Genomic DNA, 54,472 nt, shown 5'->3' with positions numbered 1-54,472 from the left:
GCCTGGCTGCGGTCCATCGGCGGCACCGCCCCGCAGCGCGGCGACCGGGCCAGGGTCGGGCTCGACCCCGAGCGGGAGGCCGCGCTGCTCGGGGGCTGAGACCGCGCTGCCGCACGGGAGAGCCGGGGAGCCGGTCGCCGGGCGGAGGTCAGCCCCGGCCGTCGATCAGCCCCGGCCGTCGATCAGCTCCCCGTACGCCTGGACGAGATCCGGCAGGCGCAGTGTGGCCAGGTCCTCCCGGCCCGGCGGCTCGCGCAGCAGCGACAGCCGCAGGTCCCGGTAGGCGCAGGACTTCTCGTACAGGGTGCGGATGAACCGTCCGTTGCCCAGTTCGTCGATCCAGCCCTCGCGGACCACGTGGGTGCAGATGCTGGCCAGCTCCTCGGCGGCGTCCTCGTCCCAGCCGTCGCCGTCCCGGCCGGCCAGCGCGGCGCCGATCGCGGTCAGCTCGTTCGGGCGGTAGCTGGGGAAGTCGACCCGGGTGGTGAAGCGGGAGTTGAGGCCGGGGTTGGTGGCGAGCAGCCGGTTCATGCCCTCGGGGTAGCCGGCCAGGATCACCACCAGCCGGTCCCGGTTGTCCTCGGCGCGCTTGAGCAGCACCTGCAGCGCCTCGTCGCCGTAGGCGTCGCCCTTGGTGTAGCCGGAGTTGGAGAGGCTGTAGGCCTCGTCGATGAACAGCACGCCGTCCAGCGCGGAGTCGATCAGCTCGTTCGCCTTGACGGCGGTCTGGCCGAGGAACTCGCCCACCAGGTCGGCCCGTTGGGCCTCCACCAGGTGGTCCCCGGAGAGCAGGCCGAGGGCGTGGAAGACCCGCCCGAGGATGCGGGCCACGGTGGTCTTGCCGGTGCCGGAGGGGCCGGAGAAGACGAAGTGGCGTTTGGGCGGCTGGACCGGCAGCCCCTGCTCGGCCCGCAGCCGGGACATTCTCAACTGGGCGGACAGCGCCCGCACTTGGCGCTTGACCGGCTCCATGCCGACCATCAGGGAGAGTTCCGCCAGGGCGGCGTCCAGCCCGCGTTCGTCACCACGGGCCCGGGGCGCGGGCCCGGCGGCGGCCCGGGACTGCGCCTGGCCGCGGACGGGCAGCGGCGGCGCGGCGGGCACGGTCGGGCCGGCCGGTGCCGTCGGGCCGGTCGGTGCGGTCGGCGCCCCGGAGCCGGAGCGCTCGGCGGATGCCTGGGGCGCGCCGTCGAACGGGGCGCCGTCGAGCAGCGCGCCGTCGGGCAGTACCTCGGCCGGCCCGCCGTCCACCAGGCCGGCGTCCACCGAGGGCCCGCCGCCCGCCGCCGCGCCGCCGGGCACGCCACTACCGGGCGCCCCGCCGTTCGACGCCCCGCCGTCCAGCACCCCGTCGCCGGAGACGGTCGCGCCGTCCTTCCCGTCCCCGAAGTCATCGGCGTACCCCGGGCCGGCCGCGTACCCCGCGTCGTCCAGGAAGCCGGCCTCGGCGTCCGGCCCGCCGTCCGCGGCCGTGCCCGAGCGCCCGTCGGCCGGCAGCCCGTCCGGCATCAACCCGTCCGCGAGCGCGTCCTCAGCCGAGATGGCCGCCAGCCGGGTCGCGGTGTCCATGAACGCCGGGTCCGCCCGGTGCACCGCCCGGTAGAGCGGCAGTGCCGCCGCGCTGCGCCCGGCGCCCTCGTACGCCCGCGCCAGCCAGTAGCGCAGTTCCTTGCGCTGCGGCTGCTCGGAGCGGCAGCGGGCCAGCGAGGCGGCCAGCGGGGCCTGCGCCTGCGCGCACATGTCGAGCCGCACCCGCGCCATGCCGGCGAACAGCCCGGCCTCGATGCCCAGCAGCGGATCGTCCAGCAGCCGGTCGGTGTCCCGGATCAGCTGTTCCCAGTCCTTGAGCAGGTAGGAGCGGCAGGCGTACAGGAAGCGGGCGGACGGGTCCTCGCTCGGGGCCGGGCACTGCTCCAAGGCCCGGTCCAGCTCGGCCAGGTGGCGGCCGTCCAGCCAGTGCGAGGCGTGCGCGAGGGCGAGGTCGCGGGCGTCCTCCAGGACGGGCTGCACCCACCAGCCCAGCCAGTACCAGGAGCTGAGCGGCCGTCGGTGCAGCCGCCGTTGCTCGCCGAACCGCTTCTGGTTGCGGTACATCGCCAGCAGTGCGGCCGAGGTGTCGCTGCGCAGCGCGTGCAGGCCGAGCCACGCGTCGGCCATGCCGGGGTCCAGCCGGACGGCCGCCCGGAACTCCTCCTCGGCCCGCGCGTAGGCTCCGGCCGTGTAGGCGTCCATGGCGCGCAGCCAGGCCCGGTCGGCGAGTCGGTCCGGGCCGCCCGCCGTGTTGTCGGAACTGTCCACCGTCGTCACTCACGCCCCCCGCGGTGTGGCCCGGGGCCCGGCCGGCGGGTCGCCTTCGCAGGCCTGGCCGGTGGTCGTCGAGCCCCTGCGGCGCATATGCGCCCGCCAGGAAATCGTACCGGGGCGGGGCTGATCCGGAAGGGTGCCGCACAGGGTCAAATGCGATCGTGCGAGCGGCCGTTGGGCCCCGGGGCCGAAACGGGCGGCGGGGGAGCGAGATTCGGAAGGGGACCGGACGGCGCCCCCGGCTCACGGGGGAACAAGCCGGGGACGCCGGGTCCGAACGGCCGGAAGCTTTCGTTCCGGCAGCTGAGGAGAACCTAGGTCCTGGTGATGTCGCAGGTCAAGGCGCTTGTTGAAGGTTCACCGACGGTGCCCGGTGCGATCCGGCCGGTCACCCCGTCGACCCGCGTCGCGGCGTACGGGCGGCTCGGGTCAGCGGCGAAATGCGCCGATTCGGCCCGGGCCCAGCCCGCCCAGAACTCGGCCAGATCCGGCCCGTCCCGCTCCTCGCCGCGCCGCCGGGCGGCGGCGGCGTCCAGCTCCATCCAGATCACCCGGGCCAGCCAGGGCCGCACCGCCCGGCGCCCCGCGCCGACGCCCTCGACCAGCACCACCGGCGCGGCCGGCACCTCGGCCGTGCCCGCGAAGCGGCGCAGCGTCCAGTCGTACACCCGGTACGTGGCGTCCCGCCCGGCCGCCAGCGGCTCCAGCACCTGCTCGCGCAGCCGCCCGGTCCACGCGAAGAGCTCCTCGTGGGTGGCCAGGTCGTCGAGGTGGACCACCGGGGCCCCGCCGAGCTCCGCCGCCAGCCGCCCGGCGAAGGTGGTCTTGCCGGAGCCCGCGTGCCCGTCCACCGCGACCAGCCGCACCGGCCCGCAGGACGGCGGGAGCGCGCGCAGCTCGGCCGCGAGAGCGCCCAGCCCGTCACGGTGAGTGGGCGGAGCATCGGTGGGGAGGGATCCGGAAGCAGCCACATCGTCAACCCTACGGTGCCGTAGCCCACCACTGCGGACAGTTGATCTGTGCAGGTCGTGACGGCGGGAGCGGATTCGGGCATACTCGCATCGCCACGCATGTGAACGGCCGTTCACCGCAACCCGGTGCCGGTCGGGCGACCTGCCACACCACGCCCCGGACCGAGCCACACCCCCGGTCCGGCGCCCCGAACGAGGAGGCGACCGCCGCCATGACCCCCTCCCCTCTGAAAGCCGTGGAGCGCCAGCTGCCCAGCGAGGAGGCCCGCGAGCTGCTGAGCCTCACCCGGGACCTGGTCCAGCGCGAGCTGCAGCCGCGCGCGGCGGAGGACGAGGCCGCAGGCCGCTTCCCGCGGGAGGTCTTCCGCACCCTCGGCGAGGCGGGCCTGCTCTCCCTCCCGTACGAGGAGCGGTACGGCGGCGGCGAGCAGCCCTACGAGGTGTACCTGCAGGTGCTGGAGGAGCTCGCGGCCGGCTGGCTGGCCGTGGGCCTCGGCGTCAGCGTGCACACCCTCTCCTGCCACGCGCTGGCCACCTTCGGCACCGACGAGCAGCGCGACAAGTGGCTGCCCGGCATGCTCTCCGGCGAGCAGCTCGGCGCCTACTGCCTCTCCGAGCCGCAGTCCGGCTCGGACGCGGCCGCCCTGCGCACCCGCGCCGACCTCGACGGCGAGGCGTACGTGGTGAACGGCACCAAGGCGTGGATCACCCACGGCGGCCAGGCCGACTTCTACAGCGCCCTGGTGCGCACCGGCGGCGAGGGCGCCAGGGGCATCAGCTGCCTGCTGGTCCCGGGCACCCAGCAGGGCCTGTCGGCGGCCCAGCCGGAGCACAAGATGGGCATGCGCTCCTCGCCGACCGCCCAGCTGCACTTCGACGGCGCCCGGGTGCCCCGCGAGCGGCTGATCGGCGAGGAGGGCCAGGGCTTCCAGATCGCGCTCGCCGCGCTGGACTCCGGCCGCCTCGGCATCGCCGCCTGCGCGATCGGCGTCGCCCAGGCCGCGCTCGACCTCGCGGTCGACTACGCGCGCACCCGGCGCCAGTTCGGCCGCCCGATCGCCGAGTTCCAGGGCCTGTCCTTCATGCTCGCCGACATGGCCACCCAGATCGAGGCCGGCCGCGCGCTGTACCTGTCCGCGGCGCGCCTGAAGGACGCGGGCCGGCCGTTCTCCAAGGAGGCGGCGATGGCCAAGCTGTTCTGCACCGACACGGTGATGCGGGTGACCACCGACGCCGTCCAGGTGCTCGGCGGCTACGGCTACACCCAGGACTTCCCGGCCGAGCGCTTCATGCGCGAGGCCAAGGTGCTGCAGATCGTCGAGGGCACCAACCAGATCCAGCGCCTGGTGATCGGCCGCCACCTCACCAAGGGCTGACCCCGACGGAGGGCCGGTGCCCGCGAGGGGCCGGCGCCTCCCCCGCAACGGCCTCCGGCCGTCACTCCAGGGTGCGGAGTGACGGCCGGAGGCGTTCCTGTCTGATCGTCAACTCGCGCGCGCCGAGCGGGCGTTCAACGAGGACCGGGCGATCCGGCGGCGCTGCTCCGGGATCGACCGCAGCGCGGCCACGGTCGGGACGACCGGGACGGCGGGGACCGTCGGGTCGATCGCGGCGACCCGCACCGGGCGGTGCGCCACCGCGTGCGAGAACGGCTGGGTGCGCCAGTCCAGCCCGGTCGGGAGCTTGACCAGCGTGCCGAACCCGGCCGGTTCGGCGTCCTCCGGAGCCTCCACCTCCGCCAGCTCGTCCGTGGGCGTGCCCGAACCGGGGCAGATCGCGGGGGCGAAGGGGTTCCAGGCGGTCGGCAGGAGGGCGTGCTGCGGCAGCCGCTCCTCGTCCGCCACCAGGGCGATCGGGCGGCTGCACTCGGGGCAGTTGACCCGGAAGACGTCCCAGGTCTCGGCCTCGCCGGGGTCGGTGCCCGGCGAGTGGTCGACCGCGAGGTCCTCGCGGCCGGTCATATCGTCGGTCTCGTCGGCGCCCAGCGCGCGCTGGTCAGTAGCAGGCATGTGGATCCCCCTAGGATCGGGCCCGGCGTGGTCATCCAGGGCCACAACCAGCACTTCCCTGCGATCCGGACTCATAACCCTGCGGCGGAGTGCACCGCGATGCACCGGGTGTGTCCTTGGCCACATCCGGTGCCACATTCACCCGGCACGTGCCCGTACGGCACCTGCGATCGCTCCCCGTGCCACCGCGTGCGCCCCCCGTGCTCCCGACCGGGTAGGTTGGCCGACTGTGGAGGATCTCGACCAACGCATCGTCCAGCTGCTCCTGGAGGACGGCCGGATGAGCTATACGGACCTGGGCAAGGCCACCGGCCTGTCCACCTCGGCGGTGCACCAGCGCGTGCGCCGCCTCGAACAGCGCGGGGTGATCCGCGGTTACACGGCGATCATCGACCCGGACGCCGTCGACCTGGCGCTGACCGCGTTCATCTCGGTCAAACCGTTCGACCCCAGCGCCCCGGACGACACCCCCGAACGCCTGGCCGGCCTGCCCGAGATCGAGGCCTGCCACAGCGTCGCCGGGGACGAGAACTACATCCTCAAGGTCCGCGTCGGCGCCCCCGGCGACCTGGAGGACCTGCTCGCCCGCATCCGCAGCGCCGCCGGCGTCTCCACCCGCACCACCGTCGTGCTCTCCACGCCCTACGAGGCACGACCGCCGAAGCTCTGAGGCCCCAGGGGTCCGTCCTCGGACCCCGGCACCGGGGTGCAGACTTGGCCGCATGACCGAACGCACCCCACGGACCGTCCTGCTGCGCGGCGGCGCCGTCTACAGCCCCGCCGACCCCTTCGCCACCGCGATGCTCGTGGAGGGCGAGCACATCGCCTGGGTCGGCAGCGACGGCGCCGCCGAGGCGTACGCCGCGACGGCCGACGAGATCGTCGAGCTGGACGGCGCCCTGGTCACCCCCGCCTTCGTGGACGCCCACGTGCACGCCACCGCCACCGGCCTGGCGCTCACCGGCCTCGACCTCACCGGCAGCCCCTCGCTGGCCGCCACCCTGGCGGCCGTCACCGCGTTCGTCGACGCCCGCACCGAGCCGGGCGGGGTGCTGATCGGCCACGGCTGGGACGAGACCGGCTGGCCCGAGGGCCGCCCGCCCACGCTCGCCGAACTCGACGCCGCCGCCCGGGGCGCCGCGCTCTACCTCTCCCGCACCGACGTGCACTCCGCGCTCGCCACCACCGCCCTGCGCACCCTCACGGAGGGCCTCGCCGAGCGGCCCGGGTACGACGCCGAGGGCCCGCTCACCAAGGACGCCCACCACGCCGTCCGCCGGACCGCCCTCGCCTACCTGACCCCCGAGCAGCGCCGCCGCGCCCAGCGCGCCACCCTGGCCCGCGCCGCCGAGCTCGGCATCGGCGCCCTGCACGAGTGCGCCGGCCCGGAGATCTCCTCCGAGCAGGACCTGGCCGCCCTGCTGGAGCTCGCCGCCGAAGGCGAGGGCCCCGAGGTCTTCGGCTACTGGGGCGAGCCGGGCGGCATCGAGGCCGCCCGCCGGCTCGGCGCGGTCGGCGCCGGCGGCGACCTCTTCGTCGACGGCGCGCTCGGCTCGCACACGGCCTGCCTGCACACCCCGTACGCCGACGCCGAGCACACCGGCACCGCCTACCTGACCGCCGAGCAGGTCGCCGACCACGTCGCCGCCTGCACCGAGGCCGGTCTGCAGGCCGGCTTCCACGCCATCGGCGACGCCGCCGTGACGGCCGTGATCGAGGGCGTCCGGGCGGCCGGCGAGCGAGTCGGCGCCGACCGGGTCAAGGCGCTGCGCCACCGCGTCGAGCACGCCGAGGCCCTGGACGACAAGTCCATCGCGGCCTTCGCCGAACTCGGCCTCACCGCGTCCGTCCAGCCCGCCTTCGACGCCGCCTGGGGCGGCCCGGAGGGCATGTACGTCCAGCGGTTGGGCACCGAGCGGGCGGCCGCCCTCAACCCCTTCGCCGCGCTGCTGCGGGCCGGAGTCCCGCTGGCCTTCGGCTCGGACGCCCCGGTCACCCCGCTCGACCCCTGGGGCACCGTCCGGGCCGCGGCCTTCCACCGGACCCTCGACCACCGGATCTCGGTCCGGGCCGCGTTCACCGCCCACACCCGCGGCGGCTGGCGGGCGATCGGCCGCGACCAGGACGGCGTGCTGGTGCCCGGCGCGGTCGCCAGCTACGCGATCTGGGCGGCGGCCGAGCTGGTCGTCCAGGCCCCCGACTCCCGGGTGGCCGGCTGGTCCACCGACCCCCGCTCCGGCACCCCCGGCCTGCCCGACCTCACCCCGGGCCACCCCCTGCCGACCTGCCTGCGCACCGTGGTCCGCGGCCGCACTGTGTACCGGCGCTGACCGCCCGCCGGCGCCGGCGGGCGGACCGGATGACCCGGCGCCGCACCGGCCGGTGCGGCGCCCGCCGACGTCACCGTCCCGCGCGAGCTGCTCGCCCCGGCGTTCCGCCCGGAGCCCCGGGCGAGCAGCACGGCGCCCCCGACCCCGCCGGGGCCGAGGAGCGGGCCCGACGAGCGCGGGCCCGCCGGGGCGCCGAGGCACCATCACCCTCACCTCACGCGCCTCCGACGTTCCGGGGTACCTTCTTCGCACAGCGTCCGAACAGCACGAACCAGGAAGATGGTGCGCCGGTGGCCATTCCCGTCACCCAGGAGCGGCCCGGGGCCGCCTCCGAGCCGCAGGAGCCGGCGCCCCGGCCGGGTCGCGGCGCCCGTGCCCTCGCCAAGGTCCGCGCCGGTCTGCCCCGGACCGGCCTGGCGGCGCTGGCCGGTCTGCTGCTTGCCCTCGCCTTCCCGCCGTACGACCTCTGGCCGCTGTCACTGCTCGGCGTCGCCGCGCTCTCGCTGCTCACCCGGGCCCGTACCTTCCGCCAGGGCCTGTGGACGGGCTTCGCCCTCGGCCTGCCGTTCTTCCTGGTGCTGCTCAGCTGGCTGCGGGTGGTCGGGTGGGACGCCACCGTCGGCCTGTCCGTCGTCGAGGCGCTGTTCCTGGCCCTGCTCGGCGGCGGACTGGCCGTCACGTCCCGGCTCCCCGGCTGGCCGCTCTGGGCGGCCTGCCTGTGGATCACCCAGGAGTGGGCCCGCGACCGGCTGCCGCTCGGCGGATTCCCCTGGGGCCGCCTCGCCTTCGCCAACACCGCCACCCCGTACACCCCGCTGGCCGCGCTCGGCGGCGCGCCGCTGGTGACCTTCGCCGTCGCCCTCTCCGGCGCCCTGCTCGCCTGGGCCGCGCTGCGCCTGCGCGGGCCGCGCAAGGCCCCCCGGGCAGCCGCCCTGGCGGCGCTCGGCGCGGTGGCCGCGGTGCTGGCCGGCTACCTCGTCCCGGTGCCCACGGCCGCGGCCGACACCGTGAAGGTCGCCATCGTCCAGGGCAACGTGCCCAACCCGGGCATGGACTTCCTGGGCCGCCCGATGATGGTCCTCAACAACCACGCCTCGGCCACCGAGCGGCTCGCCGCCGACATCGAGGCGGGCAAGACCGAGCGCCCCGACGTCGTGATCTGGCCGGAGAACTCCTCCGACCTCGACCCGTTCACCGACCCGCTGGCCCGCCGGCGCATCGACGACGCCGTCCGGGCCGTCGGGGTGCCGACCCTGGTCGGCACCCTGGTGGACGGCCCGGACGCGCAGCACGTCCAGAACGAGGGCATCGTCTGGGACCCGCAGACCGGCCCCGGCGCCTCCTACACCAAGCAGCACCCCGTGCCGTTCGGCGAGTACGTGCCCTTCCGCGCCCAGCTGATGAAGGTGATCACCCGCCTCCAGCGGGTCGCGCGGGACTTCTACCCCGGTGACCACAACGGCGTGATGCAGCTCGGCCCGGCCCGGATCGGCGACGTCATCTGCTTCGAGGTGGCGTACGACGAGATCGTCCGCGACACCGTGGACAGCGGCGCCCGCGTCCTGGTCGTCCAGACCAACAACGCGACCTACGCCAGGACCGGCCAGCCCGAGCAGCAGCTCGCCATGAGCCGGCTGCGGGCCGTCGAGCACGGCCGGGCGGTGCTGATCGCCGCCACCAGCGGCATCAGCGCGGTGATCGCCCCGGACGGCACCGTCCAGCAGCGCACCCAGGAGCTGACCGCGGCCGAGCTCTCGTCGACCGTCCCGCTGCGCGACGGCACCACGGTGGCCGACCGGGTCGGCGCCGCCCCGGAGTGGACCCTGGCCCTCGGCGGGCTGCTGGCCTGCGGCGCCGGGGTGCTGGTCGGACGCCGTCGGAAGCCCGCCGCCGGAACACCCGCCGAGCGGGAACCGTTGGACCAGGTGGTGCCGTAGCCGGCCCGGACCTCCCGTGCGGCGCGCAGAGCACCGCTTGGAGTGGATCAGAACCGTGACGCAGCAAGCTACCCCCACCCGTCCGGCCCCGCGCGGCAGGCTCCGCCGGGTGCTGCCGCTGCTCATCACCGCCTGGCTGGTGCTGGAGATCTGGCTGCTGGTGCTGGTCGGCTCGTGGCTGGGCGGCCCGACCGTCCTGCTGCTGCTGGTCGCGGGCGCGCTGATCGGTGGCTCGTTGATCAAGCGGGCCGGGTTGAAGGCGCTGTCGGCGGCCCTCGAGCAGAGCAGGAACCCGCAGTCCCAGCAGCCGCAGACCGGCACCAGCATGACGGTGCTGGCGGGCGTCCTGCTGATCGTCCCCGGCTTCCTGTCGGACCTGCTGGCCCTGACGCTGCTGTTCCCGCCCACCCGGGCGCTGTGGCGGGCGGCCGGGCGGCGGCTGGCCGACAAGGCGCTGCGCAGCACCGCCGGCGTCGGCGCCGCCCCGTTCGCGGACGCCGTGCGGCTGCAGGAGCAGCTGCGCATCCACCGTCCGGACGGCAAGGTGATCCAGGGCGAGGTCGTCGAGCCGGAGGCCGGCCCGCGCGGTCCCGAGGGCCCGGATACCACTTACCGTCCACCGATCACCGGCTGACTGACCCGGCCGCCGGTTCCCGCCGACAGGCGCCCGTCGACAAGCCCCCGGACGGTCGCGAGCCGTCCGGGGGGTCGGTTCGCCGACTGAGGCTCCCCGCCAACCGCGCCAACGCGAAAGGGACCCTGGAAACCAGGGTCCCTTTTCGCGTCCTCCCGCTCGGGGCGGGAGCGATGTCAGGCGCTCTTGCGGGTGTCCCGCGGGTGCACCGCGAGGTTCATCCCCCCGGAGCGGAGCACGGCCAGCCGTTCGGCCAGCACCTCCTCCAGCTCCTCGCGCGTCCGGCGCTCCATCAGCATGTCCCAATGGGTGCGCGTCGGCTTGACCTTCTTCTCCTCCGGCTCGTCGCCGTCGAGAAGCGCCGCCTCCTGGCCACAGAAGCGGCATTCCCAGGTCGCGGGGATCTCCGCCTCGACCGAGAAAGGAACCTCGAATCGGTGTCCGTTCTGACATGCGTACTCGACGGTCTGGCGGGGAGCCAGATCGATACCACGGTCGGTCTCGTAGCTAGTGGCCCCGAGTCGCGTGCCGCGGAGAGCTCGCTCGCTCATGAATCGTGCCTCCCGGGCTTATGGCCCACAGGACTAGTGGTCGCTGTTCTTCGTCGTTCGGTCAACGCTCGGCTTCCGACGAAGATTCCCGTCCCGGGACATGCGTCGTCTGTCGTGCCGCCCCTGTTTGTACCCACCTGCGCCCGATTTGTCACATCTGGCCGGTGATATCACTCCAGGTGTCACCTATTTCACATCTGGCGATCGTGCGGACTTTCTGTGACGAGCGTACCGGGACGGGTTCCGACCGGCCCCGGCGCCCCCGGCCCGGGGCATCGGTCCGGTCAGGAGATGGGGCGCGAGCGGATCATCGGCTCGTCCTTGGCCAGGTCGACCGGGCGGGTTCGCGGGGCCGGGTCGAGGGGGGCGGCCACCGGTGGGCGCTCCGGGCGGGGCGGCACGCCGGCCGCCGCCTCGGTGCGGGTGTCGCGGTGCGGCAGCAGGGCGATCACCGCGTCCCGCAGCTGGGCCGGTGCCTCGTCGTCCAGCGGGTCGACGGTGGCGGGCATCTGCAGCCGGAGCGGGGCGCCGTTGCCGATCCGGGCGTAGCCGCGGCCGACCGGGGCGTGCGCGGCGGGCACGATGTCGAGCGGGGCGCCGAGCGCGGCGCGGCCCTCGTCCGGCCCGGCCGGGCCGAGCACCACGCGGGCCCGGGCGGTGGCGCGGACGGTCGGGGTGAGCCGGTCCCGGGCCTCGATGTCGTCGGCGATCACCACGGTGACCCGGGCGGCCCGGCCGTGCCGCAGCGGGAGCTCCAGCAGGTCCTGCGGGTCGGGGCGGCCCTCGGCCTGGGCGAGCTCGCTCAGCTCGGTCGGGTGGTCCAGCAGCAGCCAGAGCGGCCGGGTGACGTCCTCCGGCGGGGCGGAGCCGGCCTGCCGGGCGGCGTTGAGGGCGGTGAGCCGGCGCTCGGTCTCCTGCGCGGCCCACTCCAGGGCGGCCAGCGCGCCGTGCAGGCTGGTCTCCACGGTGTGCACGCCGGGCCGGTTCACCAGGCAGGCGTGCTCCCCGGTGCCCGCGCCGTCGACGACCACCAGGTCGGCGTACGGGAGGGCCTGCAGCGCGATCGAGCGGAGCAGGCTGGAGGTGCCGTAGCCGGTGACGCCGAGCGCCAGCAGGTGGGGTTCGGAGGAGCGCGGGCCGGTGCGCCAGACCACCGGCGGCTGCTGGACGACGGTGCCGCCCTGGTTGACCGGGATGGTCCGGGCGGTGCCGTCCTCGTCGGTGAAGCCCAGCACGATCTCGCCGGGGGCGGCCACGAAGCGCTGGGCGACCACGTCGGTGGGCAGTGGGGCGAGCGCGGCGATCCGCAGCCGGTTGGACTCCTCGTCCCAGTCGAAGCGGTACTCCCGGGCCCGCCCGGCCTTGCCCTGGACGACCTGCTCGATCCGGGCCCGGGCGGCGGGCTCGGTGTCGGTGAAGTACGCGGGGTAGCTCAGCTCCAGCCGGGAGAGCCGGCCCTCGCCGTCGAACTCCCAGGAGCCGAAGGCGTTCTTGTAGCTGCCCTCGAAGTGGTAGAGCGGGTTGGCGTCGTCGGGGCCGCACAGGTAGGGGGTGAGCGCGGCGTAGAGGGCGCCCAGCTTGACGTCGGCGACGTCCGGGGCGGGCGGGGCGGGGGGCGCCTTGGGGGACCGCCCGGCCCAGGCGGCGCTGGCCATCAGGGCGATCAGGGCGAACAGCAGGCCGTGCGGCAGCAGGTAGACGCCGACCAGCATCGCGGCGGTCAGGAACAGCGTCGGACCGCGGCGTTCTTTCGGGGTGGCGTTCCAGCGGGCCTTGGCCCAGCCGGCGTGGTGGCGCAGGCCCCGGCCGATGACGGAGAGCGGGGCGAACATGTCGGAGGCGTGGTCCCCGGCGGTCCGGGCGATCTCGCGGCCCTTGCTGAGGTGGCGTTGGAGCGGCATTCCTTGTCTCCCCGGGCGAGTGGGACGGGATGGGACGGAAGGGGTGCGGCGAGGGGTACGACGGGGCCCGGGGCGGTGGGATCCGCGCCCGGGCCGGTACGGGGGAGTGGCGGCGGCTAGAACCTGATGCCGCTGAGCAGGCTCGCGAGGCTGGCGCCGCCCGCGTTGATGCTCGGGGCGATCGACGAACCGGCGATGTAGAAGCCGAGAAGGGCGCAGACGAGGGCGTGGGAGACCTTTAGTCCGTCCCTGCGGAAGTACAGAAAGGCGATGGTGCCGAACAGGACGATGCCGGAAATCGAGAGGATCACGTTCCGCTCCTCGGGAGGGGGGACAAGCGAGGGGTGTGACAGAAAGTGCATTTATCGTGACAAAAAGTAATAGATGATGGAACGGGGCAAATGGGTGGTTCTGCCGTTCCATGCCGTTCCGGCGGCCGGACGGCGGTATGCGAACCGGCCGGGGTGGGGGCCGGTTGCCGTGGGGATGCGGTGCGCCGAGGCATTCCCGTGCGGCGGGCGGGAAGTTTCCGGGGGGTCCGGGAAGTTCGCTCGAATGGCCGCGCAACCGCGTGGTCGCGTGTCGTGGCGCGCCCGGACGGTTCATCCGGATCACGGACACCGGCTGGCCCGCTCCCGCACCGGCCGCTACCGTGCCCTGGGCGCAGCCCGTGACCGCCCGACGACCCGACCGGAAAGGCCGCCCGCCATGACCGACGCCGCCAGCCAGCAGCCCGCCGACGCCCCCGACTCGCCCGACGCCGAGGTGATCGCGCTCGCCGGGAAGCTCTTCGACGCCGCCCGCGCCGGGGACACCGGCACCCTGGCCGCCTACCTGGACGCCGGCGCCCCGGCCGACCTCACCAACGACCGCGGCGACACCCTGGTCATGCTCGCCGCGTACCACGGCCACGCCGCCACCGTGGAGGCGCTGCTCCGGCACGGCGCCGACCCGAACCTCGCCAACGACCGCGGCCAGACCCCGCTGGCCGGCGCCGTCTTCAAGGGGGCCGACGACGTGCTCGCCGCCCTGCTGGCGGGCGGCGCCGACCCGTACGCCGGGACCCCGAGTGCCGTCGACACCGCCCGGATGTTCGGCAAGGACGAGCTGGTCGCCCGGTTCGAGGCCCGCTGAGCGGAACTCGTAGGCTCTTCCCCCATGGAGACCACCGCCACCCAGGACACCGGGACCGTCGAGTTCCGCATCACCGGTTACGCCCACCCCGACGCGCAGGCCCTCTCGGCGGAGGTGCAGCAGGAGTACGTCCGCCGCTACGGCGACCCCGACCTCACCGAGATGTCCGCCGACGACTTCGAGGCGCCGGCCGGGCTGTTCCTGGTCGCCTACCTGGACGGCCGACCGGTCGCCTGCGGCGGCTGGCGGGCCAAGGAGGCGGGCGGCCCGGACGAGCTGCGCGAGGGCGACGCCGAGCTGAAGCGGATGTTCGTGGTCCCGGACGCCCGCGGCCGGGGCCTGGCCCGAGCGGTGCTGCGCCGCCTGGAGCGGACGGCGGTCGAGGCCGGGCACACCCGGTTCATCCTGGAGACCGGCAGCAAGCAGCCCGAGGCCGTCGCACTGTACGAGTCCGAGGGCTACGCGCCGATCCGCAAGTTCGGCTACTACCGGGACCACCCGCTGGCCATCTGCCTCGGCAAGGAACTCGCCGCGGTCTGAGCGGCCGCCCCGCCGGGTAGGCTCCGGTCGCCCTGACGACGCGCCACGCCCCGGGGGGACGGCATGAGCCACCGAGCACCCGGAGCCGACCGGCTCCCCGCCCTGGCCGCGCCGGGCGGGGAGCTGGACCGGCTGGTCGGCGCGGGCGTCCGCACCGTCGGGGCGGGCGCGGTGTGGGCCGTCGGCGACGCCGGGGGCGTGCTCGGCGGCGGCAGCCACGGCACGCTCGGGCAGGGCCCGTACGCGCGGCTCGTACCCGGGCCGGACACTCTCTACGACCTCGCCAGCCTCACCAAGGTCGTCGCGCTCTGGCCCTGCGCCGGGGTGCTGTGGGAATCCGGCCGGCTGCCGCTGGACGACCCGCTGGGCCACTGGTGGCCGCCGGCGGCCGGGCGCGCCGCCGGCGCGGTCACCGTCCGGCAGCTCCTCGCGCACACCGCCGGGATGCTCCCCTACACCCGCTTCGAGCAGCTCTACGGGCGCGACCCGGCGGCGATCCGCGCCGGGGTGCTGGCCGCGGCGTCGCACCGCGCGCCCGGCACGGCCGTCGAGTACACCGACCGCGCCGCGGTGCTGCTCGGCCACCTGGTCGAGGACCTCGGCGGCGCGCCGCTGGACGTGCTCGCCGCCCGCTGGGCCTGGCACCCGCTCGGCATGGCCGACACCCGGTACGGGCCGCTCGACGCCGGGCTCCTCCACCGGACCGCGCCCACCGAGTACGACGAGTCGACCGGCGGCCACCTGCGCGGCGTCGTCCACGACCCGTCCGCCCGGCTGCTCGGCGGCGTCTCCGGCAACGCCGGCGCCTTCTCCACCGCCCGCGACCTCGGCCGCTTCCTCACCGCGCTGCTCGCCCCGCCGCCCGCCCTGCCCTGGGGCCGGGCGTGGATCGAGGAGTCGCTGCGCGAGCAGACCGGCGGGCTGCGGCCGGCCCGCGGCCTGTCCTGGCTGTGCGCCCCCGGTACCGAGCCGGCCGAGGGCACCTTCGTCCACTACGGCTTCACCGGCACGGGCTTCTGGGTCTCCCGGCGGCTCGGGCGCTGGGCGGTGCTGCTCACCAACAAGGTGCACCACGACCGGGTCACCCAGCCGCTGACCGATCTGCGCAACGCCTTCCGGCGCTCGGTCTTCGGCTGAGGGGCGGAGGGCACTCGTTCGGGTGATCGAGTGCGAACCACCGTTTGCGGGGCGGGGATCGCGGCAGATTGACCTCGAATGACGGCACCCGGCGGAGGAGGCGCGATGACGGACACCTGGGCACTCTCGGAGGAGGAGTGGCTCGCCGGCATGGTGCGCGCCTACGTCGGCTGCAGCGTGCTGCTCACCGACGCGGAGGGCAAGGTCCTGCTGCTGAAGGCGAGTTACCGGGACCAGTGGCAGTTCCCCGGCGGCGGGATGGACCCGGGGGAGGGGCCCGCCGAGTGCGCGGCCCGCGAGCTGTTCGAGGAGACCGGCCTGATGGCGCGGGAGTTGACGCTGCTGGTGGTGGAGTGGCGCGACGTCATCCCCGACCAGGGCGAACACGCCCACCCCGCCGTGCAGTTCATGTTCGACGGGGGGACGGTCCAGGAGGGCGCGGTGGTCCGGCTGCAGGCCGAGGAGATCGCCGACCACGGCTGGTTCGCCCCCGCCCGGGCGGCCGCCCTGCTGCACCCCTGCGCGGCGCGCCGCCTCACCGGGGCCCTGGAGGCCCGGCGGACGGGCGCCGCCGCGCTGCTGCACTCCGCGGGGTACCTGGGGTGACGGACGATCCGCTCAGAGGAGGGTGCTCCAGTAGGACCAGAACCGGTTGAGCACCAGCAGCGTGATCACCGCCGCCCACAGCACCGGCAGCGCCCAGTGGTAGCGGGCCGCCTCCCGGACCACCACCCGCAGGCGCGGGCCCACCGGGATCACCCCCGTGCGCAGGTTGTGCAGCGTGGTGTACCAGAACAGCAGGACCACCGTCGCCCACACCACCATGCAGTACGGGCACAGCGCGCCGATGTCGTACAGCGCCTGGCCGATCAGCCAGTGCACGAACACCACGCCCAGCGCGGTGCCCGCGTGCAGCCCCAGCCAGAACCAGCGCCGGTACGCGGCACCGGCGAGCAGCCCGGCCCCGATCGCGGCCAGGGCGCCGAACGCGGCCAGGCCCAGCAGCGGGTTCGGGAAGCCGAACACCTCCGCCTGCTCGGTGCGCATCACCGAACCGCAGCTGATGATCGGATTGATGTTGCAACTGGGGACGTAGGACGGGTTCTCCAGGATGCGGAGCTTGTCGAAGGTCAGGACGGCCGAGACGGCCAGCCCGACCAGGGCGCCGAGGAACAGCAGGAACGCGAAGGCCCGGCCGGCCCCGACCGGGGCCCGGTCGGCGGCGTCGGGAACGGGGCGGGAGAGGTGCACGGTGGAAGCGGCGGACATGGCAGCACACTCCGGTGGCTGGCTGGGAGGGGCCGGCCCGGCCGGGAGTTCGGCCGGGCCGGTGGTGCCGTGCTGGGGGAGGTCGGGCAGGGGGGCGTGCCGTCGGCTACTGCAGGCCGGCGGCCTGCTTGACCTGGGCGGTGAACTGCTCCGGCGAGGCCGCCGCGTTGCCGCTGAACAGCGTGATCGGCTTGCCGTCCACCTTCACGGTCGGGGTGCCGGTCACCCCGCTGTCGTTGAACGCGTCGGCCACCTTCGCCGCCCACGGCGCGTAGGTCCGGTCGGTGACGGCCTTCACGAAGGCGTCCGTCTTCAGCCCGGGCACCTGCCCGGCCAGGTCCAGGAGGTGGTTGACGTCGCCGAAGCCGTCCTCGCGCTCGTCCGGCTGGTTGGCGTACAGCACGTCGTGGAACTGCTTGAACTTGTCCACGCCCTCGTTCAGCGCGGCACCGGCGGCGGCCAGCGCGGTGCGCGAGCCCTTGCCGCCGAGGTTCTTGTCCAGGAAGGCCGCCAGGTGGAACTCCACCTTGATCTGGCCGTCCTCGGTGAGCTTCTTGACCGTCTCACCGTTCGCCGTCTCGAAGTGCTTGCAGACCGGGCAGCGGAAGTCCTCGTAGACCTCCATGGTGTGCGGGGCGTCGGCCTTGCCGTAGGTGATCACCGTGCCGTTCGGGCCGCCGGCGTTCGCCGGGACGACCAGCGGCGCCGATGTCGCGGCCGCGGCGGCCGCGTCGCTCTTCTTCGACGCCGAGTTGATCGCGACGGCGGCACCGCCCGCGAGGGCCAGCACCGCGACGGCGGTGACCGTCACGACGATCCGCTGACGGCGCTTGGCGGACTGCTGCTCCAGGCGCTGCGCCTCCTGGATCCGCTCACGGGCACTGATGCGCTTGGCCTGCTGCTTGCTGGGGGCCTGAGCCATGGGAAGTCAACTCCTGTACGCGGCGCGCGGGTGCGCGCGGGAAACCGCACCGGGTGCGGCGGGATCGGGGAACGCGGGAGTCGCGCGCACTGCCTGCGGGCGTACGGGGGCCGGTGTCCGGCCGGTACGGGAGGGACCGCGGTCCGGGCGTCAGGAGACTCCGGATCAGGGGACTCCGGATCGGGAGACTCCGGGAATCCCGGGCGTTCGGGAAGTCCGGGGACGACCCGGCGCGGAGGCGGTCAGCAGGCAGGCGCGAAGGCGGGCGGACCGCGGCGGGGCGCCGGGCTCAGCACCACGTCCTCGCGGCGCGGCCGCGCCCGGTCCGACACCGGCAGCGGCACCCGCAGCACCGGACGCGCCGGGGCCGGGGCCAGCAGGACGACCAGGGCGCGCAGCGGCCGGGCCAGCGACTCCCGCAGCACGCGCAGCGCCCGGGCCAGGCCCGACAGGGCCGAGTCGCCCAGCCGCAGCCAGGCGGCGCCGGCCAGCGCGATCACCAGGTGCACCAGCAGGAGCAGCAGCTGGGTCAGCGCGGGTGCCGACTGTCCGGCGTGACCGAGCGGACCGGAGAGCAGCGACCCGTCCATCGAACCGCCCCCACAGACCAGCAGGTTCACCCCGCGGGCGGGGACCTGACCGGAGAACACCGGCCCACAACCGGTCTGGCCCAGGTTGAAGGTCGTGTTGAGGAGCAGCTCCACCGGCACCATCACGGCGGAGATGTGCAGCATCCGCCGCTCCCCGCCGGCCAGGACGGCCGCGACCAGGAACACCACGGCGCACGCCGAGGCCACCAGCGACAGCGGCAGCGGACGGCCCGTGATGACCACCTGGCCCAACGCGGCCATCGGCACGGCGAGCGCGGTGAACACCGCGGCCCGCAGGGCCCTGGTCGCATGGGTGGAGGTCGTCACGCCCCGGAGTATGCCATGACGCTCACACCCCGCACGAGGGCGCGTGGACCCTTGCGCTCCTCCTGACGGCCCCTCAACGGCACGCGGGGTCGACAGCCGACCGGGCCGGAATAGGCTGGAAGCGTTCCCGGCGGCCCCGACGAGGGGATGGACGCACATGGCGAATCCCGAGACCACGGTGGGGCAGGTGGTGCTGGCCCGGGTCCAGGCGCAGGCGGCGGTGCTGGCCGGCCTGGACGACGCCGTCCGGGCCGACGAACCGGACGCGGTGCACCGGATGCGGGTCGCCTGCCGACGGCTGCGCAGCGCCCTGCGGACCTTCCGTCGGCTGTTCGCCCCCGGCGCGACCGACCACCTGGTCGCGGAGCTGCGCTGGCTCGGCGGCGCCCTCGGCGGCGCCCGCGACCGCGAGGTGCTGGCCGAACGGCTGGCCGCCCAGGCCCGCGAGCTGCCCGCCGAGTGCGGACCGGAGCGGATCGCCGCGGCGCTCGAACGGTGGGGCGGGGCCGAGTACCGGCGGGTCTGGCCCGAGGTGGTCGCCGCCCTCGACAGCCCGCGCCGCCGCGACCTCGGCGACGCCCTCGCCGCCCTCCTCGCCGAGCCTCCGCTGCGCCGTCGCGCCGACCGCCCCGCGGTCGCCGAGCTGTCCCGGGTCGCCGCCCGCGAGCAGCGCCGTACCGCCGGCCGCGTCCGGACCGCGCTCGCGGCCGATCCCGGGGAGCGCGCCGGCGCCCTGCACGACGCCCGCAAGGCCGCCAAGCGCGCCCGCTACGCCGGAGAGACGGCCGCCCCGGCGGCCGGCCGCCGGGCCGAGCGCTACACGGAGCGGATGAAGGCCGTCCAGGACGTCCTGGGCGAGCACCAGGACGCCGTGGTCGCCGCGGCCGCCCTCGCCGCCGAGGCCTCGACCGGCGGTGAGCCCTTCGGCTACGGCATCCTGTACGCCCGCCAGCTGGCGGACGAGCGGACGGCGCGCGAGCGGCTGCCGGGCGTGTGGAAGCGGGCGGGCAAGCCGAGGCTCGCACGGTTCGGGTAGGGCCCGCCGGGACGGGCGGGGCCGGGGGTCAGCGGGGGTCCAGCCCCGCGGAGCGGGCCGCGTCGCGGAGGAGGTCGCGGAGCATCACGGTGGTCAGGCGGCCGGTGTTCGTGTTGCGCGGGCTCACGTGGTAGCAGCCGTAGAGCTGCAGTGGCGGGCCGCCGTCCCGGGCCGGGAGGGTGACCCGGGCGGCGTGGCCGAAGGCGGGCCGGGGCCGGGGGACTTGCCAGCCGGCGTCCGCGATCACCGGGAGCAGGGCCTGCCAGGCGAAGCCGCCCAGGGCGACCACGGTCCGTACGGTCGGGCGCAGCAGCTGGAACTCCCGGGTGATCCAGGGGCGGCAGGTGTCGCGCTCGGCGGTGCTGGGCTTGTTGTCGGGCGGGGCGCAGCGGACCGGGTCGGTGATCCGCACGCCGTACAGCTCCAGGCCGTCGCCGTGGCGGACGGATGCGGCCCGGTTGGCGAGCCCGAGTCCGTGGAGGGCCGCGTAGAGCAGGTCGCCGGAGGGGTCGCCGGTGAAGATCCGGCCGGTGCGGTTGGCGCCGTGGGCGGCGGGGGCGAGGCCGACCAGGACGAGCGGGGCGTCGGGCGGGCCGAAGCCGGGGATGGGGCGGGCCCAGTAGTCCCAGTCCTGGTACGCGCGGCGCTTGGCGCCGGCGGTCTCCTCGCGCCACGCGACCAGGCGGGGGCAGGCGCGGCACCCGGTGACCACGCGGTCGAGGACGGCGAGTCCGTCGGCGCGGGCGGCGGCCTCGGCGGGGTGGCGCGGGTCGTCGGGGTCGTCGGCGGGGGACGGCGGGGAGGCCAGACTCGGCATGTCCCGATCCTAGGGGTCCACCCGGAAGCCCGTGGCCCACCTGGAAGCCCGCGGCCCACCCGGGAGCCCTGCCGGCCCACCCGGAAGCCCGCGGCCCACCCGGGCGCCCCGGGGCCTGCGCGGAAGGCTGGGGAGGAGACCGGAAGGCCCGGCCGCCGAGGCCGCTTCGTCCCGGTCCGGATGGGTTCGACCCGGTCGTGGCGGGCAGGCATAGCCTGGAAGCAGTTGCTCCGGTTCCCCCTGCCCGGCCGGGCAGGCGGTGGTCGGAGGCTCCGATGTGCGCAGGCCGCGAGGAGGCCGCGATGATCGTCGATACGGTGCTGGGGGTCCTCGGGGGGCTGGCCGGGCTGGGGGCGATCTGGGCGGCCCTGAGCATCAGGGTGGTGCAGCAGTTCCAGAAGGGCGTGGTGTTCCGCTTCGGCCGGGTGCGCGACGAGGTGCGCGAACCGGGGCTGGTGGCGCTGGTGCCGGTCGCCGACCGGCTGCGCCGGGTGAACGTGCAGATCGTGACGATGCCGATCCCGGCGCAGGAGGGCATCACCCGGGACAACGTGACCGTGCGGGTCGACGCGGTGGTCTACTTCCGCGTGGTGGACCCGGTGAAGGCGACGGTCAACGTGCAGGACTACAACTTCGCGATCTCCCAGGTCGCGCAGACCTCGCTGCGTTCGATCATCGGCAAGAGCGAGCTGGACGACCTGCTGGCCAACCGGGAACCGATCAACCAGGGGCTGGAGTTGATGATCGACAGCCCGGCGCTCGGCTGGGGCATCGAGATCGACCGGGTGGAGATCAAGGACGTCGCGCTGCCGGAGTCGATGAAGCGCTCGATCGCCCGGCAGGCCGAGGCCGAGCGGGAGCGGCGCGCGCGGATCATCACCGCCGACGGCGAGTACCAGGCCTCGGAGCGGCTGTCCGAGGCCGCCGCGGTGATGAGCGCGACCCCGTCCGCGCTGCAGCTGCGGCTGCTGCAGACCGTGGTGGAGGTGGCGGCGGAGAAGAACTCGACGCTGGTGCTGCCGTTCCCGGTGGAACTGCTGCGGTTCCTGGAGAGCGCGACGGAGGCGCAGCAGCGGAACCTGCTGACGGCGGCCGCGGCGGCGGCCGGTGCGAAGGCGGCGGAGGCGGCGGTGGAGAGCGGGGAGGTCGCCGAGGAGGACGTGGAGAAGGGGCCGCCCCGGCACGAACTGCCGCCTCTGGAAGACTTGTTGGAGCGTTCGCCGCTGGAGGACCCGGGCGCGCCGGACGGGCGGGCCGAGCACGGCGCCGGCACCCAGGCGGACGCGGAGCCCTGAGCGGTGCCCGGTGGCGTCGGCCACCCGGCCGCAGCACGATGGACGGGGGAAGGCAGCCAGGTCAGGAGGCGGACCATGACCACAGCCGGCGACATCATGCACCCGGGCGCGGAGTGCATCCGTGAGCACGAGACGCTCGCGGACGCCGCCCGGATCATGCGGGAACGTGACGTGGGCGCCCTGCCCATCTGCGGGCCGGGCGACAAGCTGCTGGGCATCGTGACCGACCGCGACATCGTGCTGCGCTGCGTGGCCGAGGGCCGTGACCCGGCGTCGGTGACGGCGGGCGAGCTGGCGCAGGGCCGGCCGATGACGGTGGAGGCCGACGAGGACACCGAGCAGGTGCTGCGGGTGATGGAGCAGTACCAGGTGCGCCGGCTTCCGGTGATCAACCACCCGGAGCACAAGCTGGTCGGCATGATCAGCGAGGCGGACATCGCGCGCGGTCTGCCGCAGGCCCGGCTGGCCGAGTTCGTGTCGGCGGTCTGCTCGGAGGAGGCCCCCGGATAGGCCGCCCTGGCCCGACGCCGTCGTCCGCGCACGGACCGTGGCCCCCACCCCTGGCCGGGGCGGGGGCCACGGCCCCGGTCATTCCGCGGGGGCGGGGGCGGATCCCGGGTGACGTGTGGTCGGCATCGGGGCGCCGGCGGGCGGGTGTGCGAGGCCCCGGCTACCCCAGGGCGTAGACGGCGGTGGCGTGGGCGGCCGCCTCCTCGGTGCCCTCGGGGGTGAGGGTGATGTCCAGGAAGGCGATCCGGCGGCCGAGCTTGGTGATCCGGGCGTGCACCAGGACGTCCCGGGCGAGGACCGCGCGCTGGAAGGTGGTGGACTGCTGGACGGTGGTCATCGGGCCGAAGCCGCCGCGGGCGGCGCAGAGGGCGATCACGCAGGCGGTGTCGGCGGCGGCCATCAAGGCCTGGCCGGACAGCCCGCCGCCCTCGCGGGCGAGCTGGTCGGACCAGGGCAGGCGCAGGACGGCGTGCTGCTCGCCGGTCTCGGCGGTCGACAGTCCGAGGGCCTGCACCCAGGGGGCGAAGTGATCGGCCAGGAGCTTGTCCGCCTCGGCGGTGGTGAGGGTCATCGCGCCATTGTGGCCGGGCGTTGGCGCGGTGTCAGGGGATCGGCGCGGCCAGGGTGTCGAGGTGGCGGCGGAGCACGGCGCGCAGCTCGTCCGGGCCCACCGGGTCGGGGTGCTGGACGGCTCGCAGGGTGAGGCCGTCCAGGAGGGCGGAGAGGCGGCGGGTCTCGACGTCGAGGTCCAGCCCGGACGCCAGGCCGCCGGTGCGGGCGGCCCCGACCAGGACGGGCCGGACCAGCTCGTCCAGGCCGTGCCGCACCTCGGCGGCGCGGGGCCGCAGTTCGGGCCGGGTGCGGGCGGCGGTGACGCAGGAGAGCCAGAGCGCGGACTCCTCGCGGCGCTCGGCGTCCAGCGGGAGGATCTCGGCGAGCAGTCGCGCGGTCTGCTCGCGCCGTCCGGTGGCGGGGCCCGGTTCCGCCTCCGGGCCCTGGTGGAGCAGGGCCCGGGCGTGGGCGTGGACGCGGGCGTCGATCCGACGGCCCAGCTCCCGCCTCGCGAAGATCATCAGCTCGGAGCTGTCATTCGGCAGGGCGCCTGGCAGAAGCCGCCGGAGGCCGTCCGGTCGCCCGTCGGTCGCCCGTCGGTCGCCCGTCGGTCGTCCGGAGCTGCCGGAACCGTACGGTGGAGGGCGGCCTCAGCCTGACGGCCGCAGCTGCCTGGCGATCAGCTCGGCCAGGTGCAACGCCTCGCGTCCGTCGCCCAGTTGGGCGATCTGGGTGCGGCAGCTGAAGCCGTCCGCGAGGATCACGGTGTCCGGGCCGGCCGCCCGGAGCTCCGGTAGCAGGACGCGCTCGGCGATCGCCGCCGACACCTCGAAGTGGCCCTTGGCGAAGCCGAAGTCGCCCGCCAGGCCGCAGCAGCCCGAGTCCAGCACCCGGTTGTCCAGGCCGAGGCGGGCCTCCACCCGGCGGTCGGCGGCGCTGCCGAGCACGGCGTGCTGGTGGCAGTGGGTCTGGGTGACGGCGTCCAGGGCGGCGCGGGGGAGCGGAGCGTCCGGGGCGTACCGGTCGAGGAACTCGGCGAAGGTGCGGGTCCGTTCGGCGAGCGGGCGGCCGTCCGCGCCGAGCAGCCGGGGCAGGTCCTCGCGCAGGGTCGCGGTGCAGCTCGGCTCCAGGCCGACCACCGGGGTGTCGGCCGGCAGGCCGGCGGCGGTCAGCGTCCGCAGGCTGCGCCGCAACACCCTCCGCGCCGTGCCGAGTTGGCCGGTGGAGTACCAGGTCAGGCCGCAGCAGACCGGGCCCGGGGGCAGCCGGACGTCGAAGCCCAGGTGTTCCAGCACCTCGACGGCCGCGCGCGGCACGTTCGGCTGGAGGTGCTCGGAGAAGGTGTCCGGCCACAGCAGGACCAGTGGCGCGCCCGCCGGGGCGGGGTGCGTGGCGCGGTGCCGTCGGTACCAGGCGGTGAAGGTCTCCGGCGGGAAGACCGGCAGCACCCGGCGCGGGTCGAGCCCGCCGAGCCGCTTGAGCAGCCCGCCGAGCGGTGAGCGGGCCAGCGTGTTGGCCGCTGCCGGCGCGAGTGCGACGGCCCGCAGCCAGAGCGGCAGCCAGCCCGTCGAGTAGTGCGGGAGCGGGCGCGGGCGGTGCCGGTAGTGCTGGTGCAGGAACTCGGCCTTGTAGGTCGCCAGGTCGACGTGGACCGGGCAGTCGCTCGCGCAGCCCTTGCAGCCCAGGCAGAGGTCGAGCGCCTCCCGGACCTCCTCGGACCGCCAGCCGTCGGTGATCGCGGCTCCGGCCGGGGCGCCGGGTGGGGCGGCCATCCCGCGCAGCATCTCGGCGAGCAGCCGCGCCCGCCCCCGGGTGGAGTGCCGTTCCTCGCCGGTGGCCATGTAGCTCGGGCACATCACCCCGGTGGTCGGGTCCACGCACTTCGCGACGCCCACGCAGCGGTGCACCGCCTTGGCGATGCTGCCGCCGTCCCGCTCGAACGGGAGGGCCAGCGGCAGCGGCCGGGGCGGCGGGGGGACGAAGCGCAGGTCGGCGTCGAGCGGGCGCGGGTCGACCAGGGCGCCCGGGTTGAGGAGGTGCTCCGGGTCCCAGATCCGCTGGAACCCGCCGAACAGGCGGATGACCTCGGCCGGGTACATGCGCGGCAGCAGCTCGGCCCTGGCCTGCCCGTCACCGTGCTCGCCGGAGAGCGAGCCGCCGTACGAGACCGCCAGGTCGGCCGCCTGCTCCAGGAACTCCCGGAAGGCCAGCACCCCGTGCGGCCGGTCCAGCGGGAAGTCGATCCGCAGGTGCACGCAGCCCTCGCCGAAGTGCCCGTACGGGACGCCGCGCAGGCTGTGCCGGCGCAGCAGGGCGCGCAGCTCCCGCAGGTAGTCGCCGAGCCGCTCGGGCGGGACGGCGGAGTCCTCCCAGCCGGGCCAGGCCTCCCCGCCGCCGGGCAGCCGGGTGACGATCCCGGCGCCGGCCTCCCGGACGGCCCACAGCCCGCGCTGCTCGACGGGATCGGTGACCAGCGCGACGGCGGCCGCGTGCTCGCGGCGCACCGCGTCGGCGAGTTCCCGCGCGGCCTGGTAGGCGGCCAGCGGCGTGGCGCCGGCGGTCTCCAGGAACAGCCAGCACTCGCCGGCGGGCAGCCGGTCCAGCGCGGGCGGACGGGGGCCGGCCGCGAGCAGGGCGGCGATCAGGTCGGCCGCCAGGCCCTCGGCGGTCAGCGGCCGGAACGGCAGCAGCGCGGGGACGGCGTCGGCGGCGGCGCCCTCGTCGGGGTAGCCGGCCACCACCAGGGCGCGGGCGGGCGGCTCCTCGACCAGGCGGACGGTGGCGCCGAGCAGCAGCGCGCAGGTGCCCGCGGTGCCGGTGAGCGCCCGGGCGAGGTCGTGGCCGTGCTCGGGCAGCAGCGCGTCCAGCGGGTAGCCGGAGGCGCGGCGCGGCAGCCGGGGCATGCCCTGGCGGATGGTGGCGAGGTTGCGGTCGGTGAACTCCTGGAGCTGCCGGTGGAGTTCGCCGGCCCGCCCGGGCTGCGCGGCGAGTGCGGCGCGCTCCTCGGGGCCGAGCCGGCCGCCGACGGTCAGCTCGGTGCCGTCCGCGAGCAGCAGTTCCAGCCGCTCGACGTTGTCGGAGGTGCGGCCCCAGGCGAGCGAGTGCGAGCCGCAGGAGTCGTTGCCGATCATGCCGCCGAGGGTGCAGCGGCTGTGGGTGGACGGGTCGGGGCCGAAGCGCAGCCCGTACGGCCGGGCGGCGCGCTGCAGGTCGTCCAGGACGGTGCCGGGCCGCACCCGCGCGGTGCGGGCGTGCGGGTCGACCTCCAGCACCTGGCCGAGGTGGCGGCGGAAGTCCAGCACCACCGCGCCGGGGCCGATCGCCTGCCCGGCGACGCCGGTGCCCGCCCCGCGCGCCACCACCGGCACCCGGTGCGCGCGGCAGAGCGCCAGCGCGGTGCGCACGTCGTCGAGGTCGGCGGGTTTGACCACGCCGAGCGGCAGCTGCCGGTAGTTGGACGCGTCGTGGCCGTAGACGGTCCGCTCGGCGGCGCCGAACCGGACCTCCCCGCGCAGCACGGCGCCCAGCTCACGGGCCAGTCCGGCCCCGGGTACGGCGGACGGACGGCTCACGGGGACCTCCCGGGCGGTACGGCGGCGGCGACACGGCTCCGCCGATGATCGCAGCCGGGGCGCCGTCCGGGCGCCGGGCACGCGGGGCGCCGGTCACTTGCGCCCGGTGAGCGTGCCCTTCGCGATGTGGGACAGCTTGGCTACCTCGAACGCCGGATAGGCGCCGCCGGCGAGCAGCGAGAACTTGATCCCCTCGCGGCCGCCCGGCCGGCGGTGGCCGGGCGGCTGGAAGCGGCGGTGGTGCTCGGCGGCGCGGTGGAAGAACTGCGGGCGCTCGGCACGGGCGACGCAGCCGGCCAGGTCGAAGACGAACAGGTAGTGGCGGATCATCCGGACGAACAGGGCGTCCCGTACCGCGTAGAGGTGCGGCTGCTCCTCCAGCAGGGCGAAGCTGCGCTCGTACTGGTCGAAGAGGTCGAAGACGCTGCTGCCCGGACCGCCCGACGGGTGGACGGTCTCCCGCCGGCGCAGCTGGACGCACTCGCGCGCCAGCACGGCGGCCTTGCGCGCGCCGAGCAGGGCGGCGTGCACGACCGGCACCTCCTCGTAGCGGCCGTCGGGGAAGGCGAGCCCCAGCTCCTCCCAGTGGCCGCGGCGGATCAGCCGGTCCCAGATCAGTGGCGGCGCGCCGAACAGCGCGGGCCGGTCGAAGGGCGCGAACACCTCGGGGCCGGCCTCGGCGAGGAGCGCCTCGGCCCCGCCCGGCCAGTCCCGGTCCTTGTGCCGGCGGGAGTGGCCGAACAGCAGGACGTCCACCGGGCCGGTCTGCTGGAGCCGGTCGGCGAGGGTCTGGAGCGCGTCCCTGGGCAGCAGGTGGTCGGCGTCGAGGAACAGCAGGTACTCGCCCGTCGCCCGCGCCGCCCCGGCGTTCCGGCTCACCCCGACCCCGACCGCCGCGTTCAGGTGCAGCACGCTCACCCGCGGGTGCCGTGCCGCGTACGCGTCGGCGAGCCCGCCCGCGGTCTCGGGGGAGCGGTCGGCGACCACGATCACCTCGACGCCGGCCAGGGACTGCGCGAGCAGCGAGTCCAGGCAGGAGGCGAGTTGTTCGTGCCGGTCGTAGGCGGGGAGCACGACGCTGATCAGGGGTGAGGGCATGACGCCGGAGCGTAAGAGGGTCCGCGAACGGTGGCAAAGCCCTGACGGACCGTAATTCCGGCCAATTGGCGGCAAATCGTACGACCGTGCGCCATATCTTCACGCGGCCTTCCGGACGCGTCCACGACAGCCGTGAACCGGCTGCGCCGGTCCCGCGTAGCGGCCGGTGCGGCGCGGAGGCGGAACCGGGGGGCGCCGGAACGCGCGGGGCCCGCGACGCGTGCGCTGCGTCGCGGGCTCCGGGGTGCCGAGGGGCGGGTCGGCCCGGTGGGTCGGCCTGAGAGGCCGGCCTGAGGGGGTCGGCCCGAGGCGTCGGCTTAGTACCAGTGGTGCGCCTGCCAGAACGACCAGGCGGCGCAGGGGCTGCCGTACCGGGTGTTCATGTAGTTCAGGCCCCACTTGATCTGGGTGGCCGGGTTGGTGCGCCAGTCGGCGCCGGCGGAGGCCATCTTGGAGCCCGGCAGGGCCTGGACCAGGCCGTAGGCGCCGGACGAGGCGTTCACGGCCAGCGGGTTCCAGCTGCTCTCGCGGAACACGATGTTGCTGAAGCACTGCAGCTGGCCGGCCGGGACGATCTGCGCGGCGATCTGCTGGGGGGTGCCGGAGTAGGTGGTCGCGGCGAGGTTCTGGCGCTCCTGGGAGCGGGAGGCGGCCGCCTCGGCGTCGGCCTTGGCCTTGGCGTCCGCCTGGGCCTTCGCCTCGGCCTCGGCCTGCGCCTGGGCGGCGGCCTGGGCGGCGGCATCCGCCTCGGCCTTGGCCTGGGCGGCCTGGGCCTCCTGGGCGGCCTGCTGGGCAGCGGCAGCGGCAGCGTTGTCGGCCTGGGCCTGGTCGGCGACCGGCTTGCCGTCCACCGAGACGGCGGCCGCGGGGGCGGCGGCCTCGGTGGTGTTCCCGGCCTGCGGGATGGCGAGGGCGGCGGTGGCGGCGCTCGCGACCACGAGGGTGGCGACGCCGGTGATCAGGGAGTTGCGGCGGGCATGGCTGAGCTGCATGAAAGCGGCGTTCCTTCTCCGTCGGGGGCCGTGCCGGTGTGCCGGACACGGGGCATCGCGCGGGCTCCGGATGAGCGGGGCCCGCGCGGCCGTCCGGGACGGCCGAGGCGCCCCTGCCGAAGCGGCGGGGCGGGCGGGCTGCGCGGCGGATCCGGGTGGGACGGGCCGCGCTGCCTGGCGACGGACCATTCTTGGCAGGGCCCGCGACGGGTGGCAAAGCCGCGTTCTACGACGCGGAGTAGTGGCCGTCGCGAGGTCCTGCCGAGGTCGAGCGGTGGATTTGAGGCGTTTTGTCCGGATCACACATCCGGGGGCCGCGCGCCGGTGACACCGGAGGAACACCAGGGCGACCCTTGCGGTGGCCAGCGTTCTTCAGGGTCGACGCCCCCGGGGTCGGCGCCCGAGCCGCCGGGGGCCCGAGCCGGGCCGGAGCCCCCCGGGCACCGGTCCACTACCGGAGGTCGTAGACGTCGATCCCCCTGTGGGCGGCCTCACACGTGGGCCGGTGCGAGGGCGGCGCAGCGTGACCGGAGGGTCACGCCCCGGGGGCCGCGTACGGGTCTCCGGGGGTGGGCCCCGCCGCCGGACCCGCATGGTGAGCGTCCTGCCCCGCCTTCTCCGTGGCGCCCTCCGCCGAACCCTCCCCCGTCGGGACCGGGGCGAGGTCGCGGGCCAGCAGGGTGGCGCCGGCGACGGCCCCCGGCATGGCGAGCACCGTGACCAGCGGCACCAGGAAGGCCAGCACCAGCGGCGTGCCGAAGCCCAGCGCCAGCCCGAGCCGGGCGCGCAGCAGCCGGATCCGCTCGGGCTGCGGCACCCGGCGGCGCTGCAGGGCGACGGCCGTCAGCTCGACGGTCAGGAAGAAGCCGGACACCAGGGAGCCCAGCGCCGGGACCACCGTCTGGCCGACCACCGGGATGAACCCGCCGGCGAACAGCAGCACGCCGAACCCGGCCACCCGCACCAGCACGGCGAGGCTGTCGCGCACCGCGATCAGCAGTTCGCGCCAGAGCGGGGTGTCCGGCGGGGTGGGCGCGCCGCCTTCGGTCTCGTCGACCGTGGCGCTGAGCGCCTCGTAGAAGGGCTGTCCGACCAGCAGGGTGACGGCGGTGAAGGTCAGCAGGGAGAACAGCAGGCCGCCGCCGAAGACGATCGCCGCGAGCGCGTCGCGCAGCAGGCTCCGCCAGGGCGAGCCCCAGTGGTCGGCGAACGGGGTGGCCCAGCCCGCGAGGTCCACGGACCAGGCGCCGAGGAAGGCGAGCGCGACGACGTAGCCGACCAGGGCGACCAGTGCGGGCAGCATCCCGAAGCCCCACCAGCGGCCGTGCCGGCCGACCCACTTCTGGCCCTCGATCAGGTACTTCATCCCCGCCACAAGATCCCGCATGGGCGATCACCCTAGGGCTTCCGGGCCCGGAACCCCGCATTGCCGTGTTCCTGCCAGAACGGATCGGCAAGGCCGGGACCCTGCTGCCGCGCCGGCCGTCGGGCCACTCTCGGTGTTCCCCCACCTGTCAAGGAGGAGCCCGATGAAGCGTCAACTCGGCAGATTGGTAGGCCTGCTGGCCGCGCTGGTGCTCGGCGGCAGTGCGCTGGTGCTGCCCGCCGCCGCCTCGCCCGCGCCGTCCCCCACCGTGGTCGGCGGCACCCGGGCGGCGCAGGGCGAGTTCCCGTTCATGGTGCGGCTCTCGATGGGCTGCGGCGGCGCGCTCTACACCTCGCAGATCGTGCTCACCGCCGCCCACTGTGTCGACGGCACCGGCGCGAACACCGGCATCACCGCCACCGTCGGCGCGGTCGACCTGCGCAGCGGCAGCGCGGTCAAGGTCCGCTCCACGTACGTCTACCAGTCGCCCGCCTTCACCGGCGCGGAGAACGGCGACGACTGGGCGCTGATCAAGCTGGCCTCGCCGGTGGGCGGCAGCCAGGCCGCCACCCTGCCGATCGCGACCTCCGGCGCCTACGACCAGGGCACCTTCACCATCATGGGCTGGGGTGCCGCGCGCGAGGGGGGCGCCCAGCAGCGGTACCTGCTCAAGGCCACCGTGCCCTTCGTCGACGACGCGACCTGCGCCGGCGCCTACCCGGGCCTGAACACGGCCGGCTCGCTGTGCGCGGGCTACGTCGACCAGGGCGGCGTCGACACCTGCCAGGGCGACTCCGGCGGCCCGATGGTCAACCGGGACGCGACGGGCCGGTGGGTCCAGGTCGGCATCGTCAGCTGGGGCAACGGCTGCGCCCGGGCCGGCTACCCGGGTGTCTACACCCAGGTGAGCACCTACGCGGCCGACATCGCCGCGGCGGCGGCCGGCCTCTGAGCGGCCGACCCGACCCGCCGGGGCCGGCCACCACCTGCGGGTGTGGTGGCCGGCCCCGCCGCGTCCAACCGCGAGCCCGACTGCGCGCCCGACCGCGGGCTGACCGCAGAGGTGGGGCCCGGCCCGGGTCCGCCCGGCTGGGCCGTCACCTGCCCAGCCACTCCTCGGCCCGGCGCCGCTCGTGGGCGATGCGGCCGGTGGGGTTCGGGGGCAGGCGGGCGAGCAGGGCGGCTGCGTCGTCGGGCCGGCCGGCGAGGGCGTGGGCGCCGGCGAGGCGGGCGGTGACCAGGGCGTGGTCGCGCGGGTGGGCGGCCGGATCGAGGAGCGGGAGGGCGGCTTCCAGGCGGGCCGCCGCGGTGCGGGCGTGGACGGCGCGGGCGCGGGTGGTGCGGTCGGCGCGGAGGGCGAGGTCCCGTCGGCAGGTGCCGTGGGCGACGGTCAGGACGAGCTCGGCGCGCGCCGTCCACGGGCTCTGATCGCCGGCGCGCAGCGCGGCGTCGGTCAGCCGCCGGGCCTCGGCCAGTGCCCGGCGCACCTGGGGCGGGTCACCGGCCAGCGCGTGGGCGTGGGCCCGGGCGACGGCGGCCCAGGCGCGCAGCCCCGGCAGGGCGGGGGCGGTGGTGCGGGCGGCCTCGGCCAGGGCGAGCGCGGCGGACGGGTCGCCGCACCACCACCGCAGGGTGCTCTGCCGGGTGAGCAGGGCGGCCGCGGTGGCCTGGTCCCCGGTGGCGCGGGCCCACTCCAGCCCGGTGGTGTACCAGCCGAGCGCGCGGGCGCGGCGGTCGCCCTCGAAGTGGGCCCAGCCGGCGAGCTCGGCGTACTGGGCGGCGAGCGAGCGGACGGCGGCGAGTCCCTCGGGCGGGGCGGTGTGCTGCCGGCCGCCGAGGGTGCGGGCGTGGTGCTCCAGGACGGCGGCCAGTTCCTCGCCGCCGATCCGCCCGGCGGCGGCGCGGTAGACGGCGAGCAGGTGGGCGAGCACCTCGACGGTGGCGGCGTCCGGCGGGGCGGTACCGGTGGTGAGCGGGGGCCGGGTGGCGGCGGCGAGTTCGCCGAGGCGTTCGCGTTCCTGCCGGACGGTCTGCCAGAGGTCCGCCAACTCGCCTCCGGCGAGGAGGAGTTCCTCGGCACGGGCGGGCATTCCCGGCGGTGGCCAGCGGCGGGCGTTCTCCACCCGGCTGATCAGTGAGTTGTGGTAGCCGAGCAGGCGGCCGAGTTCGGTCTGGCTGAGGCCGCGGGCCTCGCGCCAGTGGCGCAGCCGGCGGCCGAAGCGCTGCCGGGCGGACTCGGGTTCCGCGGGGTGCTGGGCGGGCGGGGGTGGCGAGGGGGCGGGTCGGGGCGGCACGGGGTCTCCCGGTGGGGGTGGGGGAGCGCTCGTGGGGGAGCGCCATGCCCAGATATCCCCCTTGACGTGCCTTGGTCAAACTGCCCGGGGGCCGCACCGTCCGTGCGACCGGGCGGGGTCCACGATCCCGCACGGCCGGGAGAACGGAAACCGGGCCCGGGAGCCTCCGCAACGGCTCCCGGGCCCGGCGTTCCCGCGCGGGGCGGGCGGGTTCAGGACCCCGCCGCCACCGCGGCCCGCCGCCGGCGGCCCACCACGGCCGAGGCCACGAGCACGATCGCCGCGGCGACCAGCGACAGGTACATCTGCTTGCGCCCGTCCGCGTCGGTGAACATGTACGCCATGACGAACCCGATCATGCCCATCGCGGTCCAGGTCAGGTACGGGTACAGCCACATCTTGACGAGGTGCCGCTCCGGCATCTCCCGCTCGATGATCTTGCGCATCCGCAGCTGGGTGGCGCAGATCACCAGCCAGACGAAGAGCGCGACCGCGCCGGAGGAGTTGAGCAGGAAGGCGAACACGGTGTCCGGCGAGGTGTAGTTGAAGAACACCGCGACGAAGCCGAAGACCACCGAGGACAGGATGGCTACCCGCGGTACGCCGCGCTCGGTCACCTTGGCGAAGGCCTTCGGGGCGTCGCCGCGCTGGCCGAGCGAGAAGGCCATCCGGGAGGCCGTGTACATCCCGGAGTTGAGGCAGGAGAGGACGGCCGTCAGCACGATCACGTCCATCACCTGGCCGGCGCCGGGGATGCCGATGTGGTCCAGCACCGCCACGTACGGGCTGGCCTTGACCTCGGCCGAGTCCCAGGGCAGCAGGGTGACCACGAGCAGGATCGAGCCCAGGTAGAAGATGCCGATGCGCCAGATCACGCTGTTGGTGGCCTTGGTGACCGCCTTCTGCGGGTCCTCCGACTCGCCGGCGGCCAGGGTGACGATCTCGCTGCCCATGAAGGCGAAGACCACCGTCAGCATGCCGGTGAACACCGCGCCCATCCCGTGCGGCAGGAAGCCGCCGTGGCCGGTCAGGTTGGTGGCGCCGACGGCGTGGGTGCCGGGCAGCAGGCCGAAGGCGGCCAGCGTGCCGATCACCAGGAAGGCGGCGATCGCGACGACCTTGATCCCGGCGAACCAGAACTCGAACTCGCCGTACGAGGCGACCGAGAAGAGGTTGGTGGAGGTCAGCACCGCCATCACGATGAGCGCCCAGCCCCACTGGGGCACGCCGGGCACCCACTGGTTGAGGATCTTCGCGCCGGCCGTCGCCTCGACCGCGAGCACCACGACCCAGAAGAACCAGTACAGCCACCCGATGGTGAAGCCGGCCCAGCGGCCCAGCGCGCGGTCCGCGTACGCCGAGAAGGAGCCGCTCTGCGGGTCGGCGGCGGCCATCTCGCCGAGCATCCGCATCACCAGCACGACCAGCGCGCCGGCCAGTGCGTAGGAGAGCAGGATGCCGGGGCCGGTGGACGCGATGCCCGCGCCCGAACCGACGAACAGGCCGGCGCCGATCACACCGCCGATGGCGATCATCGACAGGTGGCGGTTCTTGAGTCCGGCCTTCAGGTGGCCGTCGCCGCCGTGACCGTGCGGCCCCGCCTGGTCGGAGGCCGCGGCGGTCGCCGTCGGCTTGGTGGTGTTCGCACTCATCTGGGGGTGCCCTGTGCCTTTCCCGCGCGGCGACCCTCGGCTCGTTCGTGCCACAGGGTTGGGGGACAGACCCGCGCATTGCGGTGCAACCTAACTTCTACGCCCGAGTATCGGAACAATTCTTTGATAACTGTTCGCTCACCGGACACAAAAGCGCAGGTCAGGGCAGGTATGGAGGGGGTCGGGAAAGCTCAGATCTGACCCATGGTCAGGGCGGGCGGGGCCGGTCGGGGCCGGTTGAGGGCGGTGGGGGCCGGTCGGGGTCAGACCTCCCGCACGTCCAGCACCACGACCTCGGGCGGACGGGCCGAGCGGCGGCCCCCGGGCCGGGCGGCGAGTCGGGCGGCCAGGATCCGCGGGATGTCGTCCTCCCGCGAGTACCCGGGCACCACGGTGACCTCGTCCCGGTGCACCTCGCCGGACACGGCGTAGGTCACCCGGTACGTCGTACGGTCCGGTGGCGGCGCGGGGCCGGGCCGGCCTGTCGCGGTCATCCGCATCGACCTCCTCGGCCCATTGTCGGCGCGGTGTGGCCGATCAGGGCAAACCCGGGCACAGTGGAAATCTCGGGGCATACGCCGGAGCACCACCCGAGCGTGCTCGGCGCCCGCCGGTTCCCGGCGCCGGACAGGAGCGACCCCATGCAGACCACCTGGAAGGGGACGATCAGCTTCGGGCTGGTCAGCATCCCCGTCCACCTGTACTCCGCGACCCAGGAGCACGACGTCCCGCTGCACCAGGTGCACGCCAAGGACGGCGGCCGGGTGCGGATGAAGCGGTACTGCGAACGGGAGGAGAAGGAGGTCCCGTACGCGGAGATCGCCAAGGGCTACGAGTCCCCCGACGGCCGGACCGTCACGCTCAGCGACGAGGACCTGGCCGACCTGCCCCTGCCCAGCAAGAAGGTCATCGACGTGCTGGCCTTCGTCGACGAGGGCGAGATCGACCCGCTGATGTTCTCCAAGGCCTACTACGTGGGCGTGGCCGACAAGGCCGCCGCCAAGCCGTACGCGCTGCTGCGGGACGCGCTCACCGAGTCCGGGCAGATCGCCGTCACCAAGATCGCGCTGCGCACCCGGGAGTCGCCCGCGGTGCTGCGGGTGCACGACAACACGCTGGTGCTGCAGACCTGCATCTGGCCCGACGAGGTGCGCCCGGTGGCCGGGATCGCGCCCGAGGAGGGCGTCACCGTCCGGCCGCAGGAGCTCAAGATGGCGCGGTCGCTGATGGACACCCTCTCCGAGGACTTCGACCTGTCCCAGCTGCACGACGACTACCAGCAGGCGCTCCAGCAGGTGATCACCGCGCGGCTGGAGGGCATGGAGATCCCGCACGAGGAGGAGGCCGGCGAGGCGCCGGACAACGTGATCGACCTGATGGAGGCGCTGCGCAGCAGCCTCAAGCAGGCCAAGGGCGGGCACGGGCCGGCCGGCGGATCCGGAGCGGACGCCGAGGAGGACGAGGAGGCCGAGGGGGCCGAGGAGGCCAAGGAGAAGCCCGCCCCGCGCAAGCGCGCCGCCGCGAAGACCGCCACGAAGACCGCGGAGAAGACCACCACGGCGAAGAAGTCCGCGGCGACGAAGAAGTCCGCGGCGACGAAGAAGACCACGGCGGCCAAGAAGACCACCAGCCGGAAGTCCACGGCTCCCCGCAAGGCCTCCTGACCCACCGGGCCAGGTTCCCCCTCCCGTCCAGCATTGGAGGCTGCCCACGATGGACCTGCTGACCTACAAGGAACTCGAAACCGGCCCCGAGGCCCCGAAGGACCAGGGCTTCGCGCAACGCGGGTGGCACTGGCTGCTCTCCCTCAGCCCCACCGTGGTCACGTTCATGATCGCCTTCTCGGTCGGCCTCGGTATGGTCGCCACCCAGGTGAGCCTGCTGCCGGTGCTGGTGCCGATGGCGATCTTCTGGGGTCTGACGGTCATCGCCATGATCGGCGTCGTCGCCCGCTGGCTGACGCCCGGCCCGGGCAGGCACCGGATGGCAGCCTGACCCGGCCGGGGGTGCGTGGGGCCCGGGAGGACTCAGCCGATCCACACCGTGGTGACGTTGCAGAACTCCCGGATCCCGTGCCCGGACAGCTCCCGCCCGAAGCCGGAGCGCTTGACGCCGCCGAACGGCAGCGCCGGGTGGGAGGCCGTCATCCCGTTGAAGAACACCCCGCCGGCCTGGATGTCGCGGACGAAGCGCTCCTGCTCGGCCCCGTCGGTGGTCCAGACGTTGGAGCTGAGGCCGAACGGGGTGTCGTTGGCGACCGCGACCGCCTCGTCCAGGTCCGCCACCCGGTAGACGGTGGCGACCGGGCCGAAGGTCTCCTCCTGGTGGATCCGCATGGCCGGGGTGATGCCGGTCAGCACCGTCGGCTCGTAGAACCAGCCGGTGTCCCAGCCCTCCGGCCGGCCGCCGCCGCACTCCACCCGGGCGCCGTGGGCCCGGGCGTCCTCGACCAGTTCCTCCAGGTCGTCCCGGCCCTGGCGGCTGGCCAGCGGGCCGACGTCGGTGGACTCGTCCATCGGGTCGCCGACCTTCAGGGCCCGCATCGCCTCGGTGAAGGCGGCGGTGAAGCGGTCGTAGACGTCGGTGTGCACGATGAAGCGCTTGGCGGCGATGCAGGACTGGCCGTTGTTCTGCACCCGGGCCCGGACGGCGGTGGCCACCGCGGCGTCCACGTCCGCGCTCGGCAGGACGACGAACGGGTCGCTGCCGCCCAGCTCCAGCACGGCCTTCTTGACCTCGTCCGCCGCGATCGCCGCGACGGAGCGCCCGGCCGGCTCGCTGCCCGTGAGGGTGACCGCGGCGACCCGACGGTCCCGGATCACGCCCTCGACCGCGCCCGAGCCGATCAGCAGGGTCTGGAAGCACCCCTCCGGGAAGCCGGCCCGGCGGAACAGCTCCTCGATCGCCAGCGCCGTGCGCGGCACGTTGGAGGCGTGCTTGAGCAGGCCGACGTTGCCCGCCATCAGGGCCGGTGCGGCGAACCGGATCACCTGCCAGAACGGGAAGTTCCACGGCATCACGGCCAGCACCGGCCCGATCGGGCGGTAGCGGACGTAGGCGCGGGCGGCACCCGAGTCGCTGACGTCGGCCCGGGCCGGCTGCTCGTCCGCGAGCAGCGCCTCGGCGTTCTCCGCGTACCAGCGCATCGCCTTCGCGCACTTCGCGGCCTCGGCCCGGGCGGCGGCGAGCGGCTTGCCCATCTCCAGGGTCATGGTGCGGGCGACCGCGTCCAGGTCCTCCTCCAGCAGGTCGGCGGCGCGCAGCAGCAGTCCGGCGCGGGTGGGGAAGGGGGTGGTGCGGTAGCCCTGGTACGCGGACTCGGCGAGGGCCAGCCGCTGTTCGATGCCGGCCGCGTCGAGCGGTTCGAAGGTCTCCAGGGTCTCGCCGGTCGCGGGGTTGACGCTGGCGATGGGCATGCGGGGCTCCCGAGGGGTCTTGGGTCCGGTGCGTCTGCCCTCACACCCTCCCCGACGGCCGGGCTCCGGGCACGCCACGGCGCGCCCGGCGTGTCCCGCCGGGCGGCCGTTCCCGGTCCGTCACTCCGGCAGCGACTCCACCCGGGCCGCCGCCTCCCGGGCGCGGGCGCCCGCCCTGGTCCGTCCGGCGGTCACCTGCCGGTTGGGGAAGCGGTGCAGGTACTCGGCCTCCAGCTGTCCGGTGCGCAGCGTGTGCCGCTTCAGCGCCTCCTCCGAGCCGTACAGGAAGGTCTCGTGGCGCGTGCGGTGCAGCTGCTCCAGCTCGTGCAGGAGCGTGTCGTTGCCCAGAGCGTGCGGGGAGATGCCCTCGGGTCGGATGTGCGTGGCGTCGGCGTGCCGCATCTCGCTACCTCCTCGGCGGAAACCCCCTCCTCCAGGGTGCCCGGTGCCCGTCGGCGGTGCACGCGTTCGATCGATCTGCGCCGACCACGCCACCATCAGGGCCGGGCACCCTCCGGGACCGGCGGACAGGGGAAGGAGCCGGTCGGGCGGCGGAACCGCCGCCGTGATCCACGGGATCGTAGGATGAATCCTTCCGTACCCTCGGGTTCCCCCACCACGACTCGGACAGATCGCTGATGCCGCTTCCCAAGGCCGAACTCCACCTGCACATCGAAGGCACCCTGGAGCCCGAACTCGCCTTCGAGCTCGCCGACCGCAACGGGGTCCGGCTGCCCTACGCCGACACCGAGGAGCTGCGGACGGCCTACTCCTTCAGCGACCTGCAGTCCTTCCTGGACCTCTACTACGCGCTGATGGCCGTGCTGCGCACCGAGGACGACTTCGAGGACCTCGCCGACGCCTACCTGGCGCGAGCCGCCGACCAGGGCGTGCGGCACGCGGAGATCTTCTTCGACCCGCAGGCGCACACCGCGCGCGGCGTGCCGCTGGGCACAGTGGTCGAGGGCCTGGGCCGGGCGCTGGCGCGCAGCGAGGAGCGGTACGGGATCAGCACGCGGCTGATCATGTGCTTCCTGCGGGACGAGTCCGCCGAGTCGGCGCTGGAGACCTTCGAGGCCGCCCGCCCGTACTTCGGCCTGATCGCGGGCATCGGCCTGGACTCGGCGGAGGTCGGCAACCCGCCGGCGAAGTTCCGCGAGGTGTACCGCCGGGCCGCCGAGGCCGGGCTGCGGCGCGTGGCCCATGCGGGCGAGGAGGGCCCGGCCTCGTACATCACCGAGGCGCTGGACGTCCTCGGCGTCGAGCGGATCGACCACGGGCTGCGCTGCCTGGAGGACGGCGAACTGGTCGCCCGCCTGGTCCGCGAGCAGATCCCGCTGACCCTCTGCCCGCTGTCCAACGTCCGCCTGCGCTGCATCGACACGATCGCCGACCACCCGCTGCGCGAGATGCTGGAGGCCGGCCTGCTGGTCACCGTCAACTCCGACGACCCGGCCTACTTCGGCGGCTACGTCGAGGACAACTTCCGCGCCGTCGGCGAGGCCCTCGGCCTGGACCAGGAGACGCTGCGGCGGCTCGCGGCGAACTCCTTCCGGGCCTCCTTCCTCGACGAGCGGCGGCGGGCCGAACTCCTGGCGGAGGTCGAGGAGTTCGTCTTCTGACCGGCGGTCGGCGCCGGCCGCCGGCGGGGCCGGCGGGGCTCGCGGCGGACCGAGGGGCGGATCGGGGAAAGCACCCACCCGGCCGGGCCGGGCTGGCTAGCCTGTCCGGGTGACCACCCCGCCGCCGGAGCCCCCGGTCCAACTGGGCCTGCTCGACCTGTCAGTCGACCTCTCCGTCCCGCAGGTGTACTCCGGCACGGACTTCACGGTCTACCTGCACATCAAGAACCCGTTCTCGGTGCCGGTGTGGATCGACAAGGTGGACATGAGCCTGCCGACCCAGTTGTTCTGGCGGAAGCCGGAGCAGCCCGAGCCCCCGGCGGCACCGGTCCTCCCGGAGGCCGAGGCCGTACGGCTGACGGCGGCCGTCACGGAGCGGCAGGCCCGGATCCGGCAGCTGGCGGAGGAGGCGGCCGAGATTCCGCCGGAGCGCGTCGAGGAGGCGTGGGGGATCCACGAGGAGATCGACCGCCTGCGGGAGGCGAACGCCAGGGACCAGGCGCGCCTCGACGGGGCTGACGACCGGCTCGACGTGCACGTCTCCGGCGGGTCCACGTTGAACCTGCACGGACGGGCCGGCCGGACCAACGTCCATGTGAGCGGAGGGTCGACGGTCACCGTGTTCGCCGACCGCCCGGCCGAGCGGGAGCGCGTGCCGCTGATCGGCTCGCTGCCCCGGGGGGACGCGTTGGAGCCGGGATCGACCGACGTGTGGACCATCCGCCTCGGCACCCCGCGGAACCCGTTCTTCGTCCCCGCGAGCTACCGCCTGCAGCTCAACGTGGTCTACGGGCTGGCGCCCGAGCCGATCGGCGGCCCGCTCCCCGGGACGCCCGGAGCCGAACGGCGACGGGTCTTCGCCAACACCACGGCGCTGACCCTCCCGCTCAAGGCGGCGCTGTGGAACGTGATGACCGGCGGGGTGGCGGGCGGCCTGGTCGGCAGCCTCGGCCGGTCGCTCCAGGAGGTGCAGAGCCTGAGCGGACTCGCCCACCAGCCGCTGGGGACCACGCTCGGTTCGTTGGTGCTGGCGGTCATTCTGAGCGGTGCGGCGATCGTCTTCGCCGCGCGCAAGTCGGAGGCGCCGTCGTTCGTCACCGTCGAGGACTTCTGGGGCGGTGTGCTGGTGGGCTTCCTGATCGGCTACTCGGGCACGGCGGCGTTCACCGAGCTCACGGGGCTGCCGGCGTAGCCGTGCGGTCCCGGACGTAGTGGAGCAGGGTGACGCCGTTGGTGAAGCGGTGGGTCCCGGTGAGGGTGAGCGGGGCGGGGCGCTCGGTCGGGCGGAAGAAGAGGGTGCCGCGGCCGAGGACGACGGGGTGGATGTAGAGGCGGAACTCGTCGATCAGGTCCTGGGCGAGGAAGGACTCGGCCAGGTTGGCGCCGCTGAGGGAGAGGTCGCCGCCGGGGCCGGCGGTGAGGGCGGCGACCGACTCCGGGGTGACCTCGCGGACGATCGTGGTGTTCCAGTCGGCGTGGTCGAGGGTGCGAGAGAAGACGACCTTGGGCATCGCGCGCCAGATGCCCGCGAACTCGATCATCGGGGCGTCGGCCTCCGGGTCCTGGTCGGCGGTGGGCCAGACCGAGGCCATCAGCTCGTGCGTCACCCGGCCGGAGACGAAACCGCCCATCCGGGCGAGTTCACGGTTGAAGTGGGTGTGCACTTCGTCGTCGACGAGGTTCCAGGAGAGGTCGTGGTCCGGGCCTTCGAAGTAGCCGTCCACCGAGAGGGAGACGAAGAGGACGATCTTGCGTCGCATGACACCTCGACCGGGGAGGGCCCGCCGCCCGCCCGCGGGGGCGGGAGGGCGGCGGGCGGGGCTGGTGGCGGGGGATCAGATCAGGGTGCTCCAGTAGTACCAGAACCGGTTGAGGATCAGCAGCGCGATCACCGCGTACCAGAGCGCCGGAACGACCCAGTGGTAGCGGGCCGCCTCCCGGACCACCACCCGCAGGCGCGGGCCCACCGGGATCACCCCCGTGCGCAGGTTGTGCAGCGTGGTGTACCAGAACAGCGGGATCACCGCGGCCCACACCACCATGCAGTACGGGCAGAGCGCGCCGATCCGGTAGAGCGCCTGGTACATCAACCAGGTCACGAAGCCGACCCCGAAGACCGTCCCGGCCTGCAGGCCGAGCCAGAACCAGCGCCGGTACGTCGCACCGGCGAGCAGCCCGGCGCCGACCGCGACCACGACGCCGAAGGCGACCAGCCCGATCAGCGAGTTGGGGAAGCCGAAGGCCTCGGCCTGCTCGCTGCGCATGATCGAACCGCAGCTGATGATCGGATTGATGTTGCAGGTGGGGACGTACGACGGGTCCTTCAGCAGCCGGATCTTGTCCAGGGTGAGGACCGCCGAGGCGAACAGGCCGACCGCGCCGCCGACCAGTAGCAGCCAGGCGAAGGGGCGGCTCGCGCCGTACGTCCTCCGCGGAGCGGGGGCGGTGGGGGCGGCGGCCGTCATCCGGTCACCTGCTTGACCAGGGCGGTGAACTGCTCCGGAGAGACGGCCTTGCCGTTGGTGAGGACGTCCAGCTTCTTGCCGTCCAGCTTGACGGTCGGGGTACCGGTGACGTCGCTCTTGTCGAACTCCTCGTTGACCTTGGCCGCCCACGGCGCGTAGGTGCCCTCCTGGACGGCCTTCACGAAGGCGTCCGTCTTCAGCCCGGGCACCCGCCCGGCCAGGTCCAGGAGGTGGTTGACGTCGCCGAAGGCGTCGCTGCGCTCGTCCGGCTGGTTGGCGTAGAGCACGTCGTGGAACTGCTTGAACTTGTCCACGCCCTCGTTCAGCGCGGCGCCGGCCGCGGCCAGCGCGGTGCGCGAGCCCTTGCCGCCGAGGTTCTTGTCCAGGAACGTCGCCAGGTGGTACTCGATCTTGTACGTGCCGGCGTCGGCGAGCTGCTGGATCGTGGGGCCGGTGGTGGTCTCCAACTGCTCGCAGAACGGGCAGCGGAAGTCCTCGTAGACCTGCAGGGTGTGCGGGGCGTCGGCCTTGCCGTAGGTGATCACGGTGCCGCCCTCGCCGGTGGCGTTGGCCGGGACGACCAGCGGGCCGTTCGCGGCGGCGTCCGAGCCGGAGCCGGAGGAACCGCCGACGGCGAAGGCCACGCCCGCCGCGAGGGCGAGCACCGCCGCCGACGCGGCGCCGACCACCACCCGGCGGCGGATCCGGTCGGAGCGCTCGGCCTGGGCGCGGGCGGCGCGCATGCGGTCGGTGGCGGAGGTCTTCTGGGCGGTCTTGCGGGTGTTGCTCATGGGGTGTCGTCCTGTGCTCTCGTGCGGGGCGCGGGCGGGTTCGGGCCCGCGCGGGCGCGGCCGGTCACGGCCTGGGGCAGGGACCGGTTCGGGCCTGGGGAGGGACCGGTTCGGGCCTGGGGGAGGGAGAGGGTGAGACGGCCGGGAGAGCGGGCGCGGGTGACGCGGGCTCAGGCGGCCGGGACGAACACCGGCGGACCGCGCCGGACGGCCGGGCGGACGACGACGTCCTCGGCGGGCACCAGCGCGCGGCTGGCCGGGGGGAACGGCACCCGGGCCACCGGACGGGCCGGGACGGGCGCGGAAAGCAGCAGCAGCCAGCGGGCCGCGGCCGGGAGGTGCCGGTGCAGGAACTCGCCGAGCATCCGGACGGTCCGGGCGAGGCCGGCCAGCGCGGCGTCGGCGCGGCGCAGCCAGTACGCACCGGCCAGGGCGATCAGCGTGTGCAGCAGCAGGAGCAGGACGATGCCGGTCCGCTCCGAGACGCCGTGCCCGAGCAGGAAGCCGCCCAGCGAACCGCCGCCGCACAGCAGCGGCTGCAGGCCGTGCCCGGTGCCGACGCCGGTGCCTGGGCCGATGCCGGCGCCGGTGCTTGGCGGGAGGGAGGGGCAGGTGGTCTGGGCGAGATCGAACAGCGCGCCGGCGCCCAGCTGAAGCGGCAGGAACACCGCGGCGATCGCCGGGTAGCCGCGTTCGCGGCCGGCGAGCGCGAAGGCCACCGCGAAGACCGCGAGGGCGGCCACGGCCAGCGGGCCCACGGGCAGCGTGCGACCGGTGACCAGCACCTGACCGAGCCCGGCGAGCAGCACGACCAGCGCGGCGAAGACTGCCGCGCGGAGCGTCCTGGTGACCGGGCCGATGTCCATGGCCTTCGAGTCTGCCACAGGTGGACAGGGGAACGGTCGGGTCGGCGGGAGGCTGTGAAGAGCCTCACCAACCGTGCTGAGCTGGGCTTATGTGGTTCTTATGGGTCCGACGAGGGGTGGTCGGCTGCGCTCACCCGGGCCTCGACCAGCTCCCGGAAGTGCTGCAGGTCCTCCCGGACCGTCCGCTCGATCGCCCCGGCCTGGGCGAAGCCGCGGGGGCCGCCGAACGCCCGGTGCACGGCCTCCGGGTCGTACTCCACCCGGATCTGCAGTCGGGTGTGCCGGGAGTCGAGCGGCAGCAGGGCGAAGGCGCCGCTGAGCCGGAGGGAGTCCAGTGTCCGCCAGGCCATCACCCGGCCCCGGCCGCGATCGGTGATCTCGGTGTCGACCGAGCGCTCACCGTCGCCCACCGCCACCCCGAGGTGGGCGAGGTTCCGCCCGTGCGGATGGGCGGTGCGGACGCCGTCCACGAACCGGGGGTAGTCGTGGACCCGGTGCAGTTGCTCCCAGGCGGCGAGGACGGGGGCGGCGATGTCGATCTGTTCCTCAAGGGTGCTCATGGGTGGGGCCTCCTCCGGACCCAGCCTGCGCTTTTGGTGGGGTGGAGGCAAAGGGGGCCGCTGGCGCGGGGGGTGGTGTGTGGGTGGGTGCTCTCGGGAGGGTGGGGGCGGGGCGGCTCCGGGGGTGGCCGCTCCGAGGGGCTGGATGATTTTCAGACTGCCGGCTCTGTGGGGTGGGGGTGGGGACCGTTGGCAGTCTGAAAATCACCCGCAACGCCCCTCTCCGGGCCACCCCCTGCGCCGCCCCTTCCGCAGCGCGTCCCTCTCGCGGGGGCGGGTGAGGGGATGTGGGGGGAGGGGGTGAGGGGATGTGGGGGGAGGGGGTGAGGGGGTGGGTGGGGTGCTGGGGGTGGGTGTGGGTGCGTGCTCGGGGGAGGTGAGCGATATGGGGGATCGGGGGGAGGACGGTTGGTGCTCGCGCGGGTGGGAGGGGGTTGGGGGAGACTGGGCGCATGCCGGAGTTGCCTGAGGTCGAGGCGTTGAGTGGGTTCCTGTCCGAGCGGCTGAGCGGGCGGGTGGTTGTCCGGGTGCTGCCGGTGGCGATCAGTGCGTTGAAGACCTACGACCCGCCGGTGGCGGCGTTGGAGGGGCGGACGGTCGGGCCGGTGGTGCGGCGGGGGAAGTTCCTGGACATCGAGGTGGGCGGGTTGCACCTGGTGATCCATCTGGCGCGGGCGGGGTGGCTGCGGTGGAAGGACGAGCTGCCCGCGGAGCCGCCGCGGCCGAGTCCGAGGAATCCGTTGGCGCTGCGGGTGCGGTTGGAGGACGGGGGTGGCTTCGACCTGACGGAGGCGGGGACGAAGAAGGGGCTGGCGGTGTACGTGGTGCGCGATCCGTCGGAGGTGCCGGGGGTGGCCAGGTTGGGGCCGGATCCGTTGGACGAGGGGTTCTCGGTGGAGGCGTTCGCCGCGTTGTTGCGGGGGGACCGGCGGCGGATCAAGGGGGTGCTGCGGGACCAGACCGTGGTGGCGGGGGTGGGCAACGCCTACTCGGACGAGGTGCTGCACGCCGCCCGGATGTCGCCGTACAAGATCGCGGCGACGCTGACCGAGGAGGAGACGGCGCGGCTGTACGAGGCGCTCGGCAGCACGCTGCGGGACGCGGTGGAGCGCTCGCGCGGGCTGGCGGCGGGGGAGCTGAAGGCGGAGAAGAAGGTCGGGATGCGGGTGCACGGCCGGACCGGGCAGCCATGCCCGGTGTGCGGGGACACCGTGCGGGAGGTGTCGTTCGCGGACTCCTCGTTGCAGTACTGCCCGACCTGTCAGACCGGGGGCAAGCCGTTGGCGGACCGGCGGATGTCGCGGCTGTTGAAGTGAGGCGGGGCACGGGCGGCCCCGCCTCGGGTGGGTCAGCGCTTGATGGCGACGCCGCCCCAGTAGTAGGCGGCCTTGGGGTCGGCCGGCGGCTCGCCGTCCGGACGCCAGGCCAGCACCGGGGAGAGGCCGGGCTCGACCAGGTCCCAGCCGTCGAAGAAGCGGAGCACGTCGTCGTAGCCGCGCGGGACGAGGGTCATGCCGCCGGCGCGGGCGGCTTCGGCGACCTTGCCGACCGCTTCCGGGGCGAAGTCCGCGGTGGGGGTGGTGAGGGCGAGGCAGCTGCCCGGGGGGAGGGCGTCGCGCAGCGCGGCGACCCGGCCCCAGGGGTCGTCCTCGTCGGCGATCAGCATCAGGACGGCGATCATCAGCAGGCCGACCGGCTGGGTGAGGTCGAGGGTGGAGGTGAGCGCCGGGTCGGCGAACAGCTCCTCGGGCTTGCGCAGGTCGGCGTGGATGTAGGTGGTACGGCTGGCCGGGCTGGAGACCATCAGTGCGCGTGCGTGGGCGAGCACGATCGGGTCGTTGTCGACGTAGACCACCCGGGTGCCGGGGCTGACCGCCTCGGCGATCTCGTGGGTGTTGGGCGAGGTGGGGATGCCGGTGCCTAGGTCGAGGAACTGGCGGATGCCGTGCTCCTGGGCCAGGTGGCGGACGGCCCGGCCCTGGAAGGCGCGGTTGGCCTTGGCCATCTGCTTGACGCTCGGCACGGCCTCCTCGATGGCCTGCCCCATGGCGCGGTCCGGCGGGAAGTTGGTCTTGCCGCCCAGCCAGTAGTCGTACACGCGCGCGGAGTGCGGAGTGGTGGTGTCGACACCGAAACGTTCCCACTGGCTCAGCTCGGCGGCGTCGCCCTGCGGGCCCTGCTGGGGGAAGTCCTGACTTGTCGTCATGGCCACGTCCTCTGATGGCAGATCATCACACTGGGGAGGGATAGCGTAGCGGTCCGAACGGGCGGTCGAGCGTCCGGTGGGGGCGGGCGGTGTTGGGCCGTCGGAGTGGTGATCGGGGCGGTGGGGGTGACGGCCGGGAGCGGGGGCGGCGACCGGGGGAAGCATTCGGAATGCTGTCAGATCGTCAGATTACTTCGCGAAGATTGTTGCTGGTCGCGGCCGGGATGTCCTTGTTGGGGGCGGCTGCCGGATGTCGGAGTCCTTGGAAAAGTGGGGACGGGGAGGGCGGGGCCGGGGCCGAGGTCGGATTCGCCGAGAGTGCCCTTCCGGTGGCGCCGGCCGGGGGCGAGGGGGCGCCGGGTGCGGTGCCGGCCACGCCGTCGGCCGCCGCGCCGAGCGTGGTCCCGGTGCGCAAGGCGCTCACCGAGGCGGAGAGCAAACCGGTGTACGAGCTGGACGCGGCCCGGAAGGTGGTGGCGCTCACCATCGACGACGGGCCGGATCCGCGGCACACGCCGACCGTGCTGGCGCTGCTCCAGCAGTACGGGATCCGGGCGACCTTCTTCCTGATCGGGGAGAACGCCGTCCAGTACCCGGAGCTGGTGCGGGAGATCGCGGACCGCGGGCACCACATCGCCAATCACACCTGGACCCATCCGGACCTGCGGAGCCTGTCGGAGACCAAGGTGCGGGACGAGCTGGTCCGCACGTCCGAACTGCTGCAGAAGACCACCGGGCGGTCGCCCACCTGGTTCCGGGCGCCGGGCGGGGACTGGTCGCAGGCCTCGTTGAAGGTGGCGGCCGACCTGGGGATGCGGAACATGGCCTGGTCGGTGGACCCGAGGGACTGGGCCCGGCCGGGGACCTCGGCGATCACCGAACGGGTGTTGAAGGACGTCCGGCCGGGCTCGATCGTGCTCAACCACGACGGTGGCGGGGACCGCTCGCAGACGGTGGCGGCGTTGAAGGCGTACCTCCCGGTGCTCATCGACTCGGGGTACTTCTTCACGGCCCCGCCGAGTTGAGAGCGGGGCCCGAGGTAGTGGGTTTGATGCGCAAACCACTCGAAAGGGTGTGTTTGGAGAAGCGTTTCTGCGGATTTTGTGCCTCTAGGGTGATCTCGCACCAATTGAGCAGGTACCGACGCGTACCACCTGAAAGGCCCTCATCCATGCGACTCCGCAACGCCGTTCTCGCCGCCGTCAGCGCCGCCGCCCTCGTCCTCGCCGTCCCCACCTCGGCCAACGCCGCCGTCGGGGACTTCCTCTACAAGGTCGGCCCGGGTGTCCCGGCCGGGATCGCCGACCCGGAGAGCCGCAAGTGCATCAACCTCTTCGGTGCCACGGAGAACGACCCTGCCTTCGCGCCGGAGAACCTCACCGCCTCCACCGCCACGGTGTTCCTGGACTTCGACTGCGGCGGGGACGTCTACTACGTGATGAACCCGGGCAAGATCCTCGGCAACCGGCTGAAGCTGCGCTCCGTGATCTTCTCCTGAGCCGCCTCCGGGGCCCCGTACCGCCGGGTGTGGCGGTACGGGGCCCCGGCGTAGCGTGACCAGGGGAGGGTTTCGCTGGTCCCGCCGACGGAGGAGGAACGATGTCCGTACGGGAACTGGACGCGGAGAAGCAGCAGGCCTTCGCCGGTCGGATGGTGCAGGTGCTCAACGACGCCTGCCTGGGCTTCCTGATCAGCCTCGGCCACCAGACCGGGCTCTTCGACCTGATGGCCGGGCTGCCGCCCTCCGGCAGCGAGGAGATCGCGCGGGCGGCCGGGCTGAACGAGCGCTACGTCCGCGAGTGGCTGGGAGGCATGGTCGTCGGCGGGATCGTCGAGTACGACCCGGAGCGGCGCAGCTACGCGCTGCCACCGGAGCACGCGGCGTCCCTGACCCGGGCCGCCGGGCCGGACAACCTGGGCGCGATGATGCAGTTCCTGTCGATGATCGGCGAGGTCGAGCAGGACCTGCTGGGCTGCTTCCGCGCCGGCGGCGGGCTGCCGTACTCGGCCTTCCCGCGCTTCCAGCGGCTGCAGTCCGAGGAGACCGCCCGGGTGTACGACCTGGCGCTGGTGGACGCGATCGTGCCGCTCGTGGACGGGCTGACCGAGCGGCTGCGGGCCGGGATCGACGCCCTGGACGTGGGCTGCGGGCAGGGCCACGCCGTGACCGTGCTGGCCAAGGCGTTCCCGGAGAGCCGCTTCACCGGGATCGACATCTCCGCCGAGGGGATCGCCGCGGCCCGGGAGTCCGCGGCCGGACTGGGCCTGCACAACGCCTGGTTCGAGGTCGCCGACTCCGCCGAACTGAGCGGGAAGTACGACCTGGTCACCGCGTTCGACGTGATCCACGACCTGGCCCGGCCGACCCGGACGCTGGCCGCCATCGCGGGCGCGCTGCGGCCCGACGGCGTCTTCCTGATGGGCGACATCGCCGCCAGCAGCAGGCTGGAGGAGAACATCGGGCACCCGCTCGCCCCCGCGCTCTACACCTTCTCGACCTTCTACTGCATGACGGTCTCGCTCGGCGAGGGCGGCGAGGGGCTCGGGACGGTCTGGGGCGAGCAGACCGCCCGGCGGATGCTGGCCGAGGCCGGGTTCCGGTCGGTGGAGGCCAAGCGGGTCGAGGGCGACATCCTGAACCTGTACTACGTGGCCCGGCTGGGGTCGTCCGGGGCCTGAGGCGGGCGGTTTGCGGGCGGGGTGGCCCGGGGGCTGCCGGAGACGTACGTTCGAAGGGGTCGGCCCGTTCGCGGTGCGCCGGCGCGTGCGCGCCCGGGGGCCCGGTCCGTACAGCCCTGGCGTAGTGAAGGAGGGCGGGATGACCGGCAACGGCTACGCACACCCCGAGGCGCTGGTCGACACCGAGTGGCTGGCCCACCACCTGGACGACGGGACGATCCGGGTCGTCGAGGTGGACGAGGACACCGCCGCGTACGACCGGGACCACATCCCCGGCGCGGTCGGCTGGAACTGGACCACCGACCTGCACACACGGGTCGGCCGCGACTACGCCGACCGCGACGGCGTCCAGCACCTGCTGCGGGCGGCCGGGGTCGAGGACGACACCACCGTCGTGCTGTACGGCGGCAACAACAACTGGTTCGCCACGTACGCGTACTGGCTGCTGCGACTGCGCGGCTTCGGGCCGGTGCGGCTGCTCGACGGCGGACGCAAGAAGTGGGAGCTGGAGGGCCGGGAGCTCACCTCGGAGGTGATGGACTACCAGCACACCGGCTACCGGCTGACCGGGCCCGAGCGGCCTGAGCTGCGGGCGCTGCGGGACGAGGTGCTGGCCAAGGCCGAGGTGTTCGCCAAGCCCGGGGCGGACGCGGTGCTGGTGGACGTCCGCTCGCCGGCCGAGTTCCGGGGCGAGCTGATCGCTCCGCCGCACCTGCCGCAGGAGCAGGCGCAGGTGCCCGGCCACATCCCCGGGGCGGTCAACATCCCCTGGTCGCAGGCGGCCAACGACGACGGGTCGTTCCGGTCGGCGGAGGAGCTGCGGGCGCTGTACGCGGGCAAGGGCGTGGAGGCCGAGCGCGAGGTGATCGCCTACTGCCGGATCGGCGAGCGCTCGGCGCACACCTGGTTCGCGCTCACCGAGCTGCTCGGGTACCCGCACGTGAAGAACTACGACGGCTCCTGGACGGAGTACGGCTCGCTGGTGCGGGCGCCGGTGACGCTCGGGGCCTGAGGGGCGGTCGGGGGTGACGTGACACCGTCGCGGCGTTGCTGCGACGGTGTCATTTCGGCGCGTTTCTTTTCATGAACATCTCACAATCAGGGAGTGGGGTGGGGGTCGCGGGGACAAGGATCGATCCGACCCATCGTTCCGGTGATCCCTGGAGGACCACGTGCGCAAGAGGCTGATCGTCTCCGCTGCCAGTGCCCTGAGCCTGTTCCTGGCCGTCCCCGCCTCGGCATCCGACGTCCAAGCCGGCGCCGCCGGTGCGGGCGACTCCTACTACCCGACGTACGGCAACGGCGGCTACGACGTCTCGCACTACGACATCCGGCTGAAGTACCAGCCCGCCACCGACGAACTGGAGGGCACCACCACCATCCTGGCCACCGCCACCCAGGACCTCTCCCGGTTCAACCTCGACTTCGCGCTGAACGTCTCCGAGGTCCTGGTCAACGGGCGGGCGGCCAGGTTCACCACCAGCGGGGAGCAGGAACTGGAGGTCACCCCCGCCCGTCCGCTCGCCAAGGGCAGCCGGGCGACCGTGGTGGTCCGCTACAAGGGCGTGCCGTCCACCGTGAAGAAGTACGGCTTCACCGCCTGGCTGCGCACGCCGGACGGCGCGGTGGCGGCCGGCGAGCCCGAGTCGGCGTGGTGGTGGTTCCCGAGCAACGACCACCCGAGCGACAAGGCCACCTTCGACGTCTCGGTGCTGGTGCCGGACGGCAACCAGGTGATCAGCAACGGCATCCTCACCGGCACCTCCTCCCAGGCCGGCTGGACCCGCTACAGCTGGCGCGAGAACAAGCCCCAGGCGACATATCTGGCCACGCTCGCCGTCGGCAAGTTCGACGTCACCACGGACACCACGCCGAGCGGGCTGCCGGTCTACAACGCGTACAGCAAGGACCTCGGCGACAACGCGGACGCGGCCAGGGCGAGCGTGGAGCGCACCGGCGAGCTGGTCGACTGGCTGAGCGGCTACTTCGGCGACTACCCGTTCAGCTCGGTCGGCGGCTACGTCCCCAACGTGAAGACCGGCTTCGCGCTGGAGACCCAGACCCGGGTCTTCTACAGCCCCCGCCAGTTCGCCAAGGGCGCCAACACCTCGGTGGTCGTGCACGAGCTCGCCCACCAGTGGTACGGGGACAGCGTCTCGCTGTCGCGCTGGAGCGACATCTGGCTGAACGAGGGCTTCGCCCGGTACGCCCAGCTGCTCTGGTCCGAGCACGAGAACGAGGGCACCGCACAGGAACTGGCCGACTACATCTACGCCTCGCACCCGGCCGAGGACCCGTTCTGGAGCGTCAAGCCCGGCGACCCGGGTCCGGACGACCAGTTCGCCGGCGCGGTGTACGACCGGGGCGCGGTGGCCATCCAGGCACTGCGCAACACCGTCGGGGACGACGCGTTCTTCCGGATCCTCAAGGGCTGGCCCACCGAGCGCCGCTACGGCAACGCCACCATCCCGGAGTTCCAGGCGTACGCGGAGAAGGTCTCCGGCAAGAAGCTCGGCGAGCTGTTCCGGACCTGGCTGTTCACCCCCGCCAAGCCGGCCGTCGGGCCGCTGCCGGCGGGTGCGGCGGCGGCCGGTGCGGCGTCCGGCGCTTCGTTGGCGCCGGGGGCGGGGCAGGGTGAGCAGCAGCTGCCGGTCGAGCCGAAGTCGTGGAAGAAGATCCAGGAGAGCACCTCCCTGCACGACGCCCGGCACTGACCCGCACTGACCCCCGGGCGGATCGGTCGGGGCGCTGAGGTCGAGGCGTTGAGGTCGGGCTCCCGTTGCCGGGGGCCCGACCGGTCCTGACGGGTTCAGGGCGGCTCCGGGGCCGTCCGCCGCCGGGAGTCCGGTGCGGCGGCGGACGGCGAAGGGCGCAGGCGCGACCGGGAGCAGCCCGGAGGGCGGGACCGGAGGTCACGGTCGGGCGGTGAGCCTCGGGTAGTCGGTGAGGCCGGTCGCCGTCTGGCCGTAGAGGTGGGTCGGGTCCACGGGGGTGAGCGGGGCGTCGGCGGCGAACCGTTCCGGCAGGTCGGGGTTGGCGATGAAGGCGCGGCCGTAGGAGACCAGGTCGGCCAGTCCGGCGGCCAGCACCGCCTCGCCGCGCTCGCGGTCGGTGGCGGCGCGGTTCTCACCGACGTTGGCGATCAGCGGGCCGGACCAGCGGGGGCGCAGGTCGGCCAGGGCCGGGTAGACGTCGTTGTCGGTGAGGTGGAGGTAGGCCAGCCCGAGGCCGTCCAGCTCGGCGAGCAGGGCCCGGTAGACCGGCGCCGGGTCGGCCTCGGCCATGCCGAACTGCGGGTTGCCGGGGGACAGCCGCAGGCCCAGGCGCTCGGGCCCGATCGCCTCGGCGACGGCGGTGACCAGCTCGATCGGGAAGCGCAGCCGGTCGGCGAGGGTGCGGGGGCCGTACTCGTCGGTGCGCAGGTTGGTGTTGTCGGCCAGGAACTGGTGGATCAGGTAGGAGTTGGCGCCGTGCAGTTCGACGGCGTCGAAACCGGCGGCGAGCGCGTTGCGGGCGGCGTCGACGTGGTCGGTGACCGCCTGGCGGATCTCCTCGCGGGTCATCTCGCGCGGGGTGACGGCCTCGGCCTTGCCGCCGTCCTTGACGTGCACCGGGCCCGGTGCGGGAACGGCGGACGGGCCCGCCGGCCGGTCGCCGAGCAGCCGGTTGAGCGGGTGGCCCTGGCGGCCGCCGTGCATCAGCTGGGCGACGATCCGACCGCCGGCCGCGTGTACGGCCTCGGTGACGGCGCGCCAGCCGGCGACGTGCGCGGGCGTCTCCAGGCCCGGCAGGAACCACTCGGACTGGCCGCGGCGGTGGGGCCAGATGCCCTCGGTGACGATCAGACCGGCGCTCGCGCGCTGGGCGTAGTACTCGGCGACGACGGGCAGCGGCGTACCGTCCTCGGCCGCCCGGTACCGCGTCATCGGGGCCATGACGAGGCGGTTGGGGAGGTCGAGCGAGCCGAGGCGGTACGGGCTGAGCAGGGATTCCGTGGTGGTGGTCATGCCGGTACGGTAGAACCTGACATCAGTGTCAGGTTCAATCCTCGGCGGCCGCTCCGGCGATCGGCGTCCGCGGGCCGGCCGCGGTCGCCGCGAGGGCTTCGGTGAGGATCAACTCTTCCATGCCGTACAGGAATCGCTCCATCGCGGGGCGCGGGAGCACGGTCGGGTCCGCCGTCATGGCGAGGCTGAGCGCCTCGGGGGACTGCAGGGCGTCCAAGGCGTAGGTCAGGCCGGGGCGCGGCTCGAACTCCACCGGCCAGCTGAGGGTGGTGCGGTCGTCGCCGGGGGTGGAGGCGGCCGGCATCAGCTCGCGGGTGTCGTTGAACACGCAGGACCGGTCCGCGAGCCGGACGCCCTCGGCGGTCAGTCGCTCGACCTCCGCGGTCAGGGCGAGCTTGTCGAAGTAGGCGTGCCGGTAGGTGCCGATGGCGGCGGCGTGGGTGCGGCGCACCACCTCGCCGAACTCGCCGGTGGCGTCCGGGAGGTGGAACACTCCGTCGCCCGCGACCACGCTCACCGCGTTGGCCAGCTCGGGCAGGAAGCGGTTGTTGACCACGACGTTCAGCACGGCCTCGGACCTCCCGGCGAGCCGCGCGGTCATCGCGGCGGCCGCGGCGAGCAGCACGGAGGAGGTGCTCACCCGGTGGGCGGCGGCCACCTGCTCGACCGCCCGGGGGAGGGCGGGGGAGCGGAGCACCGCGTTCGGGAAGGGAGGCGGGCTTCCGGGGGCCGGCCTCGGGGAGGCCGGCCCATGGAGGGGCGAGCCGTCGGAGGGGCCGCCGGGCGCGCCGTACGACGGGAAGAGACGGGCCGGGCCCACGCGCAGCTTGCGGAGGACCTGCCGGCGGGCGCTCGCGTCCCGGCGGGTGCCGCGCTCGGAGGCCTGGAACTCGGCTTCCTCCAAGGGCTGTCGGGCGGGCGCGCGCAGCTCGGCCAGCTCCCGCGGGGAGGTGCCGAGGCTGAGTGCGGTGAGGTCCGCGACCAGCCTGCTCATTCCGGAGCCGTCGACCGCGGTGTGGGAGAGCGCCAGGCTGATGTGCCGGACCAGGCCGTCCACCGTGACCACGCCGACCCGGATCGGCCATTGCGTGGCGGTGTCGAAGGGGCGGGCCGCCAGCTCCTCGTGCAGCCGGGCGCCGAGCCCGGCCGGGTCGTCCGCCGGGGCGGGGGTCACCACTTCGACGGTCAACACTCCCTCGGGGTCCAGGACTTGGCGGAGCCCGCCGTCCTCGTCCGGGAGCAGCCGGGTGTGCAGCGAGTCGTGCAGGTGCAGCAGCCGCTCCAGGGCCGCCAGGACGGCGGGCAGCGGCAGCCCGGGATCCAGCGGTGCGGCGGTGGTGATGTTGTAGCGCGGCGCGTCGGCCGGCGGCAGCCGGCGTACCGCGTCCCAGATGGCGCGTTGGCCCCAGGTGGCGGGTCCGGACCCGGCCCGTCCGGACGAGAAGGCGATCTCCAGCAGTTGACGAGTGCTCACCGTGTGCTCTCCGTCGTGCGGTGGTCATGGCATTGTGCCGGTGCGTGGGGAGCGCGGGTGCTGCTGGGGAGAGTGTGGCGCACCGCTCGCCGGGCGTCGAGGGGTCGGCGGGGGCGAGGGGGCGACGGGTGCCCGGGAGGGGGTTCCGAGAGGGGTTCCGGGAGGGGGTTCCGAGACTCTCTCGATATGAAGTATCTTGACGTCGAGATTCATGTCGAGGGTGCGACGGGGGCCTGCCATGCGGGAGAACGGACTGATGGCGCAGCTGCGGAAGCCGCCGGGCGGGCGGGACGCGCGGATCATGCTGATCGCGCAGTGCGTCGACCGGACCGGCAGCGGGGTGTGGGCGGCGGCCTCGGTGCTGTACTTCACCTACGTCTGCGGCATGGACGCCCGGCAGCTCGGCCTGCTGCTGGGCGTCGGCGCGGTGGCCGGGATCGCCGGATCGCCGCTGGCCGGGCGGGCCGCCGAGCGGGTGCCGGTGCGGTGGCTGCTGATCGGCTGCCACCTGCTGCGGCTCGGGACGATGGGCCTGCTGCTGGTGGTCGACGACTTCGCCGCGCTGCTTCCGGCGGTCGCGCTGACCTGTCTGGCCGAGCGGGCCGCCAAGACCCTGGAGATGCTGTTCGCCACCAGGGTCGCGGGC

General features: G+C 74.2%; 54 protein-coding genes (2 of these 54 cut by a window edge). 25 read left to right on the top strand and 29 right to left on the bottom strand.

Features of this window, described 5'->3' with window-relative positions; all coding sequences use genetic code 11:
- Positions 1-99, top strand: the end of a protein-coding gene (locus tag ACZ6Y7_RS18785; RefSeq protein ID WP_465759003.1) for an NAD-dependent epimerase/dehydratase family protein. It extends 888 nt beyond the left edge of the window; only the last 99 of its 987 coding nucleotides appear in the window; its start codon lies beyond the left edge, outside the window; the stop codon is at positions 97-99.
- A 66-nt stretch (positions 100-165) separates the two neighbouring features.
- Here the strand turns inward: ACZ6Y7_RS18785 and ACZ6Y7_RS18780 are convergent, their stop codons facing one another.
- Positions 166-2,232 carry an AAA family ATPase gene (locus tag ACZ6Y7_RS18780; RefSeq protein WP_465759126.1) on the bottom strand — a complete coding sequence of 689 codons (2,067 nt, stop codon included), beginning with the start codon at positions 2,230-2,232 and terminating at the stop codon, positions 166-168.
- A 386-nt stretch (positions 2,233-2,618) separates the two neighbouring features.
- The gene (locus ACZ6Y7_RS18775; RefSeq protein ID WP_465759002.1) at positions 2,619-3,275 is read right to left on the bottom strand and encodes a uridine kinase family protein; all 657 of its coding nucleotides are present in this window, start codon (positions 3,273-3,275) and stop codon (positions 2,619-2,621) included.
- 212 nt (positions 3,276-3,487) lie between these two features.
- On the opposite strand from ACZ6Y7_RS18775, the gene ACZ6Y7_RS18770 reads away from it, so the two are divergent.
- Entirely contained in the window at positions 3,488-4,651 is a 1,164-nt protein-coding gene (locus tag ACZ6Y7_RS18770) for an acyl-CoA dehydrogenase family protein (RefSeq protein ID WP_465759001.1), read from the top strand.
- A 108-nt stretch (positions 4,652-4,759) separates the two neighbouring features.
- On the opposite strand, the gene ACZ6Y7_RS18765 is transcribed toward ACZ6Y7_RS18770, so the two are convergent.
- Complete coding sequence (locus ACZ6Y7_RS18765; protein WP_465759000.1) at positions 4,760-5,284, bottom strand: hypothetical protein; 525 nt, start codon at positions 5,282-5,284, stop codon at positions 4,760-4,762.
- Positions 5,285-5,513: 229 nt separating this feature from the next.
- Between ACZ6Y7_RS18765 and ACZ6Y7_RS18760 the strand changes: the two genes are divergently transcribed.
- From ACZ6Y7_RS18760 to fxsA, 4 genes are all read left to right on the top strand, one after another.
- On the top strand, positions 5,514-5,954 hold the full coding sequence (locus ACZ6Y7_RS18760; protein WP_045694655.1) for an Lrp/AsnC family transcriptional regulator: 441 nt from the start codon (positions 5,514-5,516) through the stop codon (positions 5,952-5,954).
- Between the two features lie 52 nt (positions 5,955-6,006).
- Positions 6,007-7,614: an amidohydrolase gene (locus ACZ6Y7_RS18755; RefSeq protein WP_465758999.1), complete on the top strand. Its 1,608-nt coding sequence runs from the start codon at positions 6,007-6,009 to the stop codon at positions 7,612-7,614.
- A 296-nt stretch (positions 7,615-7,910) separates the two neighbouring features.
- Entirely contained in the window at positions 7,911-9,551 is a 1,641-nt protein-coding gene (lnt, locus tag ACZ6Y7_RS18750; protein WP_465759125.1) for an apolipoprotein N-acyltransferase, read from the top strand.
- A gap of 55 nt (positions 9,552-9,606) precedes the next feature.
- Positions 9,607-10,185 carry an FxsA family membrane protein gene (fxsA, locus tag ACZ6Y7_RS18745; protein WP_465758998.1) on the top strand — a complete coding sequence of 193 codons (579 nt, stop codon included), beginning with the start codon at positions 9,607-9,609 and terminating at the stop codon, positions 10,183-10,185.
- Between the two features lie 176 nt (positions 10,186-10,361).
- On the opposite strand, the gene ACZ6Y7_RS18740 is transcribed toward fxsA, so the two are convergent.
- The 3 genes from ACZ6Y7_RS18740 to ACZ6Y7_RS18730 all read right to left on the bottom strand — a co-directional run bounded on the left by ACZ6Y7_RS18740 (position 10,362) and on the right by ACZ6Y7_RS18730 (position 12,948).
- Entirely contained in the window at positions 10,362-10,736 is a 375-nt protein-coding gene (locus ACZ6Y7_RS18740) for an RNA polymerase-binding protein RbpA (RefSeq protein ID WP_355365562.1), read from the bottom strand.
- Between the two features lie 284 nt (positions 10,737-11,020).
- Entirely contained in the window at positions 11,021-12,637 is a 1,617-nt protein-coding gene (locus ACZ6Y7_RS18735; RefSeq protein ID WP_465758997.1) for a hypothetical protein, read from the bottom strand.
- A 116-nt stretch (positions 12,638-12,753) separates the two neighbouring features.
- On the bottom strand, positions 12,754-12,948 hold the full coding sequence (locus ACZ6Y7_RS18730; protein ID WP_402213231.1) for a hypothetical protein: 195 nt from the start codon (positions 12,946-12,948) through the stop codon (positions 12,754-12,756).
- A 397-nt stretch (positions 12,949-13,345) separates the two neighbouring features.
- Here ACZ6Y7_RS18730 and ACZ6Y7_RS18725 point away from each other — a divergent pair, with 397 nt between their 5' ends.
- The 4 genes from ACZ6Y7_RS18725 (at position 13,346) to ACZ6Y7_RS18710 (ending at position 16,054) form a co-directional block, all read left to right on the top strand.
- Positions 13,346-13,771, top strand: coding sequence for an ankyrin repeat domain-containing protein (locus ACZ6Y7_RS18725; protein ID WP_465758996.1), 426 nt, complete (start codon positions 13,346-13,348; stop codon positions 13,769-13,771).
- Positions 13,772-13,795: 24 nt separating this feature from the next.
- On the top strand, positions 13,796-14,311 hold the full coding sequence (locus ACZ6Y7_RS18720) for a GNAT family N-acetyltransferase (protein ID WP_465758995.1): 516 nt from the start codon (positions 13,796-13,798) through the stop codon (positions 14,309-14,311).
- A gap of 63 nt (positions 14,312-14,374) precedes the next feature.
- Positions 14,375-15,448 carry a serine hydrolase domain-containing protein gene (locus ACZ6Y7_RS18715; protein ID WP_465758994.1) on the top strand — a complete coding sequence of 358 codons (1,074 nt, stop codon included), beginning with the start codon at positions 14,375-14,377 and terminating at the stop codon, positions 15,446-15,448.
- A 105-nt stretch (positions 15,449-15,553) separates the two neighbouring features.
- On the top strand, positions 15,554-16,054 hold the full coding sequence (locus ACZ6Y7_RS18710) for an NUDIX domain-containing protein (protein ID WP_465758993.1): 501 nt from the start codon (positions 15,554-15,556) through the stop codon (positions 16,052-16,054).
- 12 nt (positions 16,055-16,066) lie between these two features.
- Here ACZ6Y7_RS18710 and ACZ6Y7_RS18705 read toward each other — a convergent pair whose 3' ends face one another.
- The 3 genes from ACZ6Y7_RS18705 to ACZ6Y7_RS18695 all read right to left on the bottom strand — a co-directional run bounded on the left by ACZ6Y7_RS18705 (position 16,067) and on the right by ACZ6Y7_RS18695 (position 18,556).
- On the bottom strand, positions 16,067-16,717 hold the full coding sequence (locus tag ACZ6Y7_RS18705; protein ID WP_465758992.1) for a vitamin K epoxide reductase family protein: 651 nt from the start codon (positions 16,715-16,717) through the stop codon (positions 16,067-16,069).
- Positions 16,718-16,823: 106 nt separating this feature from the next.
- The gene (locus ACZ6Y7_RS18700) at positions 16,824-17,639 is read right to left on the bottom strand and encodes a DsbA family protein (protein WP_465758991.1); all 816 of its coding nucleotides are present in this window, start codon (positions 17,637-17,639) and stop codon (positions 16,824-16,826) included.
- 242 nt (positions 17,640-17,881) lie between these two features.
- A complete protein-coding gene (locus ACZ6Y7_RS18695) occupies positions 17,882-18,556 on the bottom strand; it encodes a hypothetical protein (RefSeq protein WP_465758990.1) in 675 nt (224 codons plus the stop codon).
- 157 nt (positions 18,557-18,713) lie between these two features.
- Here ACZ6Y7_RS18695 and ACZ6Y7_RS18690 point away from each other — a divergent pair, with 157 nt between their 5' ends.
- Positions 18,714-19,592, top strand: a complete 879-nt coding sequence (locus ACZ6Y7_RS18690; protein WP_465758989.1) for a CHAD domain-containing protein — start codon at positions 18,714-18,716, stop codon at positions 19,590-19,592.
- Between the two features lie 28 nt (positions 19,593-19,620).
- Here the strand turns inward: ACZ6Y7_RS18690 and ACZ6Y7_RS18685 are convergent, their stop codons facing one another.
- Positions 19,621-20,409, bottom strand: a complete 789-nt coding sequence (locus tag ACZ6Y7_RS18685) for a uracil-DNA glycosylase (RefSeq protein WP_465758988.1) — start codon at positions 20,407-20,409, stop codon at positions 19,621-19,623.
- A gap of 302 nt (positions 20,410-20,711) precedes the next feature.
- Here ACZ6Y7_RS18685 and ACZ6Y7_RS18680 point away from each other — a divergent pair, with 302 nt between their 5' ends.
- Positions 20,712-21,704: a slipin family protein gene (locus ACZ6Y7_RS18680; RefSeq protein ID WP_465758987.1), complete on the top strand. Its 993-nt coding sequence runs from the start codon at positions 20,712-20,714 to the stop codon at positions 21,702-21,704.
- Between the two features lie 75 nt (positions 21,705-21,779).
- Positions 21,780-22,214 carry a CBS domain-containing protein gene (locus ACZ6Y7_RS18675; protein ID WP_465758986.1) on the top strand — a complete coding sequence of 145 codons (435 nt, stop codon included), beginning with the start codon at positions 21,780-21,782 and terminating at the stop codon, positions 22,212-22,214.
- A gap of 160 nt (positions 22,215-22,374) precedes the next feature.
- On the opposite strand, the gene ACZ6Y7_RS18670 is transcribed toward ACZ6Y7_RS18675, so the two are convergent.
- The 6 genes from ACZ6Y7_RS18670 to ACZ6Y7_RS18645 form a co-directional block, all read right to left on the bottom strand.
- Entirely contained in the window at positions 22,375-22,785 is a 411-nt protein-coding gene (locus ACZ6Y7_RS18670; protein ID WP_465758985.1) for a PaaI family thioesterase, read from the bottom strand.
- 31 nt (positions 22,786-22,816) lie between these two features.
- Positions 22,817-23,287 carry a TetR family transcriptional regulator C-terminal domain-containing protein gene (locus tag ACZ6Y7_RS18665; protein ID WP_465758984.1) on the bottom strand — a complete coding sequence of 157 codons (471 nt, stop codon included), beginning with the start codon at positions 23,285-23,287 and terminating at the stop codon, positions 22,817-22,819.
- A gap of 129 nt (positions 23,288-23,416) precedes the next feature.
- The gene (locus ACZ6Y7_RS18660) at positions 23,417-26,338 is read right to left on the bottom strand and encodes an FAD-binding and (Fe-S)-binding domain-containing protein (RefSeq protein ID WP_465758983.1); all 2,922 of its coding nucleotides are present in this window, start codon (positions 26,336-26,338) and stop codon (positions 23,417-23,419) included.
- A 93-nt stretch (positions 26,339-26,431) separates the two neighbouring features.
- Complete coding sequence (locus tag ACZ6Y7_RS18655) at positions 26,432-27,436, bottom strand: glycosyltransferase family 2 protein (RefSeq protein ID WP_465758982.1); 1,005 nt, start codon at positions 27,434-27,436, stop codon at positions 26,432-26,434.
- 317 nt (positions 27,437-27,753) lie between these two features.
- Positions 27,754-28,428 carry an aggregation-promoting factor C-terminal-like domain-containing protein gene (locus ACZ6Y7_RS18650; RefSeq protein WP_465758981.1) on the bottom strand — a complete coding sequence of 225 codons (675 nt, stop codon included), beginning with the start codon at positions 28,426-28,428 and terminating at the stop codon, positions 27,754-27,756.
- 535 nt (positions 28,429-28,963) lie between these two features.
- Positions 28,964-29,815 carry an EI24 domain-containing protein gene (locus ACZ6Y7_RS18645; protein ID WP_465758980.1) on the bottom strand — a complete coding sequence of 284 codons (852 nt, stop codon included), beginning with the start codon at positions 29,813-29,815 and terminating at the stop codon, positions 28,964-28,966.
- Positions 29,816-29,957: 142 nt separating this feature from the next.
- Here ACZ6Y7_RS18645 and ACZ6Y7_RS18640 point away from each other — a divergent pair, with 142 nt between their 5' ends.
- Positions 29,958-30,746 (top strand): S1 family peptidase, encoded by a 789-nt coding sequence (locus tag ACZ6Y7_RS18640; RefSeq protein WP_465758979.1) that lies wholly within the window; start codon positions 29,958-29,960, stop codon positions 30,744-30,746.
- A 145-nt stretch (positions 30,747-30,891) separates the two neighbouring features.
- Here ACZ6Y7_RS18640 and ACZ6Y7_RS18635 read toward each other — a convergent pair whose 3' ends face one another.
- From ACZ6Y7_RS18635 to ACZ6Y7_RS18625, 3 genes are all read right to left on the bottom strand, one after another.
- Positions 30,892-32,088, bottom strand: coding sequence for a helix-turn-helix domain-containing protein (locus ACZ6Y7_RS18635; RefSeq protein WP_465758978.1), 1,197 nt, complete (start codon positions 32,086-32,088; stop codon positions 30,892-30,894).
- 212 nt (positions 32,089-32,300) lie between these two features.
- On the bottom strand, positions 32,301-33,740 hold the full coding sequence (locus ACZ6Y7_RS18630; RefSeq protein WP_465758977.1) for an amino acid permease: 1,440 nt from the start codon (positions 33,738-33,740) through the stop codon (positions 32,301-32,303).
- Between the two features lie 263 nt (positions 33,741-34,003).
- Entirely contained in the window at positions 34,004-34,234 is a 231-nt protein-coding gene (locus ACZ6Y7_RS18625) for a hypothetical protein (RefSeq protein WP_465758976.1), read from the bottom strand.
- Positions 34,235-34,381: 147 nt separating this feature from the next.
- On the opposite strand from ACZ6Y7_RS18625, the gene ku reads away from it, so the two are divergent.
- Both ku and ACZ6Y7_RS18615 read left to right on the top strand, forming a co-directional pair.
- Complete coding sequence (gene ku, locus ACZ6Y7_RS18620) at positions 34,382-35,404, top strand: non-homologous end joining protein Ku (RefSeq protein ID WP_465758975.1); 1,023 nt, start codon at positions 34,382-34,384, stop codon at positions 35,402-35,404.
- A 49-nt stretch (positions 35,405-35,453) separates the two neighbouring features.
- A complete protein-coding gene (locus ACZ6Y7_RS18615) occupies positions 35,454-35,735 on the top strand; it encodes a hypothetical protein (RefSeq protein ID WP_465758974.1) in 282 nt (93 codons plus the stop codon).
- A gap of 32 nt (positions 35,736-35,767) precedes the next feature.
- Here the strand turns inward: ACZ6Y7_RS18615 and ACZ6Y7_RS18610 are convergent, their stop codons facing one another.
- Entirely contained in the window at positions 35,768-37,156 is a 1,389-nt protein-coding gene (locus ACZ6Y7_RS18610; protein WP_465758973.1) for an NADP-dependent succinic semialdehyde dehydrogenase, read from the bottom strand.
- A gap of 120 nt (positions 37,157-37,276) precedes the next feature.
- Positions 37,277-37,558 carry a DUF6158 family protein gene (locus tag ACZ6Y7_RS18605; RefSeq protein WP_402213188.1) on the bottom strand — a complete coding sequence of 94 codons (282 nt, stop codon included), beginning with the start codon at positions 37,556-37,558 and terminating at the stop codon, positions 37,277-37,279.
- 236 nt (positions 37,559-37,794) lie between these two features.
- Between ACZ6Y7_RS18605 and ACZ6Y7_RS18600 the strand changes: the two genes are divergently transcribed.
- Both ACZ6Y7_RS18600 and ACZ6Y7_RS18595 read left to right on the top strand, forming a co-directional pair.
- The gene (locus ACZ6Y7_RS18600; protein ID WP_465758972.1) at positions 37,795-38,778 is read left to right on the top strand and encodes an adenosine deaminase; all 984 of its coding nucleotides are present in this window, start codon (positions 37,795-37,797) and stop codon (positions 38,776-38,778) included.
- A 109-nt stretch (positions 38,779-38,887) separates the two neighbouring features.
- A complete protein-coding gene (locus ACZ6Y7_RS18595) occupies positions 38,888-39,970 on the top strand; it encodes a hypothetical protein (RefSeq protein WP_465758971.1) in 1,083 nt (360 codons plus the stop codon).
- Here ACZ6Y7_RS18595 and ACZ6Y7_RS18590 read toward each other — a convergent pair.
- The 5 genes from ACZ6Y7_RS18590 to ACZ6Y7_RS18570 all read right to left on the bottom strand — a co-directional run bounded on the left by ACZ6Y7_RS18590 (position 39,951) and on the right by ACZ6Y7_RS18570 (position 43,460).
- Positions 39,951-40,538, bottom strand: coding sequence for a dihydrofolate reductase family protein (locus ACZ6Y7_RS18590; RefSeq protein WP_465758970.1), 588 nt, complete (start codon positions 40,536-40,538; stop codon positions 39,951-39,953). The two genes, ACZ6Y7_RS18595 and ACZ6Y7_RS18590, sit on opposite strands and share 20 nt — an antisense overlap.
- Before the next feature lie 75 nt (positions 40,539-40,613).
- Positions 40,614-41,243, bottom strand: coding sequence for a vitamin K epoxide reductase family protein (locus ACZ6Y7_RS18585; protein WP_465758969.1), 630 nt, complete (start codon positions 41,241-41,243; stop codon positions 40,614-40,616).
- Positions 41,240-42,034: a DsbA family protein gene (locus tag ACZ6Y7_RS18580; protein ID WP_465758968.1), complete on the bottom strand. Its 795-nt coding sequence runs from the start codon at positions 42,032-42,034 to the stop codon at positions 41,240-41,242. The genes ACZ6Y7_RS18585 and ACZ6Y7_RS18580 overlap by 4 nt, the downstream gene beginning before the upstream one ends.
- 170 nt (positions 42,035-42,204) lie before the next feature.
- Positions 42,205-42,918: a hypothetical protein gene (locus ACZ6Y7_RS18575; RefSeq protein ID WP_465758967.1), complete on the bottom strand. Its 714-nt coding sequence runs from the start codon at positions 42,916-42,918 to the stop codon at positions 42,205-42,207.
- Between the two features lie 80 nt (positions 42,919-42,998).
- Positions 42,999-43,460, bottom strand: a complete 462-nt coding sequence (locus ACZ6Y7_RS18570; RefSeq protein ID WP_465758966.1) for an SRPBCC family protein — start codon at positions 43,458-43,460, stop codon at positions 42,999-43,001.
- A gap of 452 nt (positions 43,461-43,912) precedes the next feature.
- On the opposite strand from ACZ6Y7_RS18570, the gene ACZ6Y7_RS18565 reads away from it, so the two are divergent.
- Positions 43,913-44,776, top strand: coding sequence for an Fpg/Nei family DNA glycosylase (locus ACZ6Y7_RS18565; RefSeq protein WP_465758965.1), 864 nt, complete (start codon positions 43,913-43,915; stop codon positions 44,774-44,776).
- A 32-nt stretch (positions 44,777-44,808) separates the two neighbouring features.
- Here ACZ6Y7_RS18565 and ACZ6Y7_RS18560 read toward each other — a convergent pair whose 3' ends face one another.
- The gene (locus tag ACZ6Y7_RS18560; protein WP_465758964.1) at positions 44,809-45,666 is read right to left on the bottom strand and encodes an SAM-dependent methyltransferase; all 858 of its coding nucleotides are present in this window, start codon (positions 45,664-45,666) and stop codon (positions 44,809-44,811) included.
- A 365-nt stretch (positions 45,667-46,031) separates the two neighbouring features.
- Between ACZ6Y7_RS18560 and ACZ6Y7_RS18555 the strand changes: the two genes are divergently transcribed.
- From ACZ6Y7_RS18555 to ACZ6Y7_RS18535, 5 genes are all read left to right on the top strand, one after another.
- Positions 46,032-46,691 (top strand): polysaccharide deacetylase family protein, encoded by a 660-nt coding sequence (locus ACZ6Y7_RS18555; RefSeq protein ID WP_465758963.1) that lies wholly within the window; start codon positions 46,032-46,034, stop codon positions 46,689-46,691.
- A 146-nt stretch (positions 46,692-46,837) separates the two neighbouring features.
- Entirely contained in the window at positions 46,838-47,164 is a 327-nt protein-coding gene (locus ACZ6Y7_RS18550; protein WP_465758962.1) for a hypothetical protein, read from the top strand.
- A gap of 101 nt (positions 47,165-47,265) precedes the next feature.
- Positions 47,266-48,345: a class I SAM-dependent methyltransferase gene (locus tag ACZ6Y7_RS18545; protein WP_465758961.1), complete on the top strand. Its 1,080-nt coding sequence runs from the start codon at positions 47,266-47,268 to the stop codon at positions 48,343-48,345.
- A gap of 139 nt (positions 48,346-48,484) precedes the next feature.
- Positions 48,485-49,357, top strand: a complete 873-nt coding sequence (locus ACZ6Y7_RS18540) for a sulfurtransferase (RefSeq protein ID WP_465758960.1) — start codon at positions 48,485-48,487, stop codon at positions 49,355-49,357.
- Positions 49,358-49,517: 160 nt separating this feature from the next.
- On the top strand, positions 49,518-51,059 hold the full coding sequence (locus ACZ6Y7_RS18535; RefSeq protein ID WP_465758959.1) for a M1 family metallopeptidase: 1,542 nt from the start codon (positions 49,518-49,520) through the stop codon (positions 51,057-51,059).
- Between the two features lie 198 nt (positions 51,060-51,257).
- Here ACZ6Y7_RS18535 and ACZ6Y7_RS18530 read toward each other — a convergent pair whose 3' ends face one another.
- The gene (locus tag ACZ6Y7_RS18530; protein ID WP_465758958.1) at positions 51,258-52,352 is read right to left on the bottom strand and encodes an alkene reductase; all 1,095 of its coding nucleotides are present in this window, start codon (positions 52,350-52,352) and stop codon (positions 51,258-51,260) included.
- Between the two features lie 34 nt (positions 52,353-52,386).
- Complete coding sequence (locus tag ACZ6Y7_RS18525; protein WP_465758957.1) at positions 52,387-53,826, bottom strand: condensation domain-containing protein; 1,440 nt, start codon at positions 53,824-53,826, stop codon at positions 52,387-52,389.
- 238 nt (positions 53,827-54,064) lie between these two features.
- Between ACZ6Y7_RS18525 and ACZ6Y7_RS18520 the strand changes: the two genes are divergently transcribed.
- Positions 54,065-54,472 carry the start of an MFS transporter gene (locus tag ACZ6Y7_RS18520; RefSeq protein ID WP_465758956.1) on the top strand. 918 nt of this gene lie beyond the right edge of the window, so the window shows 408 of its 1,326 coding nt (coding positions 1-408); its start codon is at positions 54,065-54,067; its stop codon lies off the right edge, out of view.

The organism is Kitasatospora sp. NPDC053308, assembly GCF_055585785.1.
The sequence above is the reverse complement of the archived record's forward strand: the minus strand, read 5'-3'. Positions and strand labels throughout refer to the sequence as shown.

Excerpts from the sequence above, each read along its gene's own strand:
- ACZ6Y7_RS18780 (WP_465759126.1), bottom strand. The coding sequence starts at position 2,232 with ATGGACGCCTACACGGCCGGAGCCTACGCGCGGGCCGAGGAGGAGTTC.
- ACZ6Y7_RS18770 (WP_465759001.1), top strand. The coding sequence starts at position 3,488 with ATGACCCCCTCCCCTCTGAAAGCCGTGGAGCGCCAGCTGCCCAGCGAG.
- ACZ6Y7_RS18765 (WP_465759000.1), bottom strand. The coding sequence starts at position 5,284 with ATGCCTGCTACTGACCAGCGCGCGCTGGGCGCCGACGAGACCGACGAT.
- ACZ6Y7_RS18755 (WP_465758999.1), top strand. The coding sequence starts at position 6,007 with ATGACCGAACGCACCCCACGGACCGTCCTGCTGCGCGGCGGCGCCGTC.
- ACZ6Y7_RS18740 (WP_355365562.1), bottom strand. The coding sequence starts at position 10,736 with ATGAGCGAGCGAGCTCTCCGCGGCACGCGACTCGGGGCCACTAGCTAC.
- ACZ6Y7_RS18735 (WP_465758997.1), bottom strand. The coding sequence starts at position 12,637 with ATGCCGCTCCAACGCCACCTCAGCAAGGGCCGCGAGATCGCCCGGACC.
- ACZ6Y7_RS18725 (WP_465758996.1), top strand. The coding sequence starts at position 13,346 with ATGACCGACGCCGCCAGCCAGCAGCCCGCCGACGCCCCCGACTCGCCC.
- ACZ6Y7_RS18720 (WP_465758995.1), top strand. The coding sequence starts at position 13,796 with ATGGAGACCACCGCCACCCAGGACACCGGGACCGTCGAGTTCCGCATC.
- ACZ6Y7_RS18715 (WP_465758994.1), top strand. The coding sequence starts at position 14,375 with ATGAGCCACCGAGCACCCGGAGCCGACCGGCTCCCCGCCCTGGCCGCG.
- ACZ6Y7_RS18710 (WP_465758993.1), top strand. The coding sequence starts at position 15,554 with ATGACGGACACCTGGGCACTCTCGGAGGAGGAGTGGCTCGCCGGCATG.
- ACZ6Y7_RS18705 (WP_465758992.1), bottom strand. The coding sequence starts at position 16,717 with ATGTCCGCCGCTTCCACCGTGCACCTCTCCCGCCCCGTTCCCGACGCC.
- ACZ6Y7_RS18700 (WP_465758991.1), bottom strand. The coding sequence starts at position 17,639 with ATGGCTCAGGCCCCCAGCAAGCAGCAGGCCAAGCGCATCAGTGCCCGT.
- ACZ6Y7_RS18690 (WP_465758989.1), top strand. The coding sequence starts at position 18,714 with ATGGCGAATCCCGAGACCACGGTGGGGCAGGTGGTGCTGGCCCGGGTC.
- ACZ6Y7_RS18685 (WP_465758988.1), bottom strand. The coding sequence starts at position 20,409 with ATGCCGAGTCTGGCCTCCCCGCCGTCCCCCGCCGACGACCCCGACGAC.
- ACZ6Y7_RS18680 (WP_465758987.1), top strand. The coding sequence starts at position 20,712 with ATGATCGTCGATACGGTGCTGGGGGTCCTCGGGGGGCTGGCCGGGCTG.
- ACZ6Y7_RS18675 (WP_465758986.1), top strand. The coding sequence starts at position 21,780 with ATGACCACAGCCGGCGACATCATGCACCCGGGCGCGGAGTGCATCCGT.
- ACZ6Y7_RS18670 (WP_465758985.1), bottom strand. The coding sequence starts at position 22,785 with ATGACCCTCACCACCGCCGAGGCGGACAAGCTCCTGGCCGATCACTTC.
- ACZ6Y7_RS18665 (WP_465758984.1), bottom strand. The coding sequence starts at position 23,287 with ATGATCTTCGCGAGGCGGGAGCTGGGCCGTCGGATCGACGCCCGCGTC.
- ACZ6Y7_RS18655 (WP_465758982.1), bottom strand. The coding sequence starts at position 27,436 with ATGCCCTCACCCCTGATCAGCGTCGTGCTCCCCGCCTACGACCGGCAC.
- ACZ6Y7_RS18650 (WP_465758981.1), bottom strand. The coding sequence starts at position 28,428 with ATGCAGCTCAGCCATGCCCGCCGCAACTCCCTGATCACCGGCGTCGCC.
- ACZ6Y7_RS18645 (WP_465758980.1), bottom strand. The coding sequence starts at position 29,815 with ATGCGGGATCTTGTGGCGGGGATGAAGTACCTGATCGAGGGCCAGAAG.
- ACZ6Y7_RS18640 (WP_465758979.1), top strand. The coding sequence starts at position 29,958 with ATGAAGCGTCAACTCGGCAGATTGGTAGGCCTGCTGGCCGCGCTGGTG.
- ACZ6Y7_RS18630 (WP_465758977.1), bottom strand. The coding sequence starts at position 33,740 with ATGAGTGCGAACACCACCAAGCCGACGGCGACCGCCGCGGCCTCCGAC.
- ACZ6Y7_RS18625 (WP_465758976.1), bottom strand. The coding sequence starts at position 34,234 with ATGACCGCGACAGGCCGGCCCGGCCCCGCGCCGCCACCGGACCGTACG.
- ku (WP_465758975.1), top strand. The coding sequence starts at position 34,382 with ATGCAGACCACCTGGAAGGGGACGATCAGCTTCGGGCTGGTCAGCATC.
- ACZ6Y7_RS18615 (WP_465758974.1), top strand. The coding sequence starts at position 35,454 with ATGGACCTGCTGACCTACAAGGAACTCGAAACCGGCCCCGAGGCCCCG.
- ACZ6Y7_RS18610 (WP_465758973.1), bottom strand. The coding sequence starts at position 37,156 with ATGCCCATCGCCAGCGTCAACCCCGCGACCGGCGAGACCCTGGAGACC.
- ACZ6Y7_RS18605 (WP_402213188.1), bottom strand. The coding sequence starts at position 37,558 with ATGCGGCACGCCGACGCCACGCACATCCGACCCGAGGGCATCTCCCCG.
- ACZ6Y7_RS18600 (WP_465758972.1), top strand. The coding sequence starts at position 37,795 with ATGCCGCTTCCCAAGGCCGAACTCCACCTGCACATCGAAGGCACCCTG.
- ACZ6Y7_RS18590 (WP_465758970.1), bottom strand. The coding sequence starts at position 40,538 with ATGCGACGCAAGATCGTCCTCTTCGTCTCCCTCTCGGTGGACGGCTAC.
- ACZ6Y7_RS18585 (WP_465758969.1), bottom strand. The coding sequence starts at position 41,243 with ATGACGGCCGCCGCCCCCACCGCCCCCGCTCCGCGGAGGACGTACGGC.
- ACZ6Y7_RS18580 (WP_465758968.1), bottom strand. The coding sequence starts at position 42,034 with ATGAGCAACACCCGCAAGACCGCCCAGAAGACCTCCGCCACCGACCGC.
- ACZ6Y7_RS18570 (WP_465758966.1), bottom strand. The coding sequence starts at position 43,460 with ATGAGCACCCTTGAGGAACAGATCGACATCGCCGCCCCCGTCCTCGCC.
- ACZ6Y7_RS18565 (WP_465758965.1), top strand. The coding sequence starts at position 43,913 with ATGCCGGAGTTGCCTGAGGTCGAGGCGTTGAGTGGGTTCCTGTCCGAG.
- ACZ6Y7_RS18560 (WP_465758964.1), bottom strand. The coding sequence starts at position 45,666 with ATGACGACAAGTCAGGACTTCCCCCAGCAGGGCCCGCAGGGCGACGCC.
- ACZ6Y7_RS18550 (WP_465758962.1), top strand. The coding sequence starts at position 46,838 with ATGCGACTCCGCAACGCCGTTCTCGCCGCCGTCAGCGCCGCCGCCCTC.
- ACZ6Y7_RS18545 (WP_465758961.1), top strand. The coding sequence starts at position 47,266 with ATGTCCGTACGGGAACTGGACGCGGAGAAGCAGCAGGCCTTCGCCGGT.
- ACZ6Y7_RS18540 (WP_465758960.1), top strand. The coding sequence starts at position 48,485 with ATGACCGGCAACGGCTACGCACACCCCGAGGCGCTGGTCGACACCGAG.
- ACZ6Y7_RS18530 (WP_465758958.1), bottom strand. The coding sequence starts at position 52,352 with ATGACCACCACCACGGAATCCCTGCTCAGCCCGTACCGCCTCGGCTCG.